This window comes from Methylobacterium cerastii (genome assembly GCF_022179125.1).
Classification (GTDB): domain Bacteria; phylum Pseudomonadota; class Alphaproteobacteria; order Rhizobiales; family Beijerinckiaceae; genus Methylobacterium; species Methylobacterium cerastii.
In genome coordinates this window covers 56,580-112,360 of sequence record NZ_BPQG01000011.1, presented here as the reverse complement: position 1 = coordinate 112,360, position 55,781 = coordinate 56,580, and the positions used below count along the sequence as shown (strand labels likewise).

Here is a 55,781-nt window from a genome sequence, read left to right as displayed (position 1 = left end):
CCCTGACCCTCGGGCTGCTGCCGGCCGACCTCAAGCTGACCCGCGACCAGGTCGTCCTGCTGCAGAACGACAACGTCGTCTCGGAGGCCGCCAAGGCCGAGGGGCGCTGCTTCGAAGGTCTCGGCATCCAGCCGACCGCCGCCGAGGCCGTGGTGCCGGGCTATCTCTGGCGCTTCCGCAAGGCCGGTCAATTCGCCAAGGGGCGCGGCACCGAGGAGCAGGCCGAAATCCCCGACATGATCGCCCCGACGCCCATGGGCGAAGGCTCGCAGCATCGGCCCATGCGCGCGTCCGGTCCCGCGATCGGGGCCGATGCCGGTGGATCGCCGGGCATGGGCCAGCGCTGGGGCACCCGCAGCTAGGGCCTCGTGGCGCCAGCGGGATGTCCTCGCCGTCCTAGCGAAGTCGGCCTTGCAGAGCGGGCGCCGGCAGCCGGTGCGTCAGCCGCTTGTGGACGTGCACCATCAGCGCGATGCCGAAGAGCGGCGTCAGCAGGTTGAGCACCGGCACAACCATCATCCCGGCGAGCAGGCAGCCCGCCGCGATCGTGGTGCCGGAGAACGCGCGGCGCATCTCGCCGGCCTCCGCCAGCGGGCGGTAGCGGGCGGCGGCCATCTCGAAATATTCGCGCGACAGCAGGTAGGCGTTGGCGGCGAAGAACGCCGCCAGCCCGATGACCGGCACGAAGAAGATGACCAAAGCGGCGAGGTTCACCAGCAGGGTCAGGCCGGCGAAGCGCATGGCGTAGAGCATCGCCGAGCCCCATGGCATCGGGCGGCCCGGCGGGTCGTTCGGGAAGTCGGTTCGCTCGACGATCTCGGCGGCGTCGTCGAGGAAGAACCCGGCGACCAGGATCGAGATTGCCGGCATCAGGTAGGCCAAGGCCACGAAGAGCCCGAACCCGGCCAGGAAATAGGCGAGGCTGTCGAGGATGGGGTAGGATTGCGAGATGTGGTGGCTCGCCTGGAACCACTGGATCAGCCGCGTCAGCCCGAACCAGGCCAGTGCCAGGATGCCGAGCGTCAACCCGAGCGACTTCCACAGGATGGCGCGGAGCGGCGGGGAGAAGGTCTGGCGCAGGGCCGCGAGTGCCGACTGGATGAGCATGCCGTGATCCCGTCTGCCGCCGTGGTTCGGCGCATCGCGGTTGTGGTGTCCCGATCCCGCCGCCGCAAGGGCGTCGTGCACCCGTGCACGCGTCTGGAAAGCCGCACGGGTCGTGGCGTTCGGCGTGATCCGAGATGACCACCGGGCGGGTGGCCCACCGCCGGGACCGGTACGAGGAGAAGGATGGTGACCGGCGCATGAGACCGAGGCTCGACACGCCACCCCCGCATGCCCGGTTCCGGCCGAGCGTCGCGCCCAGGCTCGCCCCGCTGCCCGCCGACCCCGACGTGGTCGTCGTCGGAGCGGGCGCCGCCGGGATCGCAGCCGCGCGCACCCTGATCGCCGCCGGCCTGTCGGTCGCCGTGCTGGAGGCGCGGGACCGCGTCGGCGGTCGTACGGTGACGACGACGTTGCGCGGTCACGCGATCGACCTCGGAGCGCACTGGCTTCATGCCGGGCCGATCAACCCCCTCGTGCAGCTGGGCTTCGCCCGCGGCGAGCCCCTCCGCCGCGCCGCGCAGGAGGGCCACGTCTGGGTCGGACGCCGCCCGGGACGGCCGTCCGAGGTCGCCGCCTCGGCCCGGTCCTTCGACCGCGCCGACCGGGCGATGCATGCGGGCGCCGCCGAGGACGGCCCGGACCGCTCCGCGGCGAGCGCCCTACCCCGCAGCCTCGGCCCCTGGGGCGCCCGCGTCGCCCTGGTCCACGGGCTGGTCTCTGGCCGCCCGCTGAAGGAGGTCTCGCTGCACGACTTCCCCAGCATGGAATACGGCGACAACTTCTTCATCGCCGGCGGCTTCGGCGGCTACCTCGCCCGCCTCGCGCAAGAGCTGCCGATCGCGCTGAACTGTCCGGTGACGCGGATCGACTGGTCGGGCGTCGGCGTCCGCATCGCCACCGCCGACGGCCGGAGCCTGAAGGCCCGCGCGGTGGTCGTGACGGTGCCGATGATGGTGCTGCGCGACGCCGTCGCCTTTTCTCCGGCCCTGCCCGCGCCGACTCGCGCGGCGATCGACGGGTTCCGCGCCGGCATCTACGAGCACGCGGTGCTGCATTGGCCGGCGAGCCCGTTCCGCGGTCGGGACCGCCTCGCGAGCCTCGTCGGCAGCCGACTCAGCCCGCCGGGCCTGCTCACGCGGATCGACGACACGCCGTTCCACTACTTCGAGCTCGACGCGGTCGGCGCCGCCGAGATCGACGCGGCCGGCACCGGGGAGGACGGGCTGCGCCGCCGCGTGCGCGCGACGCTGGCCGACCATTTCGGAGCGCGCCGCCTCCACGACCTGTCGATCCCAGCGGTCAGCGAATGGCGCCACGATCCGTGGTCGCGCGGCTCCTGGGCCTCGGTGCCTCCCGGCCATGCGGGTGCACGCCGCGTGCTCCATGAGGCGGTCGGCGGGACGATCTGGTTTGCCGGCGAGGCGCTGTCGCGCGAGCAATGGGGCACCGCCGGCGGCGCCTACGAGGAGGGCGTGCGCGCGGCCGTCGCCGTCGCCGAGCGTATCCGGATGGGCACAGCCGCCTGACGGGATGCGGCGGCGGCGCCGGATCGTCTTGCGGTCAGCCCCGAAACGCGATGCATCAGGCGGCGTGCGATCGCGACGCGGAACGGGGCCGTCTGATGAACTGGGTCGAGGGCATCGGCTATCTCGGGACGGCGCTGACCATCTCGGCCTCGGCGATGAGTACGATGATCCCCCTCAGGATCATCTCGCTGGTCGCGAGCGCCGCGGTCATCACCTACGGGCTGCTGATCGGCAGCATGCCGGTGGTGCTGACGGAGGCGATCCAGATCCCGTTCAACGCCTGGCGGCTCTGGCAGATGGTCCGGCTCGTGCGCGACGTGGAGACGGCCGCCGAGGGCGACCTCTCCCTCGATTGGCTCAAGCCCTACGGCACCGAGCGCGCCTTCGCGGCCGGCGCCGCGCTCTTCGCCAAGGGCGAGGAGGCGACGACGATGTACTACGTCGAGGCCGGTTGCTTCCGCATTCCGGAATACGAAATCGAGGTGCGGGCCGGCGGCATCGTCGGCGAGCTCGGCCTACTCTCGCCGGGCAACCGGCGCACGGCTTCGCTGATCTGCACGGAGGCTGGCCGGGCGCTGGAGGTGCCCTATTCCGCGGTCAAGCAGCTCTACTACCAGAACCCGGAATTCGGTTTCAGCTTCCTCAAGCTCACGAGCGAGCGGCTGTTCCAGAGCGCGAACGCGCCGGTCTCAGTGGGCGGCGACATAGTCTGAGCTGCACGCCCTGCTTGGACAATCGAACCCGGATCAGCCCCCAAGTCGGTCGCGCAGGCGCGCGAAAAAGCCCATCGCCTCCGGTGGCGGGGGGGCCGACCAGTCGGGCACCGCCCCCTCCCGCAGATGCCAGTCGCGGGACTCGAATCGGTCGCCAGCATCCCCGATCAGGCCGAGGCCGACGCAGGGGCGGTCGGTCCCGTCGCCGACGCGCCCCGCAGCCCAGATCCGCTGCCACCGGTCGCGGATGCCCAGGTCGGCGTCGCACCAACCCAGGCGCTCACGGCCCAACGCGGCGAAAATGCGCTCAGGCGACGCGTCCGCCGGAATGCGGATCCAGGCCGAGAACACGTAGGGCGTGGCCGGATCGAACCGCGTCGTGTCGAGGAGCTTAGTGTAGGCGCTGAAACCCGGACGCTGATTATGCGCCGCGTGCAGCGTCGTTCGGCGCGGAAGCCGCATCGCGTCGGCCGAGGGCGCGGCGGCGAGCGCGGCCGGCGCCACGCCGGCACGGGCGGCGTAGGCCGCGTCGCACAGCGCGACCCAGGATTCGAGCTCGACGTCCCAGGCCTGCTCGCCGGGGGCGAACCGCCGGACGCTTCCTTCGAGCACAAGGTCGCCGGTGCGCCGGAGCGGCTCGGTCGCCGAGCCCGGGGCGGCTTCCCTCACCCGCAGCAGGGTCGAGGGGCCGTGGCGCCAGACCGCCTCGGCCAGGCGCTGGAAGTCGGCGTCGGTCTGTCCCGCGTCGGCCTTTCGCACGAGGATCTTCTCGCCGGTGGCAAGGTCGGCGAGCATCCTCGCCTTAAGGTGCGCGACCCGGCCGTACTCGCGTTCGAGCAGCGCGTCGTGGTCGGTGCCCGCGACGGTCCGCTGCGTGTTCGACCAGATGTTGTAGGTCCGGCTCCGGCAATAGTAGACGCCGGTCTCGGTCGGAGCCAGCACGAGGTCCGAGGGCGCGCCGTAGCGCTCGAAGCGGGTTTCCAGCGCATCGATCAGGTCGTCGAGCGGCGTGTAGGAGAAGCGGAGCAGGCCCGAGGGCTCGGCGCCGCAATAGCGCTGAACAAAGCCGAACTCGCAATTGCCGCCGAGGCTGCGGAACGCAGCCATGCGCGTGGCGAGACCCGGAACCGTGGCCTTCTCCGTCGCGACGCCCGCCATGCCGATGCCCGCCCCGCGCGCCTCAGAGCATGCTGGGCAGAATCCGGTCCGGCGGGCGGTGACCGTCCATGAAGGTCTTGATGTTGATGATCACCTTCTCGCCCATGTCGATCCGGCTCTCGAACGTCGCCGAGCCCATGTGCGGCAGCAGCACGACCTTGCCGGACTTGGCGAGCTTGACCAGGCGCGGGCTCACCGCCGGCTCCTGCTCGAACACATCGAGGCCGGCCGCAGAGATCTCGCCGGCCTCGATCAGGCGGGCGAGCGCGTTCTCGTCGATCACCTCGCCGCGGGCCGTGTTCACGACGATCGCCTCGGGCTTCATCAGCTTGAGGCGGCGGGCCGAGAGCAGGTGGTAAGTCGCGGGCGTGTGCGGGCAGTTGACCGACACGATGTCGACGCGGGCCAGCATCTGGTCGAGTGATTCCCAGTAGGTCGCCTCCAGCCCGGCCTCGATCGCGGCCGGCACCCGGCGGCGGTTGTGATAGTGGATCTGCAGCCCGAACGCCTTGGCGCGGCGCGCGAGCGCCTGGCCGATCCGGCCCATGCCGACGATGCCGAGGCGCTTGCCGGTGATACGGCGACCAAGCATCCAGGTCGGCGACCAGCCCGTGGTCCAGTCGTCGTCGGGAATGATGCGCGCACCCTCGGGTACGCGCCGCGCCACGGCCAGGATCAGCGCCATGGTCATGTCGGCGGTGTCCTCGGTGAGGACGCCGGGGGTGTTGGTGACGGTGATGCCGCGCTCCAAGGCTGCCGACACGTCGATGTGATCGACGCCGTTGCCGAAGTTGGCGATCAGCCGGAGGTTCGGCCCGGCCTGGGCGAGGAGGCCCGCATCGATCTTGTCGGTGACGGTGGGAACGAGCACGTCGGCCTCGCGCATCGCGGCGGCGATCTGCTCGGGCGCGAGCGGGGCGTCGTCGTGGTTCAGCCGCGCATCGAACAGCTCGCGCATCCGCGTCTCGACCGCGTCCGGCAGGCGTCGCGTCACGACGACGAGCGGCTTGCGCTTCAACGACATCATCTCTCCCATCACCGGGTTCGGGCAGGCCCGACACGAACGCCTCGCGCGGCGTCGGCGCATCGTGGACCGGCCGCGTCCCCGGTTTCAAGCTCCGTTAACCGAGCTCCGCCAGACAGGTGCGGACGGCTTCCGGCCTCTCTATCAGAGGCAGGCCGGAACACAATCGGAAGTGCCGCGCCGGCATCGCCGCGCGGTGCGGGCGTTCCTTCGTCGTGCGCAGATCAGGAGATGGACGATGCGGCTGGCTCGGCTCTTCTTCGCGGGCGCCGCCCTCCTGGCGTCGCCCGCCCTCACGCTTCCCCTGGTCACCAGGTCGGCGCTGGCCGCGCCCGCCGCGGGCGGCGGCCCCGAATCCGGCGTGGGTCCGGTCACCAAGCTGCCGCTGCCGCGCTATGCCAGCCTCAAGACCGATCGCGTGAACCTGCGCGAGGGGCCTTCGAAGGATCACCGCACCCTCTGGGTGTTCCAGCGCGCCGGCATGCCGGTGGAGATCGTCGCCGAGTTCGAGACCTGGCGCCGCATCCGCGATTCGGAAGGGACCGAGGGGTGGGTCCTGCACTCGTTGCTGTCGGGCCGCCGCACCGCGATCGTCACCGCCTCGAAGGGCGCCGACAAGGCCGCGATCCCGCTGCGGGCGCGGGCCGACGACGGCGCCGAGGACGAGGCGCGCCTGGAGGCCGGCGTGATCGGCAGCGTGAAGAGCTGCACCGGATCGTGGTGCCGCCTCGTCGTCGCGCTGCCCTCCAAGCGCGACGTGGACGGCTACATCCACCAGGACCGCCTGTGGGGCGTCTACCCGAACGAGAAGGTCGACTAAGAAAAAAGGCCCGGTTCGCACCGGGCCTTCTTCGATTCGGAGACGTTGACGGCCGCTCAGCTCTGGCGGCGGGCGCCGGCCCGGCGGCGGAGGCGGACGATCACCTCGACGCCGGCGATCTCCATGCCTTCCGGCGCGTCGGGAAGCGATTCGACGGAGATGCCGCAATCGGGCATGTCCATCACCTGACCTTCGTCCTCAAGGAAGAAGTGGTGGTGCTCGGAGGGGTTGGTGTCGAAGTACGCCTTCGACCCGTCGAGCGCGAGCTGGCGTAGAAGGCCGACCTCGGTGAACTGGTGCAGGGTGTTGTAGACGGTGGCCAGCGACACCGGAACCTTGGCGCGCATCGCCTCGTCGTAGAGCATTTCCGCCGTCAGGTGGCGGTCGCCGCGCCCGAACAGCAACCAGCCGAGCGACAGGCGCTGGCGCGTCGGGCGCAGGCCCGCGCGGCGCAGGCGGTCGCGCAGGTCCGAGAGCGGGCAGCCGCGGCGCGCCGCGCCGGACGCATCCCCCGAAAGGGCCGGGATCCGGGCGTTCAGCGCGGCCTGAAGGGACAGCAGTTCGGACATCGGCGGGACTGAACGCTCGCGAGGGGTGAAGGATTTCGCCCTCGTGTATATGGGAACGGTCGCCGGCTCGCAACACGCGCAGGTGGCCCCTCCCCCGCTCGCGCGAAGGCCGCTTCGTTCGCGCCTGCTTGGAACCGGCTCCGCGCCTATGCTAACGAGGCCGCCGAGTGCGCGGTTCGCCCCGCGTACGGGATGAGCGCCGGCGCCGAAGCCGGCCCGGGCCCGCCGACCGAAGCTCGCGACACGAGGACCGACCCGCCTTCATGACGTCCGACACCGAACAGACCGCCCCCCGCGCCTCGCAGTATTCCTACGAGGACCTGCTCGCCTGCGGGCGCGGCGAACTCTTTGGCGCGGGCAACGCCCAGCTGCCGCTGCCGCCGATGCTGATGTTCGATCGCATCACCGAGATCGCCGCCGAGGGCGGCGCCCACGGCAAGGGTCTGGTCCGCGCCGAGTTCGACATCCGGCCAGACCTCTGGTTCTTCTCCTGCCACTTCAAGGGCGACCCGGTGATGCCGGGCTGCCTCGGGCTCGACGCCCTGTGGCAGCTCGTCGGCTTCCATCTCGGTTGGCTCGGCGCGCCGGGCCGCGGGCGGGCGCTCGGCGTCGGCGAGGTCAAGTTCACGGATCAGGTCCTGCCGACCGTCAAGCAGGTGGTCTACGGCGTCGACCTGCGGCGAGTGCGCACCGGCAAGCTTGTCCTCGGCATCGCCGACGGGTGGCTGGAAGCCGACGGAAAGCGCATCTACGAGGCCAAGGACCTGCGCGTCGCCCTTTTCCAGAGCTGAGCGCCACACCTGATTTCGATGCGTTCCCGGCAACGGGGCGCGTCCTCGCCGGTTGAGAACAGGCCGGCGACATCCTAGCTGACGAAGTAGCGTGACGCTCACCCACCGGGCGCGTCGCCGGGGAGACGAGTTCGTTCATGCGCCGTGTCGTCGTCACCGGGATGGGCATCGTCTCATCCATCGGAAACAACACCGAGGAAGTGCTCGCCTCGCTCCGCGAAGGGCGGTCCGGCATCACCCGTGACGGCTCGCATGCCGAGCATGGCTTCCGCAGCCAGGTCTCGGGCCGGCCCACCCTGGACCCCGAGGGAGTCGTCGATCGCCGCGCCATGCGCTTCCACGGCGGGGGCAGTGCCTGGAACCACGTGGCGATGGATCAGGCGATCCGCGACTCAGGACTCGAGGCCGGCGACATCTCGAACGAGCGCACCGGCATCATCATGGGTTCGGGCGGTCCCTCGACACGTGTGATCGTTGAATCGGCCGCGATCGCCCGCGAGAAGGGTCCTAAGCGTGTCGGTCCGTTCGCGGTGCCGAAGGCGATGTCCTCGACCGCCTCGGCGACCCTGGCGACCTGGTTCAAGATCAAGGGCGTCAACTATTCGATTGCCTCGGCCTGCGCGACTTCGAACCATTGCATCGGCAACGCCGCCGAGATCATCCAGGGCGGTCGCCAGGACATCATCTTCGCCGGCGGCTGCGAGGATTTGGACTGGACACTGTCGGTGCTGTTCGACGCGATGGGCGCGATGTCCTCGAAGTACAACGCGACACCCGAGAGGGCCTCGCGCGCCTACGACGCCAACCGGGACGGCTTCGTCATCGCCGGGGGTGCCGGCGTCCTCGTCCTCGAGGAGTTGGAGCACGCCAAGGCCCGCGGCGCGCGGATCTACGGCGAGATCGCCGGCTACGGCGCGACCTCCGACGGCTACGACATGGTGGCGCCTTCAGGCGAGGGAGCGGTGCGCTGCATGCGCCAGGCGATGGAAGGCCTGAAGGGCGCGCCGATCGACTACATCAACCCGCACGCCACCTCGACGCCCGTGGGCGACGAGAAGGAGATCGAAGCGATCCGCGAGGTGTTCGGCCGCGGCGACGCCTGCCCGCCGATCGCGGCGACCAAGTCCCTCACCGGGCACTCGCTCGGCGCCACCGGGGTGCAGGAGGCCATCTACGGGCTCCTGATGATGAACAACGACTTCATCAGCGCCAGCGCGCACATCGATGAGATCGACCCCGCCTTCGCCGACATGCCGATCCTGCGCACGCGCCGGGACGGGGCCAAGCTCGGCCACGTGCTGTCGAACTCGTTCGGCTTCGGCGGCACCAACGCGACCCTGGTGCTGAAGAACGTCGACGCCTGACGCGTCCGGCACGACGGCCGGACCGTCGTCAAGGAAATCGGCGGTTCGAGGCACGCTCCGTTAACCATCGGAACCCAAACTCTCCACTCAAGTTCTGCCTTGAGGCTGTGCCAGGGAGTGGAGCGCGCATGACCTTCTTTCTCATCGTCCTGGCGCTCACGGCGGTCGTCCTCGGATCGGCCGGCATCTACGCCAAGCAGGCACTGATCGACGACGCCAAGTCGCAGACGCGTGGCTACTTCTGAAGCAGCTTCCGCGTTTGACCGCCTTGAAGCCCTGCCTCGCGGCGGGGCTTTCGTGTTTCAAGGGGACGCCTTTTTTTAGGTCGGAGATTGGACAGCGCCCTCCCCCGCGCCTAAGCCTCGATCCGAGTTGACGTGCGTCCGATGCGGCGCAGCGCTCGGGAGTTAGGGATCGAATGACGGGTTTGATGGCGGGCAAGCGCGGCCTGATCATGGGCGTGGCCAACGACCACTCGATCGGCTGGGGCATCGCCAGGACCCTGCACAAGCACGGCGCGCAGCTCGCCTTCACCTATCAGGGCGACGCGCTCGGCAAGCGCGTCGCGCCGTTGGCCGCGCGGCTTGATTCCGACATCGTCCTCCCCTGCGACGTGGAGAACCTCGCCTCCGTGGACGCGACCTTCGCCGCCCTTGACGAGCGCTTCGACGGCACCCTCGACTTCGTGGTCCACGCGATCGGTTTCTCGGACAAGGCGCAGCTCAAGGGCCGCTACGTCGACGTGACCACCCGCGAGAACTTCTCGCGCACCATGACGATCTCGTGCTTCTCCTTCACTGAGATCGCGCAGCGGGCGGCCAAGCGCATGCGCGCGGGCGGATCCCTGCTGACGCTGACCTATGGCGGCTCCACTCGCGTCATGCCGAACTACAACGTGATGGGCGTGGCCAAGGCGGCGTTGGAGGCGTCGGTGCGCTACCTCGCCACCGATCTCGGCCCGGACAACATCCGCGTGAACGCCCTCTCGGCCGGGCCGATGCGGACCCTCGCGGGCGCCGGCATCGCCGACGCGCGGCTGATGTTCAACCACCAGAAGGCGCATGCGCCGCTGCGCCGGACCGTGACCCTCGACGACGTCGGCGGCTCGGCGCTCTACCTGCTGTCGGACCTCTCGTGCGGGGTGACCGGCGAGATCCACTTCGTCGATTCCGGCTACAACATCATCTCGATGCCGCGCCCCGACGTGCTCCAGGCGCAGGACGAGGCCGGCGTCGTCGGCGACGCCTGACCCTCAACGCGTCACCGCGATCAGCCCGATCACCAGGCTCGCGGCGAGCAGGATCAGGTGGACGCCACCACCGGCGGCGAGCCACGCACTCATTCCTGGGTCGAACCCGCCGGAATACGCCCCGGGGGCAGCAGCCCGGGCTCGCGCGACGGCCGCCGCACGGCACGGCGCCCGCGCCGCTCGATGACCGCCCGCGGCGGCGGCGCGGAGGGATAGTTCGACGCGAACGGGTTCGGGGGCACGGCGGAGCCGGTCGGCCCGAACGTGCTTCCGGCATAGCCCCGGCCCTGTGATAGGGCGGGGAGCGATCCGGCCGCGAGGATCGCGGCGGCGAGCAACTTACGATAGGGCATCGACATCCTTTGGTGTGTGGCCCCATCCAGATAGGGCCGCGGCGGCGCGAGCGGGATTGGACGACGGCATGGAACCGCATCGAATCGAGCGCGACGGCACGCAGTACGAGGTCGCCTTCGAGCGTGCGCCCGAGGGCTGGGTCGCCCTCATCCGCAGGCTCGACGACGGCGCGGTCCACGTCGTCGCCTTCGCCGACGGGGCCGGATACGACTCCGACGACCCGCGCGGCTCGCTGATCGCCGGCTGCGAGGCGGCGATCGAACGCCTGCCCTGGGCCGCCCCGACCCGGCACTGAGCGGGCGGCCTGCGGAACCACCGCGCCGCCGACGTGTTCGCGCTGGACAGGTTTCGTTCCAGGTCGGGAGATTGCGATGTCCGAAGTCACCTATCACGTCGTCGAGCACGACGGCGGCTACGCCTACAAGGTCGGCGACGTGTTCTCCGAGACCTTCCCGAGTCACGACGAGGCCCTGCAGGCGGCGCAAGCTGCCGCCGCCGAGCAGCAGGTTCCGGGCTCGACCGAGGGGATCCGCTACCAGGACGGCTCGGGCGCCTGGCACGACGAGACCGCCCGCGGCGACGATCGGCCGGTGGCGAAAGTCGAGGATTGATCGAGGCCGTGACGGGCGGGGTCTGGACGATCGATGCCTCGCAAATCGGCCACGGCGCCTCTTAAATCCGTTCCGTCGGCGGTCAAGCCGCCGAAGGGCACCCGCCGCACCACGCCCTCCCCCGAGACGCTGGCGGCGCTGAGCCCGGATCGCCTGATCGGCCTGATCCTCGGCGAGGCGGCGCGCAACGCCGCGTTCAGAAAGCTCGTGAGCGCGGCCCTTGCCTCCCTGCAGGGCCCGGAGGCTGTCGCCGCGATCGTGGATCGCCGGCTCACCGCCCTTGAAGGCGCCCGCGGCTTCATCGATTGGCAGAAGCGCCGAGCCTTCACCACCGACCTCGGTGCGACGGTCACCGTGATCCTCACGGAGCTGGCGACCCTCGACCGCGCGGCCGCCCTGGAACGTCTAGTACGCTTCCTCGGTGGGGCCGACGCGGTGCTGAACCGGGTCGACGACGGCTCGGGCGCGATCCAGGCCATCTACGAGCGCGCCTCCGAGGCTGTCGTCGCCATTGCGGCGGCCCTCGATCCGGACGCCGCTGGTTTGTTCGCCTTGACACTGATCCCGCGCGTCGTCGCCGACCCCTACGGACCGTTCGGCCTACTGATCCGCGATCTCGTTCCGCGCCTGCCGGCCACCGCGCTGCGATCCCTCGACGACGCGCTTGCCGAAGCCGTCTGCGCCGGGGCCAAGCCTGCCGACGGCACGAGCGCGACGCCCGCAATCCGAGCCGGCCTGACCCACGGGAACCTCCTGCGCATTCGCCAGGACATCGCCGACAGCCGCGGAGACGTAGACGCCTACGTCGCGCTCGAGCAGGCGATCATGCCCGGCCGGCCGGACGTCATCGAAATCGCCCGGCGCCTGCTCGACGCCGGCCGCGCCGCGGAGGCGCTGGACTGGATTCGGCGCCCGGCATCCTCGCAGGGCCGCGTCGTCACCCGCGCGTCGCTCGCCGTCGGCGACGCGGCGATCGACGGCCGAGCGCGGGAGCGGATCGCCCTGGAAATCCGCATCCTCGATGCGCTCGATCGACGGGAGGAAGCCCAGGCGCTGCGCTGGCGCGGGTTCGAGACCCTGCTCGACGCCGACATGCTGCGGGCGCACCTCGCGAAGCTGCCCGACTTCGAGGACGAAGAAGTGTGGGAGCGTGCCCTCGAACACGTGAGCCGGCACGACGACGCCCACCGCGCGCTCGCTTTCCTCGTGGCGTGGCCGAGCCTCGACCGGGCCGCGCGCCTCGTCCTCGCTCGCGCTTCGGAGTGGCGCGGCGCCGCCTACCGCTTGCTGGAACTGGCGGCGGAGGCGCTGGAGCCCGCCCATCCTGCGGCGGCCGCAATCCTGCTGCGTCGCATGATCGACGACATCCTCGGCGAGGGCCGGAGTAGCGCCTACCCGCATGCGGCGCGCTACCTCAAGGCCCTGGACGCGATGGCTCCGCGGCTTCTGGCCGGCGCGATCGAGCCGGCGCCGGAAGCGTATCGCGCCGGCCTACGCGCGGCGCACGGGCGCAAGTACGGGTTCTGGCCGCTGGTCCAGGATTAAGTGGTTTCGATGCCGTCGACCCGGTCGGGGTAGAAGGCCACATGCCCGGCGATCTCGGCCACGGCCGGGAACGGCGCCTCGTAGCTCCACACCGCGTCCGGTTGCGACGCGTCGCCCACCTTGAGGCTGAAGTAGCTGGCGTCGCCCTTATATGGGCAATGGCTCGTCCGCACCGAAGGCGTGAAGTGCGAGAGGTCGACGTCGGTGCGCGGGATATAGAGCACCGGCGGATACGACGCCTCCTTCAACGACAGCACGTTGCGGCTGTCGGCGACGGCGACGCCGTTCAGCATCACCCGGATGCGACCCGGATGCGGCGTGACGGTGATCGGGTGGTCGGGGCCGGGCTGTCTCATCGTGGAATCCGCTCGTTGGGGTTCAGCTCTATGGTGCCGAGCGCGTCGGCGAGCCGGGCCTTCGCGGTTCCTGGCTTCAGCGGCACCTGCTGGCTCGCATGCGGCGCCCATCCGGTCAGCCAAAGCACCTCGAAAGTCGCGCGAAGCCGGCCGTCCGCGTCGGCGAAGCGGGAGGCATAGATCTCGGCCATGCGGATCAGCGTGGTGCGCCGCAGGGGCGTGCGGCGGCGCTCGACCAGCGTGTTGGTCAGGCCCATGGCGCGCAGGTCGCGCATCAGCGCGAACGGGTCGGCGTAGCGCACCGTCACGGTCTCGGTGTCGGCGACCGGCAGGGCGAAGCCCGCCCGCTGCAACAACGCGCCGGCCTCGCGCACCTCGGCGAACGGTGCGACCCGCGGACTGATGCCGCCTTCGACCTCGCTCTCGGCTTGGGCGAAGCTCGTGCGCAACTCGATCAGCGTGGCGCCCCCGAACAAGCATCCAAGGAACAGCCCGTCCGGGCGCAGGGCGCGGCGGAGCTGCACAAGCGTGCCGGGCAGGTCGTTGACGCCCTGGAGCGCGAGGAGCGAGACGGCGCAATCGAAATGGCCTGGGGCGGCCGGAAGCGCCTCCGGGTCGGCGACCGCCTGCGCGACGCCTAGCTCTGCTGCCTCGGCGAGCGGCGCGAGCCGCAGCACCGCCGCGTCGGGATAGCGGGCGGCGAGCACGCGCGCCGCCGCGGTCGTTGGCGTCGCGAGGTCGAGGCAGGTGGTGAAGGTTCGCAGCACCGCGCCGAGGCGGTCGTCGAGGTCCGCCGCCATGCGGGCGACGAGGAAGTCGGCGAAGCCCGTGCGTCGCGCGCGGGCGAGGCGGCGGCGGGCGAGCCCGGTGTCGAACAGATGCGAAGGCGCTGTCATGCACAGCCACACATGGCGCTCGACCCGTCCGGTTGCCAGCTGCGGCGGCGCTCGGCGAAGGTGGTGAGCCGACCATCACAGTTTTGCGAGGGTGGAACGGGTCTGGACGATCGCCGTTCCTGGTCAGTTCCATCGGCTGCTGAGCCGCATATCGGAGTCGCATCCCATGATCCGCTTTCTGTCCGGGGCCGCCCTGGCCCTCACGATCGTCGCCTTCGGCTCGACCGCCGAGGCCAAGGGCTGTATCAAGGGCGCCATCGTCGGCGGGATCGCAGGCCACTATGCCGGGCATCACGGGTTGGTCGGCGCCGCCGCAGGCTGCGCGATCGGTCGCCACCGCGCCAACGCCGAGGCCCGCCGCAACGACCAGACCCCGCCCGCGACGCGCTGAGCCGGCTGCGCGCCGCGTCAGGGCGTGGGTCGTGCCTGCGCCTGAAAACATCGACAGCGAGGAAGCCCGTGCATCGAAAGGTGCGCGGCCTTCCGCCATTTTCGGCCGCGCCGCTCGGGCGCTCGTCGGCCTCGTCTACCCGCCCTCTTGCGCGGGATGCGGCGCAGCCACGGCCGATCCCGGCGCGCTCTGTCCCGCCTGCTGGTCCGGCCTGCGCTTCATCGAGGAGCCGCGCTGCCCGCGCTACGGGACGCCGTTCGCCCTCGACCTCGGGATCGGCCCGCTGCTGTCGCCGCGCGCGATCAGCGATCCGCCGGTCTTCGAGCGGGCGCGAGCGGTGGCGCTCTACGACGACACCGCTCGCGGGCTCGTGCACCGCTTGAAATACGAGGACCGCCTCGACCTCGCCAAGGCGATGGCGGCGATGATGGCCGCCTCCGGCGCCGCCCTGATCGCGGAGGCCGATTGCGTCGTGCCGGTGCCGTTGCATCGCTGGCGGCTGTGGCGACGGCGGTTCAACCAGGCGGCTTTGCTCGCCCGCCCCCTCGCCCGCGCCGGGCGGGTGCCGTTCCTGCCGCAGGCGCTCGCGCGGGTGAAGGCGACGCGCTCGCAGGTGGGCTTGAGCCGCGCCGGGCGCGCCGAGAATCTCCAGGGCGCCTTCCGCGTGCCGCCGGCGCACCGGGCCGCCCTTCAGGGCCGACGCGTCCTCCTCGTCGACGACGTCACCACCACCGGCGCGACCGCCAACGCCGCCGCCCGCGCACTGTTGCGCGGCGGGGCGGCCTCCGTCGACCTCCTCACCTTCGCGCTGGTGGCCGACCCGATCGGCTGAACGGTCGTCTCACGCCGGCGGCAGCCCGCGCGGCCGCAGGGCGGCGATCGTCAGGTCGAAGGCCTCGGCGATGCCCTCGTGCCAGAGCGAGAACGGCGTCGGCCGTTCGAGATGCAGGGCCGCCTCGGCCTCCATGCCGCTGGCCTGCAGGTCGGCGCCATAGCGCAGCGCGAGACGGCGCATCGGCCCGTTCCGGGCGAGACACCGCACGTGCAGGTCGCCGACTCTTCGGTTGCGGGCGGCTTCCGTGATCCGCGCGAACAGGGCGCCGCCGAGGCCGCGGCGGCGATACGCGCGCTCGACGGCGAAGGCCGCCTCCGCCTCGGCGCCGAGGTCGAACGCCGTCGCGCCGGCGCGCGACGGGCGCAACTCGGCGACGCCGCGCAGGACGCCGGAGACGAACGCGCCGAAGATCAGGCCCTCCGCCGTCACGGCGCGCTCGGCGTAGGCGCGGATCCCGGCCTCGCCGACGGCGCCCATGAAGCGGTTCGCACGGGTCTCCGGATCGAGGCGCAGGAAGTAGGCGAGGATCTCGGCGCGGTCGCTCGCACGCAGGCGGCGGATCGTGTGTCCCGCCGGCTTCGGCTCGGGCAGTGCCATGGTTCCAGTCTCCGATTACGCGGCGCTGACGTCTGCGCGCATCCGGGCGTGCCCTCCCTCGAAGGTAGCGCCGGTCTCGCACCGCCAAGCCGATTGTGCAATGCAACAATTCGTCCTTGCAGTTTGCGGCGTGGGCTGACATGCGCCGGGCGGATGGAACCCGTTTCCTCGTATCTTGCCGGGCGGCGGGTTGATCGCCCTGCGCGCGCGCGGCAGACGTGTGATCCGTCCTTCGCGCCGCAACAGGGCCGAGGCCGAGCAGGATCCCGTGGTCGTGAGCCGGATGTCGTGAGCCCTACCTCGCCGAGCCAGGCGCCCTCCGCAGACGCGCGCAGCGGCGCGCTCTCCCCCGGGCCGGTCCACGATCGCTACGAGGCGTTGATCGCGTCGGGCGCGATCGAGCGCGACCCGGCGCAGGCGCGGCTGGTGCGCGCTCTCGACCGGCTCGCCCTCGACCTGGAGCGGCGCCGACGCGCCAAGAAGGGCAGCGCCCTCGGCTGGCTGTTCTCGCGCAAGGACACCGTCGGGCCGACGAAGGGGCTGTACATCTGGGGCTCGGTCGGGCGTGGCAAGACCATGCTGATGGACCTGTTCCACGAGGCCGCCCCCGGCCCGAAGCGCCGCGTCCACTTCCACGGTTTCCTCGCCGACGCGCACGAGCGTATCCACGCCTACCGCCAGGCGCTGAAGCGCGGCGAGGTCAAGGGTGACGACCCGATCGGCCCGGTCGCCGACGCCTTGGCCGACGACTCGACGCTGCTGTGCTTCGACGAGTTCACCGTCACCGACATCGCCGACGCGATGATCCTCGGCCGGCTGTTCGGAGCGCTGTTCAAGCGCGGCGTGACGGTGGTGGCGACCTCGAACGTGGAGCCGGACCGGCTCTACGAGGGCGGCCTCAACCGGGCCCTGTTCCTGCCCTTCGTCGAGGAGCTGAAGGAGCGGGTCGAGGTGTTGCGCTTGGATTCGCGCACCGACTTCCGCCTCGAGAAACTCGGCGGCGCGCCGGTCTACCACGTGCCCGCCGACGCGGCCGCGCGCTCGGCGCTCGATGCCGCCTTCCGCGGCCTGACCGGCAAGGCCAAGGGCCGGTCTGCGACGCTCACCGTGCACGGCCGTCAGGTGCCGGTGCCACAGGAGGCTGCGGGCGTCGCCCGGTTCAGCTTCGACGACCTCTGCGCCCAGCCCCTCGGCGCCTCCGACTACATGGCGATCGCCCGCGCCTTCCACACGGTGATCGTCGAAGAGATTCCGGTGATGGGCGAGCAGAACCGCAACGAGTGCAAGCGCTTCATCACCCTGATCGACACCCTGTACGACCGCCACGTGAAGCTCGTCGCCTCGGCCGCCGCCGAGGCGCAGGCGCTCTACTCGGTGCGGGAAGGCCGCGAGGCCTTCGAGTTCGATCGGACGGTGTCCCGGCTGATCGAGATGCGCTCGGTGGAATACCTCGCCCTGCCGCACGGCCGGGCCGATTCCGAGGCTTCCGGCTCGACGACCGGCCTCGTCGAGACCTGATGCGGCTTCGCGGCGCCTGCCGCGCCGACGGGTAAAGCTTCGACAACCGCGCGCGCCCGGTTATGTCTGCGCGGATCGCCCCGGCACGTCGCCGGGCCGATCCGGGGCGCCCGACATGATCACCCATCCGAAACATCCGCCCGCGGCGGGTGGTGCTGCGACGCGGACCCGGATCGGGATGGCCGTCGCGTGATCAATCCCCGGTCGATCTCGTTCCTGCGCCGGGCCAACTGGCGCAGCGCGCGGCCTTTCGCGGGCCTGCTCGGCTCGCCGGTCGCCTTCGGGTTGCTGCTCGTCGCCCTCGTCGCCGGCGCCTGGAACTACGTCGGCGGCGAGGCGAGCCGCGCTGCGGTCGCGGCCGGGACCGCGCGGATCTCGCAGCTCGAGCGTCTGCTCTCGGCGGTGAAGGACCTCGAGACCGGCGAGCGCGGCTACGTCCTCGTCGGCGGCGACATGTACCTCGAGCCCTACCAGAAGGCGCTCGGCGCGATCGATACGGGCCTGACGGCGCTCGGCCGCGTGGCGCAGGCGCCCGTGCGCCAGGGCGGCGCCTCGCTCGCCGCCCTGATCGCGGACAAGCGCGACTTCGCGGCCCGCGTCGTCGCCGCCCGCCGGGACGTGAGCTTCGACGCGGCGACGGAGATCGTCCGAACCGGCGTCGGCAAGCAGCTGATGGACGCCATTCGCGCCGAGACCGCGGGGCTGCAGGCGGCGACCGCGGAACGGCTGGAGGCCGACCGCAGCCGGGACGTCGCCCGCTCCCTGCTGCTGTCGGTGCTGGCGGCGATCTGTGCCGTCGTCGCGATCGTCCTCCTCGCCCGCCTCGCCCTGGTTCGCCGGCGCGAGGCGATGCGGATGTCCGGGCTCCTCGACGGCGTCCTCGCGAACGCCCCGGTCGGCCTCGGCTTCCTCGATCGCGACCTCAAGATCCGCCACATGAACCGGGCGCTCGCGGTGATGAGCGAGCGCGGCTTCGGCGCCGACCTCGGCGCGCCGATCTGGGCGATGCTGCCCAACCTCGCGGACGCCCTCGGCCCGAAGCTCGCCGCCGCCCTCAACGAGGGGCTGGTGACGCCGGACGTTCCCGTGGCGGTGCCGACGCCCTCGGCCCCCGGTGGCGTGCGCCGGTTCTCGATGAGCTTCTACCCGTTGCGCGGCACCTCGTCGGACCCAGAGCCGGCGATCGAGGGCGTCGGCATCGTCGTCCTCGACGAGACCCTGCGCTGGATCGTCGAGGAGCGCATGCGCCGCAGCGAGGAGCGCTTCCGCTCGCTCATCGAGGCGAGCGCGTCGATCGTCTGGACGGCGACCGCGGAGGGCAGCCTGCATCCGCGCCAGGCGTCTTGGACGCGCTTCACCGGCCAGGACGACGCGGCCTATGCCGGCGAGGGCTTCCTCGACGTGATTCACGTCGAGGACCGCGCGCACACCGCAAAGGCCTGGCAGGCGGCAGTCTCGACGCTGCAGCCCTACGAGACCGAGCACCGCCTGCTCCGGGCCGACGGCGAATTCCGGCACATGGCGGTACGCGCCGTGCCGATCCTCGCCGAGGACGGCAGCCTGCGCGAATGGGTCGGCACCCACACCGACATCAGCGAGCGCAAGGCGGCCGAAGCCGCGGTCGAGGCGGCGCGTCAGGCCGCCGAAGACGCCAACCGCGCCAAGAGCCAGTTCCTGGCCAACATGAGCCACGAGCTGCGCACCCCGCTCTCGGCGGTGATCGGCTATTCCGAGATGCTGCAGGAGGAGCTGGAAGACCTCGGCGAGCCGGCGCTGATCGCCGACATGAAGAAGATCGAGTCCAACGCCCGCCACCTCCTCGGGCTGATCAACGACGTGCTCGATCTGTCGAAGATCGAGGCCGAGCGGGTCGAGATCTACGCCGAGGACTTCTCCGTCGCCGACGTGGTGGCCGAGGTCGCCGCCACCGTCGAGGGTTTGGTCGCCAAGAAGGGCAACGCCCTCGACCTGACGATCGCCGACGACGTCGGCACGGCGCATACCGACGTGACCAAGCTGCGCCAGTGCCTGATCAACCTTCTGAGCAACGCGGCGAAGTTCACCGAGAACGGCCGCGTCGGCCTCACCGTCACGCGCGACGCCGACGCCGTCCTGCGCTTCGCGGTAAGCGACACCGGCATCGGCATGAACGAAGAGCAGGTCGGCCGGCTTTTCGAGCGCTTCACCCAGGCCGACGCCTCCACCACCCGGCGCTTCGGCGGAACCGGGCTCGGGCTCTCGATCACCCGCGCCTTCGCCGGCCTTCTGGGCGGCACCGTCGAGGTCGCGAGCGTCGAAGGCGCGGGCAGCACCTTCACCCTGACGCTGCCGGCGCAGTTCGCCGGCCCCGATGCCGCCCCCGCGCAGGGCGAGGACGGGGCGGTCGGAAACCGTATCCTCGTCATCGACGACGACCCGGCGACGCGCGACCTGCTCGCCCGCTTTCTCGAGAAGGAGGGATTCGCCGTCTCCACCGCCGAGGACGGACGCCAGGGGCTGGAGCGGGCGCGGGCGCTACGCCCGCGCGCGATCCTTCTGGACGTGACCATGCCGCGGATGGACGGCTGGTCGGTGCTGCGCGCGCTCCGAGCCGACCCGGAGCTGGGTGCGACGCCGATCGTCATGGTGACGGTGCTCGACGAGCAGAACCTCGCCTTCTCCCTCGGCGCCACCGACTATCTGCACAAGCCGATCGAGTGGGGGCACCTCAAGGCCGTCACCGACCGGTTCCGTCCCGGCAACGCCGAGGGGCCGATCCTCGTGGTCGAGGACGACCCCGACGCCCGCGAGCGGGTGACGACCTTCCTGGAGCGCGAGGGTTTCCCGGTCTGCTCGGCCGAGCACGGCAAGCTCGCGCTGGAGGCGGTGGCGCGGGAGAAGCCGGCCCTCGTGCTTCTCGACCTGATGATGCCGGAGATGGACGGCTTCGGCTTCCTCCGGGCGCTGCGCACCCGCGCGGAGTGGCGCGACATCCCCGTGGTGGTGCTCACCGCCAAGGACATCACCGCGGAGGATCGTCGCCGCCTCGCGGGGCAGGCCGACCGTGTGATCAGCAAGGGCTCGATGAGCCTGTCGGACCTTGCGCAGGAGGTGCGCGGGTTGGTCGGTGGTCCGGCGTAGAAACGACGCGGCCCCCTCTCCCGTTCGGGAAAGGGGGCCACACTTCTTCAGCAGGTGCGCTCGAGGGTACGTCTCAAGGCTCGGAAGTCGGGAAAACCTATTTCTCGACGAAGGCCTTCTCGATCACGTAATGGCCGGCTTCGCCGTGGTTGCCCTCTTCGTAGCCGCCGTTGGTCAGCAGCTCGCGGGTGTCGCGGATCATGTCGGGGCTGCCGCACAGCATGAAGCGGTCGTTCTCGACCGACATGTTCGGCAGGTCGATATCCTCGAACAGCTTGCCCGAGGTCATCAGGTCGGTGATCCGGCCTCGGTTGCGGAACGGCTCGCGGGTCACGGTCGGGTAGTAGATCAGCTGTGCGCTGATCATCTCGCCGAGGAACTCGTGCTTCGGCAGGCTTTCGGTGATGGTCTCGCCGTAGGCGAGTTCCTGAACCTGCCGGCAGCCGTGGACGAGGACGACCTTCTCGAAGCGCTCGTAGGTCTCCGGGTCCTTGATGATCGACAGGAAGGGCGCGAGCCCGGTGCCGGTGCCGAGGAGGTAGAGGTTCTTGCCCGGCAGCAGGTTGTCGAGCACCAGCGTGCCGGTGGGCTTCTTGCCGACGATGATCGGGTCGCCGACCTTGAGGTGCTGCAGCTTCGAGGTGAGCGGGCCGGCCTCGACCTTGATCGAGAAGAACTCCAGCTCCTCCTCGTAGTTGGCCGAGACGACGCTGTAGGCGCGCAGGAGCGGTCGCCCCTCGACCTCGATGCCGATCATCGTGAACTCGCCGTTCCGGAAGCGGAAGGCCGGATCGCGCGTCGTGCGGAAGGAGAAGAGCGTGTCGGTCCAGTGGTGGACCGACAGAACGCGCTCCTCATAGAACTTGCTCATCGACTGAGGTGTCCCGAATCCCGATGGGGCTGGCGGTCTTTTCGCAGGTGCGGAACGCAGGTCAAGACGCGCCGACGACACACAGCCATGCAACCGCAACTGATTGGAATCGCTCTTAATACCCGCGGCGATACGGCCTAGAGCGGCTTCAACCCGGCCTCGATCTCGGCCCGGCGCGGCTCGAGGAACGGCGGCAGCGCCAAGCCCTGCCCGAGCCGGTCGAGCGGTTCGTCTGCAGTGAAGCCTGGACCGTCGGTGGCGATCTCGAACAGGATGCCGTTCGGCTCGCGGAAGTACAGGCTTCGGAAGTAGAAGCGGTCGACCGGGCCGCTCGACGGCATCCGGCGCGTGTTCAGGCGGTCGGCCCAGGCTGCGTAATCCGCATCGGGGATACGGAAGGCGACATGGTGGACGGCGCCTGCTCCCTGCCGCGCAGGGGCGGAGGCGTCGCCCAGAAGCTGCACCTCTGCCGCCGGGCCGCCCTCCCCCATGGCGAAGACGTGGACGGAACCTTCCGGCGTCTCGAAGCTGCGGGCGTGCACCATGCCCAGCACGTCGACGAGGACGCGGCCGGTTGGCTCCGGCTGCGCCACCGACAGCCGGATCGGTCCGAGGCCGCGGATCTGATGATCGGGCGCCACCGGGCTGCCGGCCCACGGATGCGCGTCGCCCGCGCCGCCGTCGTCGACGAGGCTCAGGCGCTGGCCTTCCGAATCCTCGAAGTCGAGGGTCAGGCGACCGTCGCGCTCCACCGGCGCGGAATGGGTCACGCCCTCCCGCGCCAAGCGCTCGCGCCAAGCCTCGATCGCCGTCGGCCCCGCCACGCGCAGGTGTGTGCGGGTGATGCTGTTCGTCCCGCGCCGCTCAGGTGGCGCCGGCCAGTCGAAGAAGGTGACGTCGGTGCCGGGCGAGGCCAACCCGTCGGCGTAGAACAGGTGGTAGGCCGAGACGTCGTCCTGGTTCACCGTCTTCTTCACCAGGCGCAGCCCGAGCACGCGGGTGTAGAAGGCGTGGTTGTCCGCAGCCCGCGCGGTGATCGCGGTCAGGTGGTGGATCCCGGTGAGCTGCATCGGCGAGGGCGTTTTCCGTCGAAGGGGTTGCCGGTTCGGCGAAAAACGCGGCCCGGCAAAGGGATGGGACGTTCCCCATGATCCAGGGATCATGGGGTCAATTCTAGAGGCCGATCGGCCGCCCGGCGGCGACGACCAGCATCCGGCCGTCGGCGAAGGTCCGCGCGCCGGCCCGGCGGATGTCCTCCTGCGTGACCGACGAGACCAGCGCGTTGCGGCGCTCGATGTAGTCCATGCCGAGGCCTTCGAACGCGATCTGCACCAGCTGGTGGGCGATCTTGGTCGAGGTGTCGAAGCCCAGCGCGTAGGAGCCGGTGAGGTAGTCCTTGGCCTTCTGCAGCTCCTCGTCGTCCGGTCCGTCGGCGATCAGGCGGTTGATCTCGTCGCTGATGACCGACACCGCCTCGCCGACGCGCTCGTTCTTGGTCGCGGTATAGCCCCAGGTCATCGCCGCCGAGCGGTGGCTGACAAGCGAGGTTCCGACGGAGTACGCCAGACCGCGCTTCTCGCGCACTTCCTGGAACAGCCGCGAGGTGAAGGCGCCGCCGCCCAGGATGTGGTTGAGAACGTAGGCTGGGATGAAGTCGGGGTCGCGCCAGGCGACGCCGGCCATGCCGAAGCGGATCACCGATTGCGGCACATCGAGGTCGACGACCACGCGCTTGCCGAGGTCGCCCACCGTGGTCCGCTCGATCGCGCGCAGGCCGCCGGCCTCCGACAACGCGCCGAAGGCGCGGTCGAGGCTCTTGGCGAGCTGCTCGGCGCCGATCGCGCCGACGGCGGCGATCTTCACCGCGCCGCGGCCGAGGAGCTGGGCGTGCATCGCCACGAGGTCGTCGCGGGTGATCGCCGACACCGCCTCGATCGTGCCCGACGAGGGCCGGCCGTAGGCGTGCCCGGCGAAGGCCTCGGCGAAGAAGCGGCGCGAGGCCATCACGCCCGGGTCGTTCTGCTGGTAGCGCAGGCCGGCGATCACCTGGCCGCGGACCCGCTCGATCGCGTCGGCGTCGAAGCGGGGCTTGGCGAGCGCCAGGGCCAGGAGGTCGATCGCCTCGTCGGCGTGCTTGACGAGCATCTTCAACGAGCCGCCGATCGCGTCGGGGCCGGCATGGAACGAGAGCTCGATCGCGCGTGCCGCGAGCCGTTCCTGGAAGGCGTCGGAGCCGAGGTCGCCGGCACCCTCGTCGAGGAGACGCGCCAACATCTGGGCGCAGCCCGACTTGCCCTCCGGGTCCTGCGCCGCCCCGCCCTCGAAGGTGAAGGCGAGCGCGATCATCGGCACCACCGGCGATTCGACGTGCCACGCCTCGATCCCGGCGGCGGTCTGGATCGGTAGCGCCTTGGCCGGGCTCGCCTTGGTGCGGACCGGCGTCTCGGCCAGGTCGGTGTCGGCGAAGTTCATGGACGACCTCGTTGTTCTCGTTCTCTTGGATGCGGCCTCTGCGTGCGGCGCCGGGCGCCGCAGGCCGAAGGCGCTATTCCGCGGCGATCGCCATGGGCGCGTCCGGGTCGCTCGCCTTGACGAGGTAGCCGGTCACCGAGCGGGACGGCGTCAGCCAGCGCTCGCTCGCCGTCGCCAGACGCTCGCGGGTCACGCCCTCGATGTCGGCGGGCCAGCGGCGCACCTCCTCAATGGTCTCGCCGATGGCGAGCGCCGAGCCGTAGATGCGCGCGAGCGACGACTGGCTATCGGAGGAGTAAACCGTCTCGGCGACCAGCCGGGTCTTGGCCCGCTCGATCGCCTCGGCGTTCAGCGCCTCGGAAGGTGCGCGCCGGAGCACGCGGTCGACCTCGGCCTCGAGCTTCTCCAGGCTGACGCCCTCGGCGGGGATCGCGTAGACCGAGAAGCGGGTGTCGTCGATCGCCGAGCCCATGTACCAGGCGCCCGCGTTCACCGCGAGGCCGCTCTCCATGACGAGCTTTCGGTAGAGGTAGGAGGTCGAGCCGCCGCCGAGCACTTCGGCGAGCAGTTCGAGATCGTGGCAGCCTCCGTCGCGGGCGGTGATGCAGGACGGCGTGAGGTAAAGCCGCTGCAAGGTCGGCTGCTCGACCTTCGGGTCGGCCACCGCGAGACGGCGCAGCGCTTTCGGCTCGGGCTCCCGCGGGCGGACCCGCACCGGGCGGGCGCCCTGCGGTGCGACGCGCCCGTAGGTCGCCTCGGCCAGGCGCCGGACCTCGTCGGGCGTCACGTCGCCGGCGACCACGAGGATCGCATTCTCGGGCGTGTAGAAGCGCTTGTAGTAGTCGAGGGCGTGGTTGCGGTTCAGCTCCTCGATCTCGTGCATCCAGCCGATGATCGGGATGCCGTAGGGGTGGTGCACGAAGAGCGAGGCCGCCATCGCCTCGGAGAGCTGGGCGGAGGGATCGGTCTCGACCCGCATGCGGCGCTCCTCCAGCACCACGTCGCGCTCGGGCGCGACCACCGCGTCTTCGAGGACGAGGCCGGTCATGCGGTCGGCCTCGAACGCCATCATGGTGTCGAGGTTGTCGCGGGCGACGCGCTGGAAGTAGGCGGTGTAGTCGTAGGAGGTGAAGGCGTTCTCCTGGCCGCCGAGACCGGAGACGGCCTTCGAGAAGGCGCCGACCGGGTGCTTCTCGGTGCCCTTGAACATCAGGTGCTCGAGGAAGTGGGCGATGCCGGACCGGCCGAGCGGGTCGTCGGCCGAACCGTTGCGGTACCAGATCATGTGAGTCACGACGGGCGCGCGGTGATCCGGCACCACCACCACGTCGAGCCCGTTGTCGAGGGTGAAGGACGACACCTCCGGCCCACCGGCCTCGGAGCGCCCGAACGGCGCCGCCTCGACGCGCCCCGCGCTGGCGAAGCGGCCGCCGGCCGGGAACAGGGTGGGCGTCGCCTTCCTGAACAGATGCATACCGTCTTCCCTCGTGCGGCCCTTAAGGGACCGTCCGTTTCTGGTTCGATGCGGGGCAGCGCGCCGGCATCGTCTCGTCCGGCAATTCCCGTACCGGAAGCGCCGGCGCCGGTCCCGTCCCGAACGGCGACCGACCGTGTGTCACATCCGCGCCTCAGCGCGCACGCTGCTCGCGCAGGTAGGCGCCGGGATCGGATTCTTCGCGCTCGCGGCTGGCGTTGTTGATCGGGTCGGTGGTGTTGCGAACGATCTTCTTGGGCGGCTGGCGGTAGCCCTTGGGCGGATCGGTGAGCACGTCGCGCGATGGCTCGACCGCCGACGGCTCGGTCTTCTCGTTGCCGATCCCGCGGATCAGGTCGAGCGGGTTGACCCAGGAATCCTCCCGGGTGTTGTCGCCGGGCTTGCGCTCGATCTCGCGGGTCACGTTGGCGTCGGCACGGCGGCCGGAACGCATCTCGTCGACCGAGAGCGTCGCGTTGTTGTCCTCGTAGCGCCCCTGCGCCTGGTTGCCCTTCGGCACGCGGCGCTCGGCGGCGGCGCGCTCGCGCTCGACCACCTCGGGCTCCTTCGGCCATTGCGACGAGGATGCGCCGGCGCGCGGTGCCGGCAGGGCCTTTCCGTCGAGGCGCGGCGGCATCACCAGAGGTGCGCGCTCGCGATATTCGATCGGCGCCTGCGGCTTCTCGAGGAGGCCGATGCCGCTCAGCGTGTTGCGCAGCAGCTCGCCCCGCTCCTGCGCCTGGACCGCGGACGGCAGGACGATCGCCGCCGCCATGAGAATGAGCTCCCGGTACCCGATCATGATGCCCCGCAACTTGCCCACCGACGCCCGATCCCCGTTCCGGGGTTCATCGAAGCGGCCGCACGGATGACGGCCTGATCCGGCGCTTCGGGTCTGAAGCCGGTTTCCGGCGATCGTATGGCGCCTTGACCGCTCGGGGCCAGCCATAAGCGACCTGCATCCACCGCCGTCGCCGGCCGGTCACGCCGGCGGGGACTCGCTGGACAGGCCGTCGCGCCGTTCCGGCAGCACGCTGTCGAGGATCAACCCGACGACGCCCGCGACGATCGCCGCGTCGGCGACGTTGAACACGTACCAGGACCACGCGCCGGCATGCAGGTGCACGAAATCGAACACCGCGCCGTAGGCCGCCCGGTCGACCGCGTTGCCGAGCGCGCCGCCGGCGATCAGGCCGAGCGCCGTCGCCAGCAGGCGCGACCCCGTACGGGTCATCCACACGCTCAAGCCCACGGCGGCAGCGAGCGACAACGCCACCAGCAACCACCGGCCGACGCCGCCCTCCTGCTGGAACAGTCCGTAGGACACGCCCCTGTTCCAGACGACGACGAACTCGGCATAGGGTCCGAGGCGCCAGGGCTGGGTCAGCACGAGATCGGTGCCGAAGTAGAGCGACAGCTTCGAGAGCTGGTCGAGGACCAGGGTCGCGACGAGGGCGAAGAGGCCGAGATGAACGGGCTTCATCGTGCGGCTCCCGCCGCAGCCTCTCCCCTTCCCCGACGGAGGGAAGAGGAACGAAGCGGTCGCGTCCCGCTCACGCCGCGCTCGCCGCCGGATGCGCCGCATCCCATTCCCGAAGCGCCAGGGCGTCGCGGGGTGTGACGTCCGGGTAGTCCGGGTCGCTGCCGACTTCCGGCGTGACGCGCCAGGAGCGGGCGCACTTGCGGCCCTCGGCGCGCACCGGGACCACGGCGACGCCCTTGACGTCGTCGAGGCGGAACGCGTCGGCGGGGCCCTCCCCGGCCTCGATCCGGATCGCGGAGGTGATGCAGACGTCGGCGAAGTCGACGCCGTCGAGGGCCGTCAACAGCTCCGGCTCGGCGATCGAGACGGTGGGCGCCGCCTCCAGGCTCGCGCCGATGCGCTTGGCCGCGCGCTCGATCTCCAGGGCGCCGGTCACGACCCGGCGAACCCGCCGGATCTTCTGCCAACGCGCGGCGAGGGCGTCGTCGCGCCAGGAGGCCGGCGTCTCCGGCAGGGTCTGCAGGTGGACCGAGCCGGTCTCCGATGGGAACCGGTCGAGCCAGGCCTCCTCGGCGGTGAAGGCGAGCACGGGCGCGAGCCAGATCACGACCCGGCGGAACGCCTCGTCGATCACCTGCAGCGCGGCCCGGCGGGTGACCGAGGAGGCCGGGTCGCAATACAGCGCGTCCTTGCGCACGTCGAAGTAGAACGACGACAGGTCGCCGGTCATGAAGCCGTTCAGCAGCGCGACCACGCGCTTGGTGTCGAAGGTGCGGTAGGCCTCGCGGATCTCGCCGTCGAGCTCGAGCAGACGGTGGAGCACGAAGCGCTCGAGTTCCGGCATCTCCGCGAACGGCACGTCGTCGCCCGCCACGCGGTGAGCGAGGGAGCCGAGCATCCAGCGGAGCGAGTTGCGCAGCTTGCGGTAGGTCTCGGCGAAGGTCTTGATGATCTCCGGGCCGATGCGCAGGTCGTCGGTGTAGTCGGAGGCGGCGACCCACAGGCGCAGGATGTCGGCCCCCGAATCCTTGATGATGCTCTGGGGCGCGACGACGTTGCCCTTCGACTTCGACATCTTGAGCCCCTTGGCGTCGAGGACGAAGCCGTGGGTGAGCACCGTGTCGTAGGGCGCGCGGCCCCGCGTGCCGGCGGATTCGAGCAGCGACGACTGGAACCAGCCGCGGTGCTGGTCCGACCCTTCGAGGTACATCACCGTGTCCCGCCCGCCGTCGCGGCGGCGCACGACGTTGGCGAGGCCGGGGAACGCCGCCGGGTCGTCGAGGACGAAGGCGTGCGTCGAGCCGGAATCGAACCACACGTCGAGGACGTCGGTGACCTTCTCGTAGGCTGCCGGGTCGTGGTCGGGGGCGAGGAAGCGCGCGCCGTCGGCGTCGGTGAACCAGGCGTCGGCGCCCTCAGTCGCGAAGGCGGCGACGATGCGGGCGTTCACGCGGTCGTCGCGCAGCACCTCGCCGGTGCCCTTCTTGACGAACACCGTGATCGGCACGCCCCAGGCGCGTTGGCGCGACACGACCCAGTCGGGCCGGTTGCCGACCATGCCGTTGATGCGGTTCTTGCCCTGGGGCGGCACCCACTGGGTGTCCTCGATCGCCTGCAGGGCGACCTCGCGCAGGGTGCGGTCGCCGAGCGAGTCCACCGCCTTGTCCATGGCGATGAACCATTGCGGCGTGTTGCGGAAGATCACCGGCTTCTTGGAGCGCCAGGAATGCGGGTAGCTGTGCTTGAGCCGCCCCGACGCCACCAGCGTCCCGGCCTCCTGCAAAGCGGCCATCACGGCCTTGTTGGCGTCGCCCTTCTCGCCCTTGTCGGTGAGGACGCGCCGTCCCTCGAAGCCGGGCGCGTCCTTCGTGAGCGCGCCGTCGGCGTCGACGGTGTAGGGGATGCGGGTCTCGATGCCGCGCTCGGCGAGCGCGCGGCCGTTGGCCATCCAGACCTCGAAATCCTCGCGGCCGTGGCCCGGCGCGGTGTGGACGAAGCCGGTGCCGGCCTCGTCGGTGACGTGGTCGCCGTCGAGCATCGGCACGGCGAAATCGTAGCCGCGGCCGGCGAGCGGATGGGACAGGGTGAGGCCGGCGAGTTCGGCCGGGGTCACGTCGCGCAGGCGCTCATGCGCCGCGACGCGCGCAGACTCGAAGACGCCTGCGGCAAGGCCGTCCGCCAGGAGGTAGGTCTGGCCGACCTTGGCCCAGTTGTCCTCCGCGGCCTCCGTCACCCGGTAGAGGCCGTAGGCCACGCGCTTGGAATAGGCGACGGCGCGGTTGCCGGGCATGGTCCAGGGCGTCGTCGTCCAGATGACGACGCGGGCGTCGCCGAGGTCTGCTGCCGCGCCGGCGCGCATCGGGAAGGCGGCGAAGATGGTGTCGCTGACGTGTTCCTCGTACTCGACCTCGGCCTCGGCCAGCGCGGTCTTCTCGACCACCGACCACATCACCGGCTTGGAGCCGCGATAGAGCTGGCCGCTCATCGAGAACTTGATCAGCTCGGCGGCGATGGCGGCTTCGGCCGGGTAGGCCATGGTGGCGTAGGGATGGTCCCAGTCGCCGGTGACGCCGAGGCGCTTGAACTCCGCTCGCTGCACGTCGAGCCAGTGGCCGGCGAAGGTCCGGCATTCCTGGCGGAACTCGATGACCGGCACGTCGTCCTTGTTGCGGCCCTTGGCGCGATACTGCTCCTCGATCTTCCACTCGATCGGCAGGCCGTGGCAGTCCCAGCCCGGCACGTAGTTCGCGTCGAAGCCGAGTCCGCCCATGGAGCGGACGATCACGTCCTTGAGGATCTTGTTGAGCGCCGTGCCGATGTGGATGTTGCCGTTGGCGTAGGGCGGCCCGTCGTGCAGCACGAATTTCGGGCGTCCGGCGGCGTTGGCACGTAGCTGCCCGTAGAGGTCGGTGGCGCTCCAGCGCTCCAGCAGCAGCGGCTCGCGCGTCGGCAGGCCGGCCCGCATCGGGAAGTCGGTCTGCGGAAGGTAGAGGGTCTTGGAATAGTCGCGGCCGGCCGGGGCTTCGGCTTGGGTCTCGTCGGTCATGGGGTCGGGCGTCCTGGAAACGGGCGGCGCGCGTGCGGGCTTTGCGAAGGCCGGCGCATGTCACGGCGCGAGGGGCGATGGAAGCGGCGGCTCCCGTGACGATCCCGGCCTCCGCGCAGCCGCGCGGGCGCGGACCTCACGCGGCGGCCGGGCCCATAATTCGACGGACGTGTGGGGCGTGGACGCAGCGCATGGCCGCGTTCTAGCAGCGGGCGCGAGCGGAGGCCAGCGGATGCGCGCGGTCCGAACGGGGCTGCGCATTCACCACGCCGTCGGGACGCCTTGCGGGATGCTGCCACCAAATCGCGGCTGGTTCGTTGCCTGACCACGCGATCGGTCCGCGCCGGCGGGCGCAGGTCCGAGCCGCGGAGCACAACAGGATGGGACGTAACGCCATGAAACATCTCCTGATCGCCGCCACGCTCGCCCTCACCGCCTGCGCCGGCGCCGCGCCCGTCGAGGCACAGGGCCTCGTCGGCGGCGTCCGCCGCGGCGCGGCCGAGGGCGACCGCGTCGGCGGCCCGGTGGGCGGCATCGTCGGCGGGGCTGTCGGCGGGGCTGTCGGAACGGTCAACGGCGCGCTCGGGATCGATCCCGGCCGCCGCGCCTACCGCACCGACCTGCGCTCGCGCCGCGCCGTCCGGCATCACCGCCGCCACCGCCGCTGAAACGAGCGCGACGGCGCCGGGCCTGGCCCCGGTTCACGCCGGGCCCGGATCCTCGCTTAGGAAAATGCGACCTTTCACGGTTTCGGCCGTTGACACTTCACGAGCCCAAGGCCTGCGCGGTGTGCGGCCGGGACAGAAACCCAACCCGATCAAGGAATTCGAGACCATGAAGACACTGCTCATCGCCACGACCCTCATCCTTTCGCCGCTGGCCCTGTCGGTTGCTGCCCAGGCCCAGGGCACCGTTCGCGGCGCCGAGCGCGGCGTCGAGGACGGCAACCGCGCGGCCGGTCCGGTTGGCGGCGTGGTCGGCGGCGCCCTCGGCGCGGCGACCGGGACCGTCGGCGGCGTGCTCGGCGTCGATCCCGATCCGTCGCGCCGCGACCGCGAGGAGCGCCGAGAGGAGCGGATGGACCGCCGCGAGCGCATGGGCCGCTAAGCCCGGAGCGCGCGACGTGCGAACGGGCCGGTCACCTTCGGGTGGCCGGCCCTTTTCGTTGCGCGATCGCGTCGTGGGCGAGGAGATACAGGCCCGATCCGACGATGATCGCCGCGCCCAGCACGGTCCAGCGGTTCGGGACGTCGCCGAACAGCAGGAAGCCGAGGGTCAGCGACCACAGAAGCTGGGTGTAGAGGAACGGCGCGAGCACGTTGGCCGGCGCCCTCGCATGGGCCAGAATCAGCAGCCAGTGCCCGATCGTGCCGAACAGGCCGATCCCGACGAGCAGCGCCCACACCGTGAGCGAGGCCGGCTCGGTCCAGATCCAGGGCAGCAGCGGCGTCATCACGCCGATCCCCGCGAGACCGGAATAGACCATCGTGGTCGCAGTCGAATCGTGGGCCGCGAGTTTGCGCGTCGCCAGGATGTAGAGCGCGTAGCACAGCATGTTGCCGAGGCTGAGCAGCACCGCAGGATGCACGGTGCCGACCCCGGGACGCACGATCACCAGTACGCCGAGGAAGCCGACGGCGATCGCAGCCAGGCGTCCGCGGGACGACCACTCGCCGAGCAGCGGGCCGGCGAGCAAAGCCACGGTGAGCGGCGCCGCGAACTGGATCGATAGGGTCTCGGCGAGCTGGAGGTGGCGAAGCGCGAAGAAGTTGAGCGCCGTCGAGCCGAACAGCAGCAGCGAGCGCACCACCTGCAGGCCGAGGCGGCGGCTGCGCATCACCGTGGGCGTCGTCACCGGGTTCAGAAACACCGAGATCAGCGCCACGCTCACGAAGTAGCGCATGAAGGTGGTGAGCAGCGGGTCGACGCCGGCCCGGGCCAGCACCTTCGCCGACGCGTCGAGGCAGGCGAAGAACGCCAGCGTCCCGCACATCAGCGCGATGCCGACGAGGCGCCGCCGATCGCGTCCGGGCGCCACGTTCGCTGCGGGCATCGGGTCGGCTGGCGGCGTCGGGCCGGCAGGCATCGTTTCGTCGCGGAAAATCGTCTTGGACCTTCGGGCCGCCGGGATCGGCGAACCTTAATCGACGGCGCCGCCGGCCGGCACCCGCCCGGCCGCACGCGCGCCGTGCCGCCAGCGCGTGGCGCGAGGCCCGCCGTCGATCAAGCCCAGTCCTTGTCCCGCGAGAACGGCAGGATCGTCGCGGTCGAGGCCTGCGTCTCCGACGGTTTCGGTTTGGAGCCACCGGCCTTCGGCTTGCGGTCGAGCCACACCCGCACCCAGTGCGGGTTTCGCCGGCTCCAACCGCGTCGCGCGACCCAGGCGGGGATCGATGCCGTGCGTTCCATCCGACGTTCTCTCGCTCCACGGCCGCGGGGCCTCGGTCGTCTCACTTGAGCGAGAATGCGGACGCGCGCGATGGCTGTACGTCCCGAAGATTTGTCCCTGCGTCCACGTGTGGAGGAAGCGGCGTGTGAGAACGAGAGCGGCCCGCATCCGGGTGGATGCGGGCCGCTTCAGCGAACCTCGAAGGGCCGATGGTACCGAGCCTAGTTCTCCTCGTCGCCGGGCTCGAAGCTCTGCGGCGCGGTCTCGGCGCTGGCGACCGGGGTGGCCGCGCCGATCGTCGAGGGCACGTTCACGCCGTCGCGCTTGTAGATGTCGTCGCGGAACTGAACGAGGCCGTCCGGCGTCGCCCACGCGGTGATGTAGGTCCAGTAGACCGGCACCGGCGACGACAGCGTGGCGTCGACGCGCTTGCCGCTCTCGATCGCCTGCTCGACCTGCTCGCGGCCCCAGCCGGGCGTGTCCTTCAGCAGCCACGTGATGTACTCGCGCACGTTCTGCACGCGCACGCAGCCCGAGGAGATGAAGCGGAAGTCGTCGCCGAACACGCCCTTGGTGTTCGTGTCGTGCATGAACACGCCGTAGGGGTTCGGGATGTTGATGCGCACGATGCCCATCGAGTTGAAGTCGGCGCCCGAATCCTGGCGGTAGCGGTAGCGCGTGCCCTCGTCCGAGTTCCAGTTCACCTGCGACGGCTGGATCTCGGCCTCGCCGGTGAAGATGCGGATCTTGTTGTCGGTGAGGTAGTTCGGATCCTTCTGCATCTTGGGGATGAGGTCCTTCTTCACGATAGAAGCCGGGACCGTCCAGAAGGGGTTGAAGTTGATCTGCGTCGCCTTGGTGTTCATGATCGGCGACTGGCGGTCGATCTTGCCGACGCCGGCGGCGTGCAGCGTCACGACCTGGCCGTTCTCGACGGTCTGAACCAGCGCCGCCGGGATGTTCGTGATGACGAAGCGGTTGCCGAGGTTGCCCGAATAGGAGCGCAGGCGCACCGCGTTGATCTCGAGCTGGCGCAGGCGGATGTCGGCCGGCACGTTCATGGCCTGCTGCGTCGCCATGCTCATCGTGCCGGTCTGGCTCAAGCCGTGGCGGGCCTGGAAGCGCTTCACGCCGGCGGCGACGTAGGAATCGTACACGCCGGAATTGCCGGCCACCGGGTCGATGTCGCCGGTCACGATCAGGCGCTGACGCACCGCCCCGACGACCGGGCCGCGGGCGCCGATGCGCAGGCGGTCGGCGCCGGACACCGGCTTCCAGCCGCCGCGGGAGACGATCTCCTTATAGCGCTCGACCATCTGCTCGGTGGTGGCCACCGTCTGCGGCGACAGGATCGGAGTCGAGGAGCGCTGGACCTGCATCGCGGCGGGCGAGGCGTAGTCCTGCGCCCACTCGGCCTGGGCGTAGCCGGCTCCGGCGGCCTCACGCGCCGAGGCCGGGGCCGCGAGGGCGACGGTGCCGAGGAGCGCGAGGCTCAGGGTGGCGCGGGTGGTAGCCTGAATGAGCATCGTGGTGGCTCTGGTCCATGGATGGGCGAAGTGGAACCGGCGGTGTTCCGCCTGTTCCCTTGGGCCCAGGGTGTCCGGGTACGGTTAAGACTCCATGGCGACAGGGCTATATTGTGGCGCGCCGGTGCGAGCGCGCACATCACGAGCGCGTGCGGCCTACGCGCCACAGCGCGAACGGTGCGTTTTAGGGGAGCGGATGGGCGTCGTGCCCGACGGCCGCGTCGACGCGGTGGCGACGGATATCGGGTTCGTCAGCCTCGTCTCATGCGGCGTCGCGCTTCGGCCTTGATGTCGGGCGACATCTATCGCCGTGGCCATCCGCAGGCTTCTTCGCGAGCGCTTCGGTCTCGGCAGGCGTGAGGCGGCGCATGGGTGCGCCGTTAACGTTACCGTTGGGTTGTCCCGGCGCGACTCTCGGATCGGCGCTAGGATTGCGGCAGGGGTCGCTGAGACGCCGGACGCGTTCCGAGATGGGACGGCACCGGCTCCGGCAGCGACGCAGGAGGTAGGATGAACGGGTACGACGTCACGTTCCGGGACGAGCAGGACTGGGTCGACTTCGGCCGCACCTACGTCACCTCGGAAGCCTTCCGGACCCTGTTCCACGACGGCATGGCCCTGGTGGAGGAGACGGCCGCCTACCTCGATGGCGAAGGCCGCGATGAGTCGCGCCTGATCTCGCGGGACGCGACCTTGTCCTACGCCTCCGAGAGCATGCGCCTGACGACCCTGCTGATGCAGATCGCGTCGTGGTTGCTGGTTCAGCGCGCCGTCTCCGAGGGCGAGCTGACCGCAAGCCAGGCCCTGCAGGAGAAGAACCGGGTGCGGCTCGCCGCGACCGAGGCGCCGAAGGCCGAGAGCTTCACGCTGCTGCCGGTCCGGCTCCAGAACCTCATCCTGCGCGCGCGCCGCCTGCACGCCCGCATCCTGCACCTCGACGGGCTGATCTCGGACGACCGCCCGACGCCGGTCGCGGTCGAGAGCCCGGTCGCGGCACAGCAGAACCGCCTGCGCACGGCCTTCCCCGGCCTCCAGGCCTGACCGGCTCGGGCCGGAACGCAAAAAGGGCGGCACCGCGGTGCCGCCCTTTTCGTTTGCGCCCGGCGCGAGGCCGGGCATTCGATGACTACTTGCGGCCGACTACTTGCGGCCGACGAGGTTGCCGAAGCGCGAGGTGAAGCGCGAGACGCGGCCGCCGCGATCGAGCATCTTCTGCTCGCCGCCGGTCCAGGCCGGGTGCGTCAGCGGATCGATGTCGAGGTTCAGGGTGTCGCCGTCCTTGCCGTAGGTCGAGCGCGTCCGGTACTCGGTGCCGTCGGTCATCACGACCTTGATGAAGTGGTACTCGGGGTGCACCGTCGCGCCGGTCCTCTTCTCTTTGACGATGGGCGCGGGGGCGGAATTCGTTTGGGCCTTTACGGCCGGGCTCTTTGCCATGACGTGTCGTCCTCGACGGTGCACGAACTCCGGGAGCGCGGAGGGCGCGCCCGTAAGATCCGTGGGTTGAAACTCTGTGATCGGGCCGTTGCCACGAACCTCACGTTCGTGCGAACCGCTCATGCGATGCCGACGGCCCGTCTTGGCGGCCCGCGGCCATTGCACACGCGCAATCGGAAGAAGGCGCGCGTATACCGCAGGCTCCGACCGCTCACAAGCACGCTTGTGGCGCGGACGAGGGACGAAACACCAGAGGCGTGATGGCCCGCAAGAAGAACCCGCCCGCCGAGGGTCGCGACAAGGCGCCGTTAAGTTCGCTCCGGCCGCTGATCCCCTTCGCGGCGGCCTATCGCGGGCGGATCGTCGCCGCCTTCCTGTCGCTGCTGGCGGCGTCCGGCGCGACGCTGACGGTGCCGATCGCCATGCGCCGGGTGATCGACCACGGTTTCTCGCCCGAGGGCGAGAGCATGATCAACGCCTACTTCCTGGCGCTGCTCGGCGTCGTCGCGGTGCTCGCCCTGTCGAGCGCCGCCCGGTACTACACCGTGGTGACCCTGGGCGAGCGGGTGGTGGCGAACCTCCGCAGCGCCGTGTTCCGGCAGCTGACGCTCCTCGACCCGGCCTTCTTCGACAAGACGCAGTCCGGCGAGATCGTCTCGCGGCTCACCGCCGACGCGACGCAGGTCAAGGCGGTGTTCGGCGTCTCGATCTCGATCCTGCTGCGCAACCTGTTCCTGTTCGTCGGCGCCGTCGCGATGATGGTGATCACCAGCCCGCGGCTCTCGGTGCTGGTGCTGGTGGCGATCCCGCTGATCGTGTTCCCGCTGATCGTCTCCGGCCGCGGCGTACGCCGCCGCTCGCGCGCCGCCCAGGACCGCCTCGCCGACGCCTCGGCCTACGCCGCCGAGGCCGTCGGCGCGGTGCGCACGATGCAGGCCTTCGGGATGGGCGCGGCCACCGCCGACCGCTTCGCCCAGGCCTCCGAGAACGCCTACTCCGCGGCCGGCGAATCGATCCGCGCCCGCGCGCTGCTCACGGGCGTTGCGATCTTCCTGATCTCGGCCTCCGTCGTCGGGGTGATGTGGTACGGGGCCCAAGGGGTGCTCGCCCACACCATGAGCGCCGGGCAGCTGTCGCAGTTCGTGCTGTACGCGGTGTTCGGCGCGAGCGCGCTCGGCCAGCTCTCGGAGGTCTACGGCGAGCTCGCCCAAGCCGCGGGTGCTGCCGAACGCCTCGGCGAGATCCTGGCCGCCGTGCCGGCGATCAAGCCGCCGGCCGACCCGGTGCCGATGCCGGTGCCGGCCCGCGGCGCCGTCACCTTCGAGGCGGTGCGCTTCGCCTACCCGACCCGCGACACCACCGCGGCCCTCGACGGCTTCGCCTTCGCTGCGGCGCCGGGCGAGCGCATCGCTATCGTCGGTCCTTCGGGGGCCGGCAAGAGCACGGTGCTGCAGCTGCTGTTGCGCTTCTACGATCCGCAATCCGGTCGGGTGCTGGTGGATGGCGTCGACATCGCCCGCGTCGACCCGGAGGCCCTGCGCGCCCGCATGTCGCTGGTGCCGCAGGACCCCACGGTGTTCTCGGGCTCGGTCGCCGAGAACATCCGCTACGGCCGCCCGCATGCGAGCGACGCAGAGGTGCAGCGCGCCGCCGAGCTGGCGCATGCCGACGGCTTCATCCGCGCCCTGCCCCAGGGCTACGGCACACCGGTGGGCGAGCGCGGCGTGACGCTGTCCGGTGGCCAGCGCCAGCGCGTCGCCATCGCCCGCGCGATCCTCAAGGATGCGCCGATCCTGCTCCTCGACGAGGCGACCTCGGCGCTGGACGCCGAGAGCGAGCGCGCGGTGCAGTCGGCGCTGGACGGGCTGATGCGCGGGCGCACGACCCTGGTCATCGCCCACCGCCTCGCCACCATCCGCGCCGCCGACCGCATCCTCGTCCTCGACGAGGGCCGCATCGTCGAGGAAGGCACCCACGAGAGCCTGCTCGCCCAGGGCGCGCTCTACGCGCAGCTCGCCGCGCTTCAGTTCACCGACGCGCTCGACGAGACTGCGCGGGGCAAGGAGCCGCGGGTGCGCGGGGTGAGCGTCTCAGCCGGCGAGTAGCGCCTTCGCCGAGGCGCCCTTCGAGCGTTCGCCCCGGGGGCTTTCCCGGTTCGTCGCGGCGACGCGATGCGCTAGATCGATGGCATGAGCCTCGACCTCGACCGCTTCCCGCGCCTTGCGCTGGTCCCGCATCCGACGCCGATCCAGCCGCTCAACGGGCTCTCGTCGGCCCTCGGCGCGGCGCTGAACGGCGTCCGCCTCTTCATGAAGCGCGACGACATCGCGTATGTCGGCGGGGGCGGCAACAAACTCAGGAAGCTCGAGTTCCTGCTGGGGGCCGCGCGCTCCGATGGCGCCGACACCGTCATCACGGTCGGCGCTCTGCAATCCAACCATGCGCGCCTGACGGCCGCGGCGGCCGCGCGTGAAAACTTCGCCTGCGAGCTTTTCCTCACGCGCACCGTCCCACGGACCGACCCGGACTACACCGGCAACGGCAACCGCTTCCTCGACGACCTGTTCGGCGCCAGCGTCCACGAGTTGGCCGGCGACGCCGATTCCCTGGCGGCAGCCGAGGCTCGCGCCGCTGCGTTGCGGGCAGAGGGCCGGCGCGTCCAGGTGTTCCCGTCGGGTGGATCGAGCGCGGTCGGCAGCCTTGGCTACGCGGCGTGCGCCGAGGAGATCGTCGCGCAATCCGAGGCGATGGGTGTCACCTTCGCCCACATCATCACCGCCAACGGCAGCGCGGGGACCCATGCCGGCCTCGCCGCCGGGCTATTCGCGATGGGGCGCGACCCGAAGCTTGCGAAATCCTATGCTGTGCTGGCGACGCAGGGGCAGGCCGAGGCCGAGACGCTGGCCAAGGCCAACGCAACCCTGGCGCTGCTCAAGCCCGGCGCGACGCTGGACCCGTCCGACGTCGTGGTCGATGGCAGCCATCGCGGTCCGGGCTACGGCATCCCGACCGACGCGATGCGCGAGGCCGTCCGGCTGATCGCACGCACCGAAGGCGTGCTGCTCGATCCGGTCTACAGCGGCAAGGCCTTCGCCGGGCTGCTGCACGACATCCGGGCGGGTCACTACCGGCCGGGCGATGCGGTCCTGTTCCTGATGACCGGTGGCGTGCCGGGGCTATTCGCCTCTCCGAGCGCGTTCGCCGAGGGCTGAGCGACCGTCAGCGCTCGGTCAGCTTCATCTCGATGCGCCGGTTCTTGGCGTAAGCTTCCTCGGTTGTGCCGGCATCGAGCGGCTGGAACTCGCCGAAGGCGCCGGCGAGCAGCCGCTGCGGCGGCAGCCCCTTGCTGGCGAGGTACTGGACCACGGCGATGGCGCGCGCGGCCGAGAGCGACCAATTCGAGGGGAATTGCGCACTCGCGATGGGCCGCGCATCGGTGTGGCCGTCGATGCGCAGGACCCAGGGCAGGTCGGAGGGGATCTGCTTGGCGAGGTCGAGGATCGCCCCGGCGATCCGATCGAGCTCCGGGCTGGCCTCCGGCTTGAGCGAGGCGGAGCCCGCCGGGAACAGCACCTCGGATTGCAGCACGAAGCGGTCGCCGACGACGCGGATGTCGGTGCGGTTGCCGAGGATCTGGCGCAGGCGCCCGAAGAAGTCCGAGCGGTAGCGCGCGAGCTCCTGCACCTTCTGCGCGAGCGCGACGTTCAGCCGGCTGCCGAGGTCGGCGATCCGGGCTTGGCTCTCGCGGTCCCGGCTTTCCGAGGCTGCCAGCGCATCCTCCAGGGCTGCGAGCTGGCGCCGCATCGCGCCGATCTGGTCGTTGAGCATGTCGATCTGCGACTGCGCCCGGCCGGCGGCGCTCCGCTCGGCCTGTAGCTGCTTGTCGAGGTCGCCCGCCTGGCCGCGATGCGCGGCGGATGCAGCGGCGTCGGCGCGGGCACGGTCGCGCTCGGCCTCGGCGGCGAGCAGGGTGTTACGCAACGCCTGCGCCGTCTCCTCCTGGCCGCGCCGGTTCGAGCGCTCCAGCGCCAGGAGGTCGGTGAGGTCGACGATCTGGCGGTTGAGCTTGGCCAGCACGGTGTCGCGCCCGGTCAGTTCCTGCGACAGGAAGAACTGGCCGACGACGAAGATCGTCAGCAGGAACACCACCGACAGCAGCAGCGTCGCCAGCGCGTCGACGTAGCCCGGCCAGACGTTGACGCTGCGGTCGCGGCGGACGAGACGAGAGGCCATCAGGCCCGCTCGCGTCCGAGCCGGTCGAGCACCTGCTTCATCTCGCGCTCGCGGCCGGCCTGGGCCTCGACCCAGTCGCGGATCATCTGCTGCTCCGCGCGCATGTGCTGGACGAGGCCCTGGATGCCCTCGGCGAGGTTGGTCATCGCCTGGGTCGCCGCGCGCCCGTTCGCGCCTTCCGAGACGACGGCGGTGAGCCGCTCGACCGCTTCCTTCAGCGCCTCGGCCGCCGCTGGTTCCTGGTGCGCCTGGACGAGGGCGGGTGCGGCCGCCCCCTCGCCCGAGACCAGCCAATCCTCCAGCTCGTTGTGGAAGCGGGCGTGGGCCTGCCCCGCCTGCAGGTCGAGGAAGCCGGTGATCAGCGAGCTCGCCAGGCCGAACAGCGACGCCGAGAACGCCAGCCCGATGCCGCTCAAGGGGACGGCGAGCCCGTTCTTCAGCTCGTCGAACATCACGCTGGCTTCGCCGCCGCCGCGCATCGACTTGATCACCGAGCCGACCGCGGAGAGCGTGTCGATCAGGCCCCAGAACGTGCCGAGCAAACCGAGCAGGATCAGGATGCCGGCGATGTAGCGCAGGATGTCCCGGCCCTCGTCGAGGCGCGCGGCGACGGTGTCGAGGAACGGGCGGACGCCGGGAAGCGTCGCGCCTTCGCGCCGGGCCTGGATCGCCGGCACCAGCGGGACGACGAGGCTCGGCGGGCGCTTGGCCGCCTCGCCGGACGCGACGGCGTTGACGTAGGACGCCTCGCGGTAGAGCCGGATCACCTGCCCGAAGGCGAGCAGCACCGCGATCAGCAGCACGCCGAGGATCAGTCCGTTCAGGCCCGGGTTGGCCTGGAAGGCGGGGGTGATCTGCCGGAACAGGATGAAGGCGAGGAAGCCGACCAGAATCAGGAAGACCAGCATCCGGACCAGGTAGATGCCCGGCTTCGCGATCGGCCTCGTGGTCGGCCCCTCCGCCCTTGGGGCGGCGGGAAACGCGGTGTCGGAACGGGCGGCCATCGGTCGCGACTCTTCGGCAGGTGACGCGAGGGGAAAGGTGGCGCGAGGCCGTCTCCCGAAGATGATCGGCGGCCTCGATCGAACAGGCCGGCACTGTGGCGTCAGCCTCCGGTGCGATCAAGCCGCGCGACTGTCGTTCCCGGCGTTCGAAGCCGCTAATCCCAGTCCCGAGGCCAGGTTTCCTCAAGGTGAGGCCCGAGGCGCACGGCCGAGACCCGCACGGAGAGGCCGGCGGCGTTGGTCTCCACGGCGATGCCGCAGAGCGTCCCCTCCCCTTGCGCCGTCTCCAGGCGGGCGCCCGGCGTCTTCTGCAGGAAGCGGCGCAGCGGCTCCTCCTTCTGCATGCCGAGCACCGAATCGTAGTCGCCGCACATCCCGGCATCCGTCAGGTAGGCCGTGCCGCCGGGAAGGATGCGGTGGTCGCCGGTGGGCACGTGGGTGTGGGTGCCGACGACGAGGCTGGCGCGGCCGTCGAGGAACACGCCGAAGGCCTGCTTCTCGCTCGTGGCCTCGGCATGCACGTCGACGATCACGGCGTCGGCGGCCTCGCCGAGCGGGCAGGCGGACAACTCGCGTTCGACTGCGGCGAAGGGGTCGTCGAGCGCGTCGATGAACAGCCGCCCCATCACGTTGACGACGAGGATGCGGGCGCCGGCGCGGGTCTCGACGATGGTCGCGCCGCGGCCCGGCGTGCCGGGCGGGTAGTTCGCCGGCCGCACGAGCTTGGGCTGCCGGGCGATGAAGACCAAGGCCTCGCGCTGGTCGAAGGAGTGGTTGCCGAGCGTCACCGCGTCGGCGCCGGCCCCGAGAATTTCGTCGCAGATCGATTCGGTGATGCCGAACCCGCCGGCCGCATTCTCGCCGTTGACGACGACGCAATCGAGCCGCCAGCGCTCTCGAAGGGACGGAAGCCGGTCGGTGACGGCCTTCCGGCCGGGGCGCCCGACCACGTCGCCGAGGAAGAGAAGGCGCATCGTCAGAGGTCTTTGCTCAAGGGAACGAAGCCGGCCTCGGTGACGAGGTGGTCGAGGGGGCGGTCGTGCGGCTCGGCCGGGACCCGGTCGATCTCCTGGACCGCGAAGGCGATGCCGACGGTGAGCACCGGCCCGTTCCGCGAGAGCCGGGCGATCGCTTGGTCGTAGTAGCCGCGGCCGTAGCCGATGCGCTGGCCGCGCCGGTCGAAGGCCGCCAGCGGCAAGATCAGGGCGGTGGGGTCGAGGGCCGGCAGGTCGTCGCGCGGTTCGCTGAGGCCGAAGCGGCCGGCGACCAACGCCTCGCCGGCGCGCCACTCGCGGAACACCAGCCCGTCCGGCGTCACCTTCGGCAGGGCGACCCGCTGCCCGCGGGCGAAGAACCGCTCGATCAGCGGGCGCGGATCGACCTCGCTGCGGATCGGCCAGAACGCGCCGACGAGGGCGGCGTCGGCGAGGCCGTCGACCGCCAGAACGTGCTCGGCGATCGCGAGCGATCCGGCGCGCCGGGCATCCGGGTCGAGGGCGTCGCGCCGGGCGAGGGCTTGACCGCGCAGGGCGGCCTTGTCGGAGGAAGTCGAGTGCGGAGCCACGTGAGCCGTTGGAGGATCGATCCCGGGAAACCTACAGTGTAGGTGGGCGCCGTGTTGACCAAGTCCAGGGACGAGGCCAGGGACAGCTCCCGGGGGAGTCGATAAGGCCCCGGGGAAAGTGCTCCTGACGGACTCTGCAGCCCCGCACAACCCATGTAGCGGTGCGACCCCCGTCGCGCCAGGGGTCGGCGGCGCCGGCTCCTGCGATTTCAGCGGCCGAGCATCGTGCGCAGCCGCGGCGAGCGCGCCGAGCCGTCGATGCATTCCAGCCTCGCGGACCGGTTCAGGGTGTGGAGGCGCGTGCCGGGCCAGGCTGGGCCGGCGGTGAGCCGGGTCTCGACCGTCTGCGCGTAGCCGTCGGCGTCCAGGCGGTCGATCCGCGCGAGCGCGAGGGCGCGGCCGTAGCCCTCGGTGCAATCCTGGATCGGCCGGATCAGCGCGCCGCCGCGCGCGACGATGCGTCCGGCCGGACGCGCCGAGGCGACGTCCACCAGCACCGGGTTGTGTGCGTGCGGCGTCCAAGGCCCGCGGAAATCCGGGGCCGACCAGAGGTGGAGCGCATCCGAGTAAGAGCCGCTGCCGAGCGCCGCCCCGAGCGGCGCGTCGCGGACCGTCGCGAACATCCACCACAGGCCGTCGTGCTCGACGAGCGTCGCGTCGCTGGCCACCACTCCGGATACCAGCGTCGCCTCCTTCACCCAACCGCCGGGGAAGGCGGTGGCGCGGTAGAGCTCGATCGTGCCGGCGCTGCCGGTCTCGGGCACCATCCAGGCCTCGCCGTCGCGCACGAAGACGAACGGGTAGGACAGGTGATGCGCCTCCTCCAGCACCGGCACCGGCACGCCGATCGGCCCATCGGACCCGACCCGAACCGCCGAGACGATGCCCTTGGCCAGCGCGTGAACGTAGTCCTCGACGAACAGCCAGGTCTCGCCGCGATGGTCGAGGGGGAACGGGTCGGCGTAGAAGCGCCGGCCGTCGTCGGGCAGCGTGGTCCAGCCGGCGTCGGGGTGGCGGCGCAGGTCGATCACATCCGGCCCGCCGGCGAGCCGGCGCCAGCCGACCCGCCAGTGCGGGGCATGGTAGCAAAGGTGATACAGCCGCTGCGCGATCGCGTGGGCGAGGATGCGCCCGGTCCGCGCCAGGATCTCGCGGGCGGGAAGCTCGGCCGGCGGCGCGTCGGCGTCGGCTCGGATGGGGCTCGGCTCGCGGCGCCCGGCGACGGCGGCCGACAGCAGCGACACCGTGCGGAACAGCGCGTCGTCGAAGGAAGTCAACATCACGCCGCGACGCTCGGTGCCGGTGCGGCCCGACGCGACAACCCGGCTTCCGTCCGAAAATGCGATCCCCGGTGCCCGCCCGTCCAGCAGGCTGGCGAGGAGGCCCGCCTCGCCGGCGCAACCGTCGAAGGTCAGCCGCCAGATCGCATCGGCCGCCTCGGATTCGACGTCGCCGCAGAGGTCGAGGATCAGGTCCGGGCGGGCGCGCCCCGCCTGCGGCCAAGCCGACAGGTCGGCGGGCGCCGAGGCGCCCGAGCGCGGCAGGCGGTGGATCAGCGATTCCAGGGAGAACAGCAGGTCGGCGTTGGCAGGCCATACGTCCGACCCGGGACGGGCATCGATCTCGATCGCCTCGACGCCGGGCAGGCCGGCGACCCGGCGGAGCAGCTGCGCCTGCCAAAGCCGCGGCCTCCGACCATCGAGACGCAACCTCAGACGCATGCCGCCGACCGATCTTTCTGAGACATGCCCTCGAACGCAGCGTGGGCGCTGGGCGGGATCGGCGTCCAGCGCCAATCCCGGATGCCCGACGCGACCCGCCATCGCGATCTATCACTAATTTTGTAACCGAGACGATAACCGGAAAAACAGAGCGGGCGGCTGATCTAGATTAACCCTCGCCGCAAGAATCGATCCCAGAAGCTGCGCCCCTACGCAGTCTTGAGGGATTTTCATTCACTTGCGCGCAACTTGCACTGTCAGGTCGCACGTCCATAAAAACGACCCCATTCGAGACGACGGTGTCCGACGGTGGAACAGCTGAACAGAAACCTCGCCGTCTCGGCCTGGATGGAGCCGATGGTGCCCGAGCGCGCCGCGCCGTCCAAGCCGGAGACGACGGCCGAGCTCGGCGACCTGTGGCGCATCCTCGCCCGACGCTGGAAGATGATCCTCGGCACGGCCGCCGTCCTGGGCCTGGCGGCGCTGGCCTACGCCGTCGTGACGCCCTCTCTCTATACCGCGACCGCGCAGCTCCTGATCGACCCGAGGGACCGCATGGTCGTGACCAACGACATCAACCCCGGCGCGCTCGCGCCCGACGGCGGCGTGACGCAGGTCGAGAGCCAAGTCCGCGTGATCGAATCCGACACCGTTCTGTCGCGCGCCATCGCCGAGACCGGGCTCGACAAGGATCCCGAGTTCGGCGCGGCCAAGGGCGGAGCCGTCGCGGGCGCCGTTCGCTCCCTGCGCGAGCTCGTCACCGGGCCGCAGCCCGAACGCCTGGTCGACGCCCGCGGCCAGTCCCTCGACCGGCTCCGGCGCAAGCTCGCTGTGAAGCGCGCCGACAAGGTCTTCGTCGTCGACGTCATCGTCACGACCACCGACCCGGACAAGTCGGCCCGGATCGTCAACGCCATCGCCAAATCCTACCTCTCCGACCAGAGCGAGGCCCGGGCCGAGGGTGCCAAGCGCGCGGCGGGCGAGCTGCGCGGCCGCCTCGACGACCTGCGCGCTGCCGTCAACCAGGCCGACATGCGGCTCGAGGACTACAAGGCGAAGAACGGGCTGATCGCATCGAGCGGGCGCCTCGTCGGCGAGCAGCAGCTCACCGACAGCAACGCCCGCGTCGTCGCGGCCCGCACCCGCACGGCCGAGGCCCGCGCCCGCCTGCAGGGCGTCAAGGATGCCCGCGGCCGGCCCTTCGCCGCCGGCGCGACGCCGGAGGCGATCCAATCCTCGGTGATCGACCGCCTGCGCGGCCAGTACGCCGAGCTCGCGAGCAAGGAGGCGGACCTGCGCACCAACCTCGGCGAGCGGCACCCCTTCATCGCCGCGACCCGGGCGCAGATGCAGGACGTGAAGCAGCTGATCGACAGCGAACTCGGGCGCATCGCGCAAGCCGCGGAAGCCGAATACCAGCGGGCGCAGGCCAACGAGCGCACGCTCACCGCGGACCTCGAGAAGCTCCAGAAGCAATCCGCCGTCAGCGCGCAGTCGAGCATCCGCCTGCGCGAGCTGGAGCGCGACGTGGAAGCGAGTCGCTCGGTCTACAACAACTTCCTGGTGCGCTCGCGCGAGCTGAAGGAGCAGACCGGGATCGATACCACCAACGCCCGCGTCATCACCTGGGCGCGGCCGCCCGCCGATTCCTCGTGGCCGCCGCGGCTGTTCCTGGTGCTCGCCGCCTCGCTTGCGGGCCTCGGCCTCGGCACCGGCTTCGCCCTGGTGCGGGAATATGCCGAGCCGACGGTGCTGTCGCAGCGCCAGCTCGAACGCCTTTCGAACGCTCCGGTGGTCGCGACCCTGCCGCGCCTGCGCCGGGGGGGCGACGGCGCCAGCGCGTCGGCGGCGGGCTTCACCCTCGACCACCTGCACGAATCCGCCGACGGCGGCCGCTCGATCAGCATCCTCGTCACCTCCGGCGAGGCGGAGGACGCCGACCGCAAGGCGGTGATCGACCTGCTCGCCTCCGTCGCCGTCGCCCGCGGCGAGCGCGTGTTGATCGTCGACGCCGACATGCGCATCGATGATTCGCAGGTCGGCGGCCTCCTCGACGTCTTGCGCGGCGAGCAGAGCCTGAACGCCGTCGCCCGCCTCGACCCGGCCACGGGCGCGCGCCGGATCGGCATGGGCGACGCGCAGAAGCCGGTGCGCGACGCGTTCCTGCGCACCAACGTCGAGCGTTTCCTCGCCGGGGTGAAGGGGCGCTACGAGCTGGTGATCCTCGATGGCGGCGTGCTCTCCGAGAACCTGCGGATCGGGCCGGTCGCGGCCGCGGCGGACCGCCTGCTGCTGATCGTGCGCAACGGCGCCACCCGCCAGCGCGACCTCCTGAACCTCGTCGGCACGTCGGAAGCCCTCGGTCGGCCGGTCTCGGGCTCGCTCCTGCTCGATGCCCGCGCGGCGAGCTGAGGCGGCACCCGTGACCCGGGCCTGTCGCTCCGCGGCGACAGCCGGCTCCGTGCGCCGGACGCCGCAAGCGTTCCCGTTGCCGTCGCTCGTGGGGTTCGAATCCTGGGCCTTGGTGGCGCTGGCGCTCGTCACCTGGGGCCTGTCGGGTGGGATGCTCTGGGTGCTGGGCATCAACTACGACGGCATCACCGGCTCGGCGGCGCAGAAGGTCCACCCGGCGAGCTATCTCGCGGTCCTTCTGTTCGGCTGGACGATGCTGCGATCCGGCAACCCGGTGATCGCGGTGGCGGCAGCCGGCGAGCGGCGGCCGGCCAGCGTGCTGCTCTGCCTCGTCGGATTCGGTCTGCTCGCCTTCATCGCTTCACGCAACGGCACTGGGCTCGCCGGCTCGATCGACACCTACGTCCTCACCGGCCTCGTCGTGATCCTGATGGCCGACCGGGACGCGATCACCATGCGACGCGTGGAGATCGCGGTGCACGCGGTGATGGTCACGAACGCCTTGCTCGGCCTCTTCGAGTTCGCAAGCGGCCAGCGCTTCTTTCCGTTCCGCATGGACGGGCAAGCCTTCGACACCGACACGCGCTCGGCCGCGCTGCAGGGGCATCCCCTGTCCAACGCGACGCTGACCGCCTGCTACATCCTGGCGCTGTTCAACGGCGGCGGCCGGTTGCGGCCGACGACGCGGGCCGGGTTCATCGTCCTGCAGCTCGTGGCCTTGATCACCTTCGGCGGACGCTCGGCCACGGTGGTGACGCTGGCCTTCGGCAGCGTCTTCGCGGTGGTCGCCCTGAACCGCGCCCTGCGCAACGGGCGGGTGCCGCTGCTCGGAGCGGCGATCGCCGCCTTCGGGCTGACCATGGTGCCGATCGTGGTCGGCGGCCTCGCCGTCGGCGGCTTCTTCGACGCGCTGCTGGAGCGCTTCGTCTCGGACGGCGGCAGCGCCAACGCCCGGGTCGAGATGCTGGCGATCTTCGACGCGATCCCGTTCCGCGACCTGCTCGTTGGGCCTGACCCGTCGGTGGTCGACACCCTGCGCCGGATGTACGGGCTCGAATGGGGCATCGAGAACCCGGTCGTGCGCAGCCTGCTCTACAACGGCGTCGCGATGACGGTGCTGCTCATCGTCGCCATCGCGCTGTTCCTCTACGAGGTGGCGCGCCAGTGCCGGCACGGCGTGTTCCTGCCGATCCTCGCCTTCGTGGTGCTGATCAACACGTTCGAGAGCATCGGCGGCAAGACGACCATGCTCGCCAAGTTCGCGCTGATGCTGCTGGTGCTCTACCCGCGCCGACCGGTCACCGCCTCGGCGTCCCCGGCATCGCCAAGCCGAGCGCCGCGATGATCGCGGGATCGATCCGGTGGGCGTCGTCCATCAGGCCGAGCCCGTCGAACAGGTTCCAGAACGCCCAGGCGAAGCCCGCCGCCTCCGCCGCCTCGCGCACGTCGCGGATGTAGCGGGCGCGGTCGGGCGCACGCGAGGCGACGTAGCGCGCATCGCTCTTCAGGGCGCCGAACTCGCCCATCAGGATCCGCCCCGGCGGGATGCCGTAGAGGTCGGCCCAGGTGCGGATGTCGACGAGGCTGCGGTCGAGGTAGCCGCGGTCCGGGTCGGCGGCGAAATACTCCTTCAGCTTCGCCTCGGTCACGGCGTAGGCCGCTGCCTTGTCCGTCTCCGAGGTTTGGGCGTCGGCGCGCATGCGGGCTCGGACCGCCGCGAGGGTCTCCTCCAGTTTCCCGGCGCGGGCCGGCCAGGGCACGTCGTTCAGCGCCCGGTAGATCGGCTCGTCCTTCATCCACGGCGCGCCCTGGTGCGAGAACAGGTACGGCTCGTAGAAGTGGAAGGTGAAGAGCACCGGGTCCAGCGCGGTAAAGGCCGCGGGATCGAGTGCGGTCAGGCCCGCGCCCATGCCGCCGCAGGCGCCGGTCGCAACCAGCGTCAGGGACGGCGCCGCCTTTCGCGCGGCGCCGAGGAGGGCCTCCTGCACCCGGTTCCAGGCCACCGCCCCGCAGGCCTGCGGAGGCTCGTTGACCGGTTCCAGTGCAATGCGGCCGGGCGCCCGGGCGCCGAAGCGCCGCGCCAGCTCGACGACCACGTCGCGGTAGGCGGAAAACAGCGGCGCCGTCGCCGAGCCGTAGAACCGGTCCGGGTTGTAGTGGTGCGTCGCGGCGTTGGCCTGGACGTTCAGCACCAGGGAGAGCCGGCTCGCGAGGATCAGGTCGACCGCCTCGGACAGGATGCCGAACAGCCGCTCGCGTTGCGCCCCGGCAAGGGCGGCGAACGGGCCGGGATCGATCGGCAGGCGCACGAAGTCGAACCCCGCTTCGGCTAGCCGGCGCAGGTCGTCGGCATTCGGCACCGGCCGGTCGGGCTGGAACGGCGGCCAGGCGTAGTCGGTGCGCGGCGCCGGGAACTCCTGGGTCAGCGAGAACCAGGGCCACAGGCTGATGCCGCGGCGCAGGGCCAGCGGCTCGGGCGGCGCGGCCCGGGCCGGACCGGCGAGCGTCAGCGCCACGGCGCCACCGATGACCGCACGGCGGTTCGCATCCATCGTCAGGCGACCCCGTCCGCCGCCGTCACTCTCGGGCTTCCCTCGACGGGATCAGGAGCATCGACGCCGAGGGGGCGCGTCCCGTCTGAAACCGGCTCGGAGGATGGCGGGTAGCCGCCGAGCCGGCGCACCTCTCGCTCGTAGGCGGCGAGGATGTCGCCCCACGAAAAGTCGGCCGCCCGCCGCCGGGCCCCCGCCCGGGCCGCGGCGAGGGCGGCGGCGTCGCCGAGCACCGTCTCGATCGCGCGCGCACAGCCGTCCGCGTCTGCAAAGTAGAGCTGGCCCTCGCCCGCGGTGCCGCGGTTGAAGGCGTTGTCGTGCGCGATCACCGCGTTGCCGGCCCACAGCGCCTCGACCAGAGAGGGGTTCGTGCCGCCCACCGTGTGGCCGTGGAGGTAGGCGCGGGCGTGATGGCGCAGCGCCTGCACCGTCTCGGCCTCGTAGATCGCTCCCGGAAAAATCACGCCCTCCCCTGCCGCGGCCCGCAACGCCCGATGGTAGGCGTTCTCGGGATCGAGGGTCCCCAGCACCACCAGCTTGGCAGAGCGCGGCGCACGTGAGAACGCCTCGACGAAGGTCAGGATGTTGTTGTCGGGCTCGATCCGGGCGATCGAGACCAGGAACCGGTCCGATTCGAGCCCGAGCGCCCGGATCGGCGCCTCGCTCGTGGCGCGGATCGGGTCGCCGCCATACGGGATCGTGGTGATCGCGTTTCGCGGGCGGCGGGTCGCGAGGTGGTCGGCGATGGCCGGGTGGTCCGCGATCAGGCGGTGCGAGCTCCAGGCCGCGATCCACTCGCTGATCCAGAAGAACGCCCGCACCGCCGCGGACCATTTCGGGCGGCGCCACTCGATCCCGTCCATGTTGGTCAGCACCTTCGCGCCGCGCAGGCGGAGATAAGGCAGGAACACAGCCCCGTTGTAGCCGAGCACGAGGCAGACGCCGCCTCGCGCGGCGGCGTCGTGCGCGCACAACGCGTCGAAAGCGAGCGTCGCCGCCGGGCCGGTGCTTGCGACCTCCACGGTGATCAGGTCGACCCCCCGCCAGACCGAGGTCGAGACACGCTGCCCGACCGTCTCGACCTCCCGCTGGCAGTAGACGCCGACGCGCCAGCCACGTGCGGCGAGATGTAGGGCGAGCCGTTCCGCGAACGTCTCGAAGCCGCCATGCGCCGCAGGGATGCCGCGCGTTCCAAGAATAAGGATCGCCGGCGCAAGTTCCCGCATACGCATACCCCTTCCGATTTCAATCGAGTTACGGTATGTCATCAAAATTAATAACGAATTCTCTTACGATTACAACCCATAGTTGTTGTAATAGAAGTGTGTTCAACTTATGCGTTTTCAATCAGTACTTCGAACCGGGTTGTCCGTCACGGACGGGAATGTTTCTCCGGCTAGCGGGTTCCTCTCGGCACGTGAGGGGGGCGGCGCCGTGCGGCGCATCACCTGCGTGCATCAGGGCTACGAGCTCTATGGGTCGGATCGCAGCTTCTGCGAGACGGTGCGGACGATCCGCGAAGCCTATCCGCAGGCCTGGATCGACGTGGTGCTGCCGAAGGCCGGCCCGATCGTCGCCTCGCTCGAAGGCGCCGCCTCGCGGATCGTGATCGAGCCGATCTGGGTGCTGCGCCGGCGTAACCTCCTGCGCCTCGCGACGCTCGGCATGGCGGCTCTTCCCTTCGCGGTCGCTCGGGCGCTCCGGCGCATCCGCGCGAGCGATCTCGTCTACGTGAACACCACGGTGGTGGCCGACTATCTGCTCGCCGCGCGGCTCTTGCCCGGCCGCACGGTGGTCCACGTCCACGAAATCCCGGAGGGCGCGACCCTGACGGTGCTGCGCAGCCTGATCCGCTGGAGCCGGGCGAACATCGTCTTCAACTCGCGCGCGACCCAGGCCGCCTTCGCGATGCCGAAGGATGCGACCGCGCGCGTGGTCTATAACGGGATCGCCGGCCCGGCGGTGCCCAACCCGGCCCGCTACGACGGCAACCGGCCGCTTCGCGTGCTGATGCTCGGGCGGATCAGCCGGATCAAGGGCCAGGAGGTCCTCGTCGAGGCGATTCGGCAGCTGCCGGAGGCGGTCCGGTCGCGGGTCGAGCTGAAGATCGTCGGCAGCGCCTTCGAGGACGACGCCCGCGAGGCCGCCTTGGCGGCGCAGGTGGCGGAGGCCGGGCTTTCGCGCCAGGTGGCCTGCTCGCCCTTCGTCGCCGAGCCCGATTCGCTCTACCGCTGGGCGGACGTGGTCGCGGTGCCCTCGCAACTGCCCGAGTCGCTCGGCCGCGTCGCGATCGAGGCCCTGGCCTACGGCATCCCGCCGCTCGTCTCCGGGATCGGCGGGCTGACCGAGATCGTCGAGGACCGGGCGACCGGCTGGGTCGTGCCGCCGGGCAGCGCCGAGGCGCTGTCGCGCACCCTCGCCGAAATCGTCACCCGTCCCGACCTGTGGCGCGATTATCCCGCGGCTGCCCGCGCCCGCTACGAGCGCATCTTCGACGAGAAGCTCGCGGCCGAGGGCATCGCGGCGATGCTGCGCCTCACCCTTCAGCGCGAGCCCGCCCGCGTGCGCGACGCCCGCGCCCCCGCCGACGCCGCCTCGAAATCCGCCGGCTGACAGCCAGCGAAGTCGGTTGCGCAAGCTGCCGTCACCGGCGCCGGCGCAACGATCCGTTATCCAAACTTCGGTTTCCCGGCCGGCCCGTTTGATCGGTCAAGGAACTGGGAACGGAACGAGAGCTTGAGGATACGGTCGAGCTTACACTGTCCGGTAAGTCCTTCGTAGGTATTCTTCTGCGAATGTTTTGCCGTGCGTCGTTCCATCGAACGACCGCACGTTGTATTGCTGTCCCTCATCGCCGCAGACCGCAACCCGCGGTGGCGAACGTCATACGATCTAGCCGGGGCGCACGCGCGTGCCGGTCTTCCGTACTTCGACCTGCAAGCGGCCGACCGGTCGCCGCGGGCATGAGAGATGGGATATGATCAGCACCTTCATCGAGGAAATCCTCGACCGCATCTCCGCCGCGAACCTCCTAGCAGCCGGCCTTCTACTGGCGACCGCCCTCGGTTGCGCGGTGATCGCGTATTGGCGGACCGTGGAGGAGAAATCCTTCGCCGAGTTCTTCGAGTTCATCCTGCCGCACGAGGTGATCACGCACCCGTCCGCGCGCGCCGACCTGCTCTTCTACATTTCCCGGAAGGCGATCATGCCCTTCCTGCTGATCCCGGCGGGCGTCACCTTCGTGGTCTCGGTCGGCTACGCCACCAACAAGGTCGTCGGCACGCTGTTCGGAATCGATGCGCCGCTGATGGGTGGATCGCCGGGGCCGATAACTGTCATCGTCTTCACCGTGACGATGCTGCTCGCCTACGACATCTCGTACTACCTCTACCACACGGCCCAGCACCGCTTCCCATTCTTGTGGGAGCTGCACAAGGTCCACCACTCCGCGGAGGTGATGGTCGGCATCACCAAGGATCGCGTCCACCCGCTCGACGAGCTCATGAATCGCGCCTGGGACGGCGTCATCCCGGGAATCTGCTTCGGGCTCTGGACGCTGATCGCCCTGAATCCGGTGGAGGTGACTGTGTTCGGCGTGAACGTCTACATCATGCGCAACATCCTGATGATGGACTTCGTCCGGCACACGCACTTCAAGATCTCGTTCGGGAAGCTGAACAACCTGATCCTGTGTCCGCACTGGCACCAGCTGCACCACAGCACCAATCCGCGGCACTACGACAAGAACTTCGGGCTGCTGTTCTCGTTCTGGGACCGGGTCTTCGGGACCTTGTGTGTGCCGAAGCCGAACGAGAGCTTCAAGTTCGGCCTCGTGGACCGCGACGTGCGCGACTACCAGTCGCTGAAGGGCCTCTACATCCTGCCGTTGAAGAAGATGTGGCTCGTGATCAAGCGGCGCCTGCGGCCGCGCCGCCCGGCCGCGATCTCATCCCATAAAGAGGTCCAGCCGTGAGCGCCGAACGTTTCGAGATCGTCCGCACCGCCGAGCGGCTCGCCGCCGTCGGCCCGGCCTGGGCCGCGTTGTGGCGCGAATCCGGCGCGCTAGTGTTCCAAAGCCATGCCTGGATCGCGGCATGGTGGGCGACGGTGCCCGACCGCGAGCGCCGCGCCCTGCAGGTCGTACTCGCCTGGCGCGGCGAGACCCTGGTCGCGGTCCTGCCGATGGCGACCTGTCGGCGTAAAGGTCTGCGCTTGCTCGAATGGGCGGCCAAGGACCACACCGATTACGGCGACGCCCTTCTCGTCGGCGACGATTCCGGCCTCGTCCGGCGGATGTGGGCGTACCTCTCGTCTGCGGGCGGGTTCGACCTCGTCTACCTCAACCGCCTGCTTCCCGGCGCGAAGGCGCGCGCGCTGCTCGAGCCGGCCGCCGCAGCAGGTGTGCGCCTGCGTCCGAACCATCGCAGCGACGTGAGCTTTCGCGTCGCCGGCGACTGGCCGACCGGCGAGGCCTGGATGGCCTCGCAATCGAAGAAGACCCGTCAGAATTACCGCCGCGGCCAGAAGTTCATCGGCGAATCCGGCACCCTGCGCTTCCGCCTGCTGCCCCCCGACGAGCCGATGGAGCCGGTGCTGCTTCGGCTGGCCGACCTGAAGCGCAAGTGGCTCGCCGGCAACCAGCTTGAATCGAACCTCTACGACGAGGGCTCGCTGGCACTTCCCGCGCTGGTCCGGGTGCTGGCCGAGACCGGCCTGCTGCGGGCCTTCGTGCTCGAATGCGACGGCGTCGTCGTCGCCGTGTCGATCAACTTCGTCCAGGCCGGGACGATGATGGCGTTCGTCACCACCTACGATCCGGCCTTCGAGCGCGGCTCGCCCGGCATGGTCCTGATGATGGACTACATCCAGTGGTCGATCGACCAGGGCCTGCACACCGTCGACTTCCTGTGCGGGGCCGAGGCGTTCAAGAGCCGCTTCGCCACCACCAGCGTCACCCTCGACGCCTTCATGGGACGCAGGACCCTGCCGGGCGCGGCGGCGATGATGCTCGATTCCTGGAACCTCGTGGTCCGCGACATGCGCCGCCGGACGGTCAAGCCGGCGCCGCCTCAGGTCGCCGCGGCCAGCGAAGCGGCCTGAACCCGCGTTTTCAACGCCCGCTTAAGCGCCGGCCGGCGGCGCGGCGGCCCCGACGACACGGTGCGCCGCCGTTCGGACACGTCCGTCCGGGTGGCGCGACCGGTCGCGGAAGGCTTTCGCCGACCACAGGGCCGTGACGCATTCCGAGACCGCGAGCCCGATCAGCGCGAAGGGCGGCGCCATGGTGAGCAGCAGCGGCACCATGATCAGGAAGCCGACGACGGCGCTGACCAGCGCGCCGGCGGCGATCACCCGGAAGGCGGCCGACGCTTCGAGGAACGCCCGCGGAATCGCGTAGAGCAGCGCCATCGTCACCACGCACCAGACTCCGAAGCCGATGCCCGCCATCGGCTCGTGGGAAAAGCGCCCCTTGAAGAGGTGGCTCTCGATCATCGGCAGTGCCGCCCACATCGCCGCGCCGTAGGCGAAGCAGGCGAGCCCGATCAGGGCCGTGCTGCGCAGGACGAGGCGCCGCGCCTCGCGCCGCCGACCCGCGGCGAGCAGCGCCGAGATCTCCGGCAGGACCATGTTGTTGAGGGCGTTGGTCGGGATGCGCAGTGGCGCGAACAGAACCAGGGTCGCGGCGATCGGCGCATAGGCCGCGGGTCCGGCGAGCACCGCGAACAGCAGCGTCAGCCCCTGCCCCTGTACGGTGGTGCCGGTGACGCCGAGGAGCGACCAGGCCAGCGGCCGCCAGATGCCGGCGTAGCGCCGCCGCACGCTGGCGCGGAACGAGACCCGGACGGGACGCCCGAGAGCCGCCAGCGCCACGGCGATCCCCATGGCTTGCGCCCCCGCGATGCCGAGGAAGGCGTGCTCGAGCAGGGCCTCGTCGCTGGAATGAAGGAACGCGACCAGGCCCAGTCCGCAGGCGGCGTAGACGATGTCGCTCGCGCCCGCGACCCAGGGCTTTTGACGCGCGAGCAGCACGATCCGCAGGTAGCTGCGAAACGCGTAGAGCCCGACGAAGGCGCCGCCGGCGAGCGCCGTGACGCCGATCACCGGCGCGAGCCCGATCGAGACCGCGCCCGCCATCAGCAGCGCCACGGCGGTCGCGCCGGAGCCGAACACCATGTCGTGCCCGCGCTCGGCCGGGCGCCCGAGGCTGCGCGACAGGAACAAGGTCGCCGGTACCCCGACCAAAGCGCGGATATAGGTGACGCCGACCGCGCCGATCGTGAAGACGATCGCGAACAGCCCGTATCCGTGCGCCCCGAGCTCGCGCACCAGCACGATGTTCAGGACGAAATGGAAGAGGCTCTGGATCAGCTCGCCGGACAGGATCAGGGCGAAGCGTCGGCCGAAGCGCGCGATGTCCGGCCGTTTCATGCGGGCCGGCTCCGAACGAAGCCGACCATTGCGTTCAACGAAGGAATAGCGAGTTCGACCACGATATGTGTCAAAATGTTTCCGCATCTACGCTCGATATCGGCATGATGAAGTAAGATTTTCTTTAGGATATCTCTTAGTTTGAATCGATCGCCAACCCATCGCAGGCGCCGGAATTGGCTGCATCGACACCCGGACCGAACCCTGTTGCTTGTTGCGCAACGCACCATACGGGTGGATGGCGCAAAGGTTTCTCTCGGCCAACTACGCACGTAGCTTACGACGTCTGGCGCATGCCAGGCCGAAGGGCGGGCGTGCGACGATGTCGGGGACGCGCTTTGGTCTCGACGGGGCTTGATCGGACGGCTGCGATGCCGCAAGCCCGGCCTCCATCGTTCGACCGGCCGCCCGTGACGCCTCGCGCAGCACCCGATTTTCCCGCCCGAACCGGTCCGGCGCCATCGGCCGCGCGGCACGGAGACGACGCGCGATGACGCGCCTCAGCGACGATTGCTTCGATCCCTCGGCGCCGGTGATGTCTGTCGCCGAGGCGGCGGCGACGATCTTGGCGCGCTTTCCGGTGGTGGCCGGCGTCGAGTCCGTCCCGTTGTCCCGCGCCGACGG

At 70.6% G+C, this 55,781-nt stretch carries 52 protein-coding genes, 1 other RNA gene and 1 pseudogene (2 of these 54 cut by a window edge); 25 read left to right on the top strand and 29 right to left on the bottom strand.

Features of this window, described 5'->3' with window-relative positions:
- Positions 1-362, top strand: the 3' portion of a protein-coding gene (locus tag MFF13_RS06145) for a complex I NDUFA9 subunit family protein (protein ID WP_147828202.1). Its footprint begins 820 nt before the window's first position; only the last 362 of its 1,182 coding nucleotides appear in the window; the start codon falls outside the window, past its left edge; its stop codon occupies positions 360-362.
- Between the two features lie 34 nt (positions 363-396).
- On the opposite strand, the gene MFF13_RS06140 is transcribed toward MFF13_RS06145, so the two are convergent.
- On the bottom strand, positions 397-1,107 hold the full coding sequence (locus tag MFF13_RS06140) for a sulfate transporter family protein (RefSeq protein ID WP_147828201.1): 711 nt from the start codon (positions 1,105-1,107) through the stop codon (positions 397-399).
- Positions 1,108-1,304: 197 nt separating this feature from the next.
- On the opposite strand from MFF13_RS06140, the gene MFF13_RS06135 reads away from it, so the two are divergent.
- Positions 1,305-2,633, top strand: a complete 1,329-nt coding sequence (locus MFF13_RS06135; protein ID WP_238271393.1) for a flavin monoamine oxidase family protein — start codon at positions 1,305-1,307, stop codon at positions 2,631-2,633.
- 95 nt (positions 2,634-2,728) lie between these two features.
- Positions 2,729-3,346, top strand: a complete 618-nt coding sequence (locus tag MFF13_RS06130; protein WP_147751785.1) for a Crp/Fnr family transcriptional regulator — start codon at positions 2,729-2,731, stop codon at positions 3,344-3,346.
- A 33-nt stretch (positions 3,347-3,379) separates the two neighbouring features.
- Here MFF13_RS06130 and MFF13_RS06125 read toward each other — a convergent pair whose 3' ends face one another.
- Together MFF13_RS06125 and MFF13_RS06120 are read right to left on the bottom strand one after the other, a co-directional pair.
- Complete coding sequence (locus tag MFF13_RS06125) at positions 3,380-4,504, bottom strand: hypothetical protein (protein WP_147828199.1); 1,125 nt, start codon at positions 4,502-4,504, stop codon at positions 3,380-3,382.
- A gap of 22 nt (positions 4,505-4,526) precedes the next feature.
- The gene (locus tag MFF13_RS06120; RefSeq protein WP_147751787.1) at positions 4,527-5,531 is read right to left on the bottom strand and encodes a 2-hydroxyacid dehydrogenase; all 1,005 of its coding nucleotides are present in this window, start codon (positions 5,529-5,531) and stop codon (positions 4,527-4,529) included.
- A 235-nt stretch (positions 5,532-5,766) separates the two neighbouring features.
- Between MFF13_RS06120 and MFF13_RS06115 the strand changes: the two genes are divergently transcribed.
- Positions 5,767-6,348, top strand: coding sequence for an SH3 domain-containing protein (locus tag MFF13_RS06115; RefSeq protein WP_147828198.1), 582 nt, complete (start codon positions 5,767-5,769; stop codon positions 6,346-6,348).
- Between the two features lie 56 nt (positions 6,349-6,404).
- On the opposite strand, the gene irr is transcribed toward MFF13_RS06115, so the two are convergent.
- Positions 6,405-6,917: a Fur family transcriptional regulator Irr gene (gene irr, locus MFF13_RS06110; protein ID WP_147828197.1), complete on the bottom strand. Its 513-nt coding sequence runs from the start codon at positions 6,915-6,917 to the stop codon at positions 6,405-6,407.
- A gap of 263 nt (positions 6,918-7,180) precedes the next feature.
- Between irr and fabA the strand changes: the two genes are divergently transcribed.
- The 3 genes from fabA to fabI all read left to right on the top strand — a co-directional run bounded on the left by fabA (position 7,181) and on the right by fabI (position 10,321).
- Complete coding sequence (fabA, locus tag MFF13_RS06105) at positions 7,181-7,708, top strand: 3-hydroxyacyl-[acyl-carrier-protein] dehydratase FabA (RefSeq protein WP_147751790.1); 528 nt, start codon at positions 7,181-7,183, stop codon at positions 7,706-7,708.
- 137 nt (positions 7,709-7,845) lie between these two features.
- Positions 7,846-9,072 (top strand): beta-ketoacyl-ACP synthase I, encoded by a 1,227-nt coding sequence (fabB, locus tag MFF13_RS06100; RefSeq protein WP_147761561.1) that lies wholly within the window; start codon positions 7,846-7,848, stop codon positions 9,070-9,072.
- Between the two features lie 418 nt (positions 9,073-9,490).
- Positions 9,491-10,321, top strand: a complete 831-nt coding sequence (fabI, locus tag MFF13_RS06095) for an enoyl-ACP reductase FabI (RefSeq protein WP_147751792.1) — start codon at positions 9,491-9,493, stop codon at positions 10,319-10,321.
- Between the two features lie 89 nt (positions 10,322-10,410).
- Here fabI and MFF13_RS06090 read toward each other — a convergent pair whose 3' ends face one another.
- On the bottom strand, positions 10,411-10,674 hold the full coding sequence (locus MFF13_RS06090; RefSeq protein WP_238271391.1) for a hypothetical protein: 264 nt from the start codon (positions 10,672-10,674) through the stop codon (positions 10,411-10,413).
- 68 nt (positions 10,675-10,742) lie between these two features.
- Between MFF13_RS06090 and MFF13_RS06085 the strand changes: the two genes are divergently transcribed.
- The 3 genes from MFF13_RS06085 (at position 10,743) to MFF13_RS06075 (ending at position 12,831) form a co-directional block, all read left to right on the top strand.
- Positions 10,743-10,970 (top strand): 4Fe-4S dicluster domain-containing protein, encoded by a 228-nt coding sequence (locus MFF13_RS06085; RefSeq protein ID WP_147828195.1) that lies wholly within the window; start codon positions 10,743-10,745, stop codon positions 10,968-10,970.
- 76 nt (positions 10,971-11,046) lie between these two features.
- Positions 11,047-11,286, top strand: a complete 240-nt coding sequence (locus tag MFF13_RS06080; RefSeq protein ID WP_147751795.1) for a DUF2188 domain-containing protein — start codon at positions 11,047-11,049, stop codon at positions 11,284-11,286.
- Positions 11,287-11,319: 33 nt separating this feature from the next.
- Complete coding sequence (locus MFF13_RS06075) at positions 11,320-12,831, top strand: DUF6880 family protein (protein WP_238271389.1); 1,512 nt, start codon at positions 11,320-11,322, stop codon at positions 12,829-12,831.
- Here MFF13_RS06075 and MFF13_RS06070 read toward each other — a convergent pair.
- Positions 12,828-13,187 (bottom strand): DUF427 domain-containing protein, encoded by a 360-nt coding sequence (locus MFF13_RS06070; RefSeq protein ID WP_238271387.1) that lies wholly within the window; start codon positions 13,185-13,187, stop codon positions 12,828-12,830. The genes MFF13_RS06075 and MFF13_RS06070 overlap by 4 nt on opposite strands.
- Positions 13,184-14,083, bottom strand: a complete 900-nt coding sequence (locus MFF13_RS06065) for a methyltransferase domain-containing protein (protein WP_147828192.1) — start codon at positions 14,081-14,083, stop codon at positions 13,184-13,186. The genes MFF13_RS06070 and MFF13_RS06065 overlap by 4 nt, the downstream gene beginning before the upstream one ends.
- A 166-nt stretch (positions 14,084-14,249) precedes the next feature.
- Here MFF13_RS06065 and MFF13_RS06060 point away from each other — a divergent pair, with 166 nt between their 5' ends.
- Positions 14,250-14,474 carry a hypothetical protein gene (locus MFF13_RS06060; RefSeq protein WP_147751799.1) on the top strand — a complete coding sequence of 75 codons (225 nt, stop codon included), beginning with the start codon at positions 14,250-14,252 and terminating at the stop codon, positions 14,472-14,474.
- A 97-nt stretch (positions 14,475-14,571) separates the two neighbouring features.
- Positions 14,572-15,306 carry a ComF family protein gene (locus tag MFF13_RS06055; RefSeq protein ID WP_238271399.1) on the top strand — a complete coding sequence of 245 codons (735 nt, stop codon included), beginning with the start codon at positions 14,572-14,574 and terminating at the stop codon, positions 15,304-15,306.
- A gap of 9 nt (positions 15,307-15,315) precedes the next feature.
- Here the strand turns inward: MFF13_RS06055 and MFF13_RS06050 are convergent, their stop codons facing one another.
- Positions 15,316-15,906, bottom strand: coding sequence for a GNAT family N-acetyltransferase (locus tag MFF13_RS06050; protein WP_147751801.1), 591 nt, complete (start codon positions 15,904-15,906; stop codon positions 15,316-15,318).
- 288 nt (positions 15,907-16,194) lie between these two features.
- Here MFF13_RS06050 and zapE point away from each other — a divergent pair, with 288 nt between their 5' ends.
- Positions 16,195-17,424, top strand: coding sequence for a cell division protein ZapE (gene zapE / locus MFF13_RS06045; protein ID WP_238271384.1), 1,230 nt, complete (start codon positions 16,195-16,197; stop codon positions 17,422-17,424).
- Between the two features lie 26 nt (positions 17,425-17,450).
- On the opposite strand, the pseudogene MFF13_RS26535 reads toward zapE, so the two are convergent.
- A pseudogene (locus tag MFF13_RS26535) lies at positions 17,451-17,525 on the bottom strand (hypothetical protein); the annotation flags it as partial.
- 88 nt (positions 17,526-17,613) lie between these two features.
- Between MFF13_RS26535 and MFF13_RS06040 the strand changes: the two are divergent.
- Entirely contained in the window at positions 17,614-20,544 is a 2,931-nt protein-coding gene (locus MFF13_RS06040; RefSeq protein ID WP_147828189.1) for a response regulator, read from the top strand.
- Positions 20,545-20,641: 97 nt separating this feature from the next.
- On the opposite strand, the gene MFF13_RS06035 is transcribed toward MFF13_RS06040, so the two are convergent.
- The 7 genes from MFF13_RS06035 to ileS form a co-directional block, all read right to left on the bottom strand.
- Positions 20,642-21,415, bottom strand: coding sequence for a ferredoxin--NADP reductase (locus tag MFF13_RS06035; protein WP_147751804.1), 774 nt, complete (start codon positions 21,413-21,415; stop codon positions 20,642-20,644).
- A gap of 137 nt (positions 21,416-21,552) precedes the next feature.
- A complete protein-coding gene (locus tag MFF13_RS06030) occupies positions 21,553-22,485 on the bottom strand; it encodes a ring-cleaving dioxygenase (RefSeq protein ID WP_238271381.1) in 933 nt (310 codons plus the stop codon).
- Positions 22,486-22,588: 103 nt separating this feature from the next.
- Positions 22,589-23,887, bottom strand: coding sequence for a M16 family metallopeptidase (locus tag MFF13_RS06025; protein ID WP_147828187.1), 1,299 nt, complete (start codon positions 23,885-23,887; stop codon positions 22,589-22,591).
- A 73-nt stretch (positions 23,888-23,960) separates the two neighbouring features.
- Entirely contained in the window at positions 23,961-25,361 is a 1,401-nt protein-coding gene (locus tag MFF13_RS06020) for a M16 family metallopeptidase (RefSeq protein WP_147828186.1), read from the bottom strand.
- Between the two features lie 154 nt (positions 25,362-25,515).
- On the bottom strand, positions 25,516-26,136 hold the full coding sequence (locus tag MFF13_RS06015; protein WP_306422416.1) for a hypothetical protein: 621 nt from the start codon (positions 26,134-26,136) through the stop codon (positions 25,516-25,518).
- Between the two features lie 207 nt (positions 26,137-26,343).
- Positions 26,344-26,844 (bottom strand): signal peptidase II, encoded by a 501-nt coding sequence (lspA, locus tag MFF13_RS06010; RefSeq protein WP_147828185.1) that lies wholly within the window; start codon positions 26,842-26,844, stop codon positions 26,344-26,346.
- A 70-nt stretch (positions 26,845-26,914) separates the two neighbouring features.
- Positions 26,915-29,890 (bottom strand): isoleucine--tRNA ligase, encoded by a 2,976-nt coding sequence (gene ileS, locus MFF13_RS06005; protein ID WP_147828184.1) that lies wholly within the window; start codon positions 29,888-29,890, stop codon positions 26,915-26,917.
- 395 nt (positions 29,891-30,285) lie between these two features.
- On the opposite strand from ileS, the gene MFF13_RS06000 reads away from it, so the two are divergent.
- Both MFF13_RS06000 and MFF13_RS05995 read left to right on the top strand, forming a co-directional pair.
- Complete coding sequence (locus tag MFF13_RS06000) at positions 30,286-30,558, top strand: hypothetical protein (protein WP_238271379.1); 273 nt, start codon at positions 30,286-30,288, stop codon at positions 30,556-30,558.
- Positions 30,559-30,724: 166 nt separating this feature from the next.
- The gene (locus MFF13_RS05995) at positions 30,725-30,997 is read left to right on the top strand and encodes a hypothetical protein (protein ID WP_147753150.1); all 273 of its coding nucleotides are present in this window, start codon (positions 30,725-30,727) and stop codon (positions 30,995-30,997) included.
- A 31-nt stretch (positions 30,998-31,028) separates the two neighbouring features.
- Here the strand turns inward: MFF13_RS05995 and MFF13_RS05990 are convergent, their stop codons facing one another.
- From MFF13_RS05990 to MFF13_RS05980, 3 genes are all read right to left on the bottom strand, one after another.
- A complete protein-coding gene (locus MFF13_RS05990; protein WP_238271377.1) occupies positions 31,029-31,943 on the bottom strand; it encodes a DMT family transporter in 915 nt (304 codons plus the stop codon).
- Between the two features lie 170 nt (positions 31,944-32,113).
- Positions 32,114-32,299 carry a hypothetical protein gene (locus MFF13_RS05985; protein WP_147761546.1) on the bottom strand — a complete coding sequence of 62 codons (186 nt, stop codon included), beginning with the start codon at positions 32,297-32,299 and terminating at the stop codon, positions 32,114-32,116.
- A 201-nt stretch (positions 32,300-32,500) separates the two neighbouring features.
- Positions 32,501-33,805, bottom strand: a complete 1,305-nt coding sequence (locus MFF13_RS05980) for a L,D-transpeptidase family protein (protein WP_147761545.1) — start codon at positions 33,803-33,805, stop codon at positions 32,501-32,503.
- Between the two features lie 510 nt (positions 33,806-34,315).
- On the opposite strand from MFF13_RS05980, the gene rcdA reads away from it, so the two are divergent.
- On the top strand, positions 34,316-34,846 hold the full coding sequence (gene rcdA, locus MFF13_RS05975; protein WP_147753154.1) for a protease adaptor protein RcdA: 531 nt from the start codon (positions 34,316-34,318) through the stop codon (positions 34,844-34,846).
- Between the two features lie 99 nt (positions 34,847-34,945).
- Here rcdA and rpmE read toward each other — a convergent pair whose 3' ends face one another.
- Positions 34,946-35,191, bottom strand: a complete 246-nt coding sequence (rpmE, locus tag MFF13_RS05970; protein ID WP_147753167.1) for a 50S ribosomal protein L31 — start codon at positions 35,189-35,191, stop codon at positions 34,946-34,948.
- 311 nt (positions 35,192-35,502) lie between these two features.
- Here rpmE and MFF13_RS05965 point away from each other — a divergent pair, with 311 nt between their 5' ends.
- Together MFF13_RS05965 and MFF13_RS05960 are read left to right on the top strand one after the other, a co-directional pair.
- Positions 35,503-37,347, top strand: coding sequence for an ABC transporter transmembrane domain-containing protein (locus MFF13_RS05965; protein ID WP_147753155.1), 1,845 nt, complete (start codon positions 35,503-35,505; stop codon positions 37,345-37,347).
- 84 nt (positions 37,348-37,431) lie between these two features.
- Positions 37,432-38,454, top strand: coding sequence for a D-cysteine desulfhydrase family protein (locus tag MFF13_RS05960; RefSeq protein WP_238271375.1), 1,023 nt, complete (start codon positions 37,432-37,434; stop codon positions 38,452-38,454).
- 7 nt (positions 38,455-38,461) lie between these two features.
- Here MFF13_RS05960 and MFF13_RS05955 read toward each other — a convergent pair whose 3' ends face one another.
- From MFF13_RS05955 to MFF13_RS05930, 6 genes are all read right to left on the bottom strand, one after another.
- Positions 38,462-39,475, bottom strand: a complete 1,014-nt coding sequence (locus MFF13_RS05955) for a peptidoglycan -binding protein (RefSeq protein ID WP_147828180.1) — start codon at positions 39,473-39,475, stop codon at positions 38,462-38,464.
- Positions 39,475-40,479 (bottom strand): MotA/TolQ/ExbB proton channel family protein, encoded by a 1,005-nt coding sequence (locus MFF13_RS05950; RefSeq protein WP_147828179.1) that lies wholly within the window; start codon positions 40,477-40,479, stop codon positions 39,475-39,477. Before MFF13_RS05950 ends, MFF13_RS05955 begins: the two co-directional genes overlap by 1 nt.
- Before the next feature lie 155 nt (positions 40,480-40,634).
- Positions 40,635-41,453, bottom strand: a complete 819-nt coding sequence (locus tag MFF13_RS05945; RefSeq protein WP_147828178.1) for a TIGR00282 family metallophosphoesterase — start codon at positions 41,451-41,453, stop codon at positions 40,635-40,637.
- Between the two features lie 2 nt (positions 41,454-41,455).
- On the bottom strand, positions 41,456-42,043 hold the full coding sequence (locus MFF13_RS05940; protein WP_147828177.1) for a 5-formyltetrahydrofolate cyclo-ligase: 588 nt from the start codon (positions 42,041-42,043) through the stop codon (positions 41,456-41,458).
- Positions 42,033-42,189: non-coding RNA, 6S RNA (gene ssrS / locus MFF13_RS05935), on the bottom strand. Before ssrS ends, MFF13_RS05940 begins: the two co-directional genes overlap by 11 nt.
- A 63-nt stretch (positions 42,190-42,252) precedes the next feature.
- Positions 42,253-43,764, bottom strand: coding sequence for a glucosamine inositolphosphorylceramide transferase family protein (locus tag MFF13_RS05930; RefSeq protein ID WP_147828176.1), 1,512 nt, complete (start codon positions 43,762-43,764; stop codon positions 42,253-42,255).
- Positions 43,765-44,073: 309 nt separating this feature from the next.
- Between MFF13_RS05930 and MFF13_RS05925 the strand changes: the two genes are divergently transcribed.
- Together MFF13_RS05925 and MFF13_RS05920 are read left to right on the top strand one after the other, a co-directional pair.
- Positions 44,074-46,176, top strand: a complete 2,103-nt coding sequence (locus MFF13_RS05925) for a GumC family protein (protein WP_147828175.1) — start codon at positions 44,074-44,076, stop codon at positions 46,174-46,176.
- Between the two features lie 76 nt (positions 46,177-46,252).
- Positions 46,253-47,521, top strand: coding sequence for a VpsF family polysaccharide biosynthesis protein (locus tag MFF13_RS05920; RefSeq protein WP_147828174.1), 1,269 nt, complete (start codon positions 46,253-46,255; stop codon positions 47,519-47,521).
- On the opposite strand, the gene MFF13_RS05915 is transcribed toward MFF13_RS05920, so the two are convergent.
- Together MFF13_RS05915 and MFF13_RS05910 are read right to left on the bottom strand one after the other, a co-directional pair.
- Complete coding sequence (locus MFF13_RS05915) at positions 47,475-48,728, bottom strand: glycoside hydrolase family 5 protein (RefSeq protein ID WP_147828173.1); 1,254 nt, start codon at positions 48,726-48,728, stop codon at positions 47,475-47,477. The genes MFF13_RS05920 and MFF13_RS05915 overlap by 47 nt on opposite strands.
- A gap of 2 nt (positions 48,729-48,730) precedes the next feature.
- Positions 48,731-49,954 (bottom strand): DUF1972 domain-containing protein, encoded by a 1,224-nt coding sequence (locus tag MFF13_RS05910; RefSeq protein ID WP_147828172.1) that lies wholly within the window; start codon positions 49,952-49,954, stop codon positions 48,731-48,733.
- 208 nt (positions 49,955-50,162) lie between these two features.
- On the opposite strand from MFF13_RS05910, the gene MFF13_RS05905 reads away from it, so the two are divergent.
- The 3 genes from MFF13_RS05905 (at position 50,163) to MFF13_RS05895 (ending at position 53,828) form a co-directional block, all read left to right on the top strand.
- Positions 50,163-51,341: a glycosyltransferase gene (locus MFF13_RS05905; RefSeq protein ID WP_238271374.1), complete on the top strand. Its 1,179-nt coding sequence runs from the start codon at positions 50,163-50,165 to the stop codon at positions 51,339-51,341.
- A gap of 364 nt (positions 51,342-51,705) precedes the next feature.
- Positions 51,706-52,701 carry a sterol desaturase family protein gene (locus MFF13_RS05900; RefSeq protein WP_147828170.1) on the top strand — a complete coding sequence of 332 codons (996 nt, stop codon included), beginning with the start codon at positions 51,706-51,708 and terminating at the stop codon, positions 52,699-52,701.
- Positions 52,698-53,828, top strand: a complete 1,131-nt coding sequence (locus MFF13_RS05895) for a GNAT family N-acetyltransferase (protein WP_147828169.1) — start codon at positions 52,698-52,700, stop codon at positions 53,826-53,828. Before MFF13_RS05900 ends, MFF13_RS05895 begins: the two co-directional genes overlap by 4 nt.
- A 21-nt stretch (positions 53,829-53,849) precedes the next feature.
- On the opposite strand, the gene MFF13_RS05890 is transcribed toward MFF13_RS05895, so the two are convergent.
- Entirely contained in the window at positions 53,850-55,157 is a 1,308-nt protein-coding gene (locus MFF13_RS05890) for a lipopolysaccharide biosynthesis protein (RefSeq protein ID WP_238271372.1), read from the bottom strand.
- Positions 55,158-55,647: 490 nt separating this feature from the next.
- Between MFF13_RS05890 and MFF13_RS05885 the strand changes: the two genes are divergently transcribed.
- On the top strand, positions 55,648-55,781 hold the start of the coding sequence (locus MFF13_RS05885; RefSeq protein WP_238271370.1) for a molybdopterin molybdotransferase MoeA. The gene runs 1,117 nt beyond the window's last position; 134 of the gene's 1,251 nt are visible here — the first part of the coding sequence; the start codon lies at positions 55,648-55,650; its stop codon lies off the right edge, out of view.

Coding starts and splice junctions, on each gene's coding strand:
- MFF13_RS06140 (WP_147828201.1), bottom strand. CDS start 1,107: ATGCTCATCCAGTCGGCACTCGCGGCCCTGCGCCAGACCTTCTCCCCG.
- MFF13_RS06135 (WP_238271393.1), top strand. CDS start 1,305: ATGAGACCGAGGCTCGACACGCCACCCCCGCATGCCCGGTTCCGGCCG.
- MFF13_RS06130 (WP_147751785.1), top strand. CDS start 2,729: ATGAACTGGGTCGAGGGCATCGGCTATCTCGGGACGGCGCTGACCATC.
- MFF13_RS06125 (WP_147828199.1), bottom strand. CDS start 4,504: ATGGCGGGCGTCGCGACGGAGAAGGCCACGGTTCCGGGTCTCGCCACG.
- MFF13_RS06120 (WP_147751787.1), bottom strand. CDS start 5,531: ATGATGTCGTTGAAGCGCAAGCCGCTCGTCGTCGTGACGCGACGCCTG.
- MFF13_RS06115 (WP_147828198.1), top strand. CDS start 5,767: ATGCGGCTGGCTCGGCTCTTCTTCGCGGGCGCCGCCCTCCTGGCGTCG.
- irr (WP_147828197.1), bottom strand. CDS start 6,917: ATGTCCGAACTGCTGTCCCTTCAGGCCGCGCTGAACGCCCGGATCCCG.
- fabA (WP_147751790.1), top strand. CDS start 7,181: ATGACGTCCGACACCGAACAGACCGCCCCCCGCGCCTCGCAGTATTCC.
- fabB (WP_147761561.1), top strand. CDS start 7,846: ATGCGCCGTGTCGTCGTCACCGGGATGGGCATCGTCTCATCCATCGGA.
- fabI (WP_147751792.1), top strand. CDS start 9,491: ATGACGGGTTTGATGGCGGGCAAGCGCGGCCTGATCATGGGCGTGGCC.
- MFF13_RS06090 (WP_238271391.1), bottom strand. CDS start 10,674: ATGCCCTATCGTAAGTTGCTCGCCGCCGCGATCCTCGCGGCCGGATCG.
- MFF13_RS06085 (WP_147828195.1), top strand. CDS start 10,743: ATGGAACCGCATCGAATCGAGCGCGACGGCACGCAGTACGAGGTCGCC.
- MFF13_RS06080 (WP_147751795.1), top strand. CDS start 11,047: ATGTCCGAAGTCACCTATCACGTCGTCGAGCACGACGGCGGCTACGCC.
- MFF13_RS06075 (WP_238271389.1), top strand. CDS start 11,320: ATGCCTCGCAAATCGGCCACGGCGCCTCTTAAATCCGTTCCGTCGGCG.
- MFF13_RS06070 (WP_238271387.1), bottom strand. CDS start 13,187: ATGAGACAGCCCGGCCCCGACCACCCGATCACCGTCACGCCGCATCCG.
- MFF13_RS06065 (WP_147828192.1), bottom strand. CDS start 14,083: ATGACAGCGCCTTCGCATCTGTTCGACACCGGGCTCGCCCGCCGCCGC.
- MFF13_RS06060 (WP_147751799.1), top strand. CDS start 14,250: ATGATCCGCTTTCTGTCCGGGGCCGCCCTGGCCCTCACGATCGTCGCC.
- MFF13_RS06050 (WP_147751801.1), bottom strand. CDS start 15,906: ATGGCACTGCCCGAGCCGAAGCCGGCGGGACACACGATCCGCCGCCTG.
- MFF13_RS06035 (WP_147751804.1), bottom strand. CDS start 21,415: ATGAGCAAGTTCTATGAGGAGCGCGTTCTGTCGGTCCACCACTGGACC.
- MFF13_RS06030 (WP_238271381.1), bottom strand. CDS start 22,485: ATGCAGCTCACCGGGATCCACCACCTGACCGCGATCACCGCGCGGGCT.
- MFF13_RS06025 (WP_147828187.1), bottom strand. CDS start 23,887: ATGAACTTCGCCGACACCGACCTGGCCGAGACGCCGGTCCGCACCAAG.
- MFF13_RS06020 (WP_147828186.1), bottom strand. CDS start 25,361: ATGCATCTGTTCAGGAAGGCGACGCCCACCCTGTTCCCGGCCGGCGGC.
- MFF13_RS06015 (WP_306422416.1), bottom strand. CDS start 26,136: ATGGCGGCGGCGATCGTCCTGCCGTCCGCGGTCCAGGCGCAGGAGCGG.
- lspA (WP_147828185.1), bottom strand. CDS start 26,844: ATGAAGCCCGTTCATCTCGGCCTCTTCGCCCTCGTCGCGACCCTGGTC.
- ileS (WP_147828184.1), bottom strand. CDS start 29,890: ATGACCGACGAGACCCAAGCCGAAGCCCCGGCCGGCCGCGACTATTCC.
- MFF13_RS06000 (WP_238271379.1), top strand. CDS start 30,286: ATGAAACATCTCCTGATCGCCGCCACGCTCGCCCTCACCGCCTGCGCC.
- MFF13_RS05995 (WP_147753150.1), top strand. CDS start 30,725: ATGAAGACACTGCTCATCGCCACGACCCTCATCCTTTCGCCGCTGGCC.
- MFF13_RS05990 (WP_238271377.1), bottom strand. CDS start 31,943: ATGCCCGCAGCGAACGTGGCGCCCGGACGCGATCGGCGGCGCCTCGTC.
- MFF13_RS05985 (WP_147761546.1), bottom strand. CDS start 32,299: ATGGAACGCACGGCATCGATCCCCGCCTGGGTCGCGCGACGCGGTTGG.
- MFF13_RS05980 (WP_147761545.1), bottom strand. CDS start 33,805: ATGCTCATTCAGGCTACCACCCGCGCCACCCTGAGCCTCGCGCTCCTC.
- rcdA (WP_147753154.1), top strand. CDS start 34,316: ATGAACGGGTACGACGTCACGTTCCGGGACGAGCAGGACTGGGTCGAC.
- MFF13_RS05965 (WP_147753155.1), top strand. CDS start 35,503: ATGGCCCGCAAGAAGAACCCGCCCGCCGAGGGTCGCGACAAGGCGCCG.
- MFF13_RS05960 (WP_238271375.1), top strand. CDS start 37,432: ATGAGCCTCGACCTCGACCGCTTCCCGCGCCTTGCGCTGGTCCCGCAT.
- MFF13_RS05955 (WP_147828180.1), bottom strand. CDS start 39,475: ATGGCCTCTCGTCTCGTCCGCCGCGACCGCAGCGTCAACGTCTGGCCG.
- MFF13_RS05950 (WP_147828179.1), bottom strand. CDS start 40,479: ATGGCCGCCCGTTCCGACACCGCGTTTCCCGCCGCCCCAAGGGCGGAG.
- MFF13_RS05945 (WP_147828178.1), bottom strand. CDS start 41,453: ATGCGCCTTCTCTTCCTCGGCGACGTGGTCGGGCGCCCCGGCCGGAAG.
- MFF13_RS05930 (WP_147828176.1), bottom strand. CDS start 43,764: ATGCGTCTGAGGTTGCGTCTCGATGGTCGGAGGCCGCGGCTTTGGCAG.
- MFF13_RS05915 (WP_147828173.1), bottom strand. CDS start 48,728: ATGGATGCGAACCGCCGTGCGGTCATCGGTGGCGCCGTGGCGCTGACG.
- MFF13_RS05910 (WP_147828172.1), bottom strand. CDS start 49,954: ATGCGGGAACTTGCGCCGGCGATCCTTATTCTTGGAACGCGCGGCATC.
- MFF13_RS05900 (WP_147828170.1), top strand. CDS start 51,706: ATGATCAGCACCTTCATCGAGGAAATCCTCGACCGCATCTCCGCCGCG.
- MFF13_RS05890 (WP_238271372.1), bottom strand. CDS start 55,157: ATGAAACGGCCGGACATCGCGCGCTTCGGCCGACGCTTCGCCCTGATC.